At 52.9% G+C, this 57671-nt stretch carries 51 protein-coding genes and 1 pseudogene (2 of these 52 only partly in view); 20 read left to right on the forward strand and 32 right to left on the reverse strand.

The window, feature by feature from the left end; translation table 11 throughout:
• Nucleotides 1-978: the 3' portion of a LacI family DNA-binding transcriptional regulator gene (locus tag ACQG2G_RS11905; protein WP_013096418.1), read on the forward strand. The gene continues 33 nt to the left of window position 1, outside the view; only the last 978 of its 1011 coding nucleotides appear in the window; the start codon falls outside the window, past its left edge; it ends in the stop codon at nt 976-978.
• A gap of 34 nt (nt 979-1012) precedes the next feature.
• On the opposite strand, the gene ACQG2G_RS11910 is transcribed toward ACQG2G_RS11905, so the two are convergent.
• The 15 genes from ACQG2G_RS11910 to pspA all read right to left on the reverse strand — a co-directional run bounded on the left by ACQG2G_RS11910 (nt 1013) and on the right by pspA (nt 15454).
• Nucleotides 1013-1927: an OmpG family monomeric porin gene (locus tag ACQG2G_RS11910; protein ID WP_038419574.1), complete on the reverse strand. Its 915-nt coding sequence runs from the start codon at nt 1925-1927 to the stop codon at nt 1013-1015.
• A gap of 66 nt (nt 1928-1993) precedes the next feature.
• Nucleotides 1994-3076: an ABC transporter ATP-binding protein gene (locus ACQG2G_RS11915; RefSeq protein ID WP_094084341.1), complete on the reverse strand. Its 1083-nt coding sequence runs from the start codon at nt 3074-3076 to the stop codon at nt 1994-1996.
• Nucleotides 3077-3078: 2 nt separating this feature from the next.
• Nucleotides 3079-3756 carry a beta-phosphoglucomutase gene (gene pgmB / locus ACQG2G_RS11920; RefSeq protein WP_094084342.1) on the reverse strand — a complete coding sequence of 226 codons (678 nt, stop codon included), beginning with the start codon at nt 3754-3756 and terminating at the stop codon, nt 3079-3081.
• Complete coding sequence (locus tag ACQG2G_RS11925) at nt 3746-6025, reverse strand: glycoside hydrolase family 65 protein (RefSeq protein ID WP_348595851.1); 2280 nt, start codon at nt 6023-6025, stop codon at nt 3746-3748. The genes pgmB and ACQG2G_RS11925 overlap by 11 nt, the downstream gene beginning before the upstream one ends.
• Nucleotides 6019-7077 carry a Gfo/Idh/MocA family protein gene (locus tag ACQG2G_RS11930; RefSeq protein ID WP_094084486.1) on the reverse strand — a complete coding sequence of 353 codons (1059 nt, stop codon included), beginning with the start codon at nt 7075-7077 and terminating at the stop codon, nt 6019-6021. Before ACQG2G_RS11930 ends, ACQG2G_RS11925 begins: the two co-directional genes overlap by 7 nt.
• Before the next feature lie 11 nt (nt 7078-7088).
• On the reverse strand, nt 7089-7877 hold the full coding sequence (locus ACQG2G_RS11935) for a sugar phosphate isomerase/epimerase family protein (RefSeq protein ID WP_094084487.1): 789 nt from the start codon (nt 7875-7877) through the stop codon (nt 7089-7091).
• A gap of 18 nt (nt 7878-7895) precedes the next feature.
• The gene (locus ACQG2G_RS11940; RefSeq protein ID WP_094084344.1) at nt 7896-8948 is read right to left on the reverse strand and encodes a zinc-dependent alcohol dehydrogenase; all 1053 of its coding nucleotides are present in this window, start codon (nt 8946-8948) and stop codon (nt 7896-7898) included.
• 28 nt (nt 8949-8976) lie between these two features.
• Complete coding sequence (locus tag ACQG2G_RS11945; protein WP_061771585.1) at nt 8977-9819, reverse strand: carbohydrate ABC transporter permease; 843 nt, start codon at nt 9817-9819, stop codon at nt 8977-8979.
• On the reverse strand, nt 9806-10687 hold the full coding sequence (locus ACQG2G_RS11950) for a carbohydrate ABC transporter permease (RefSeq protein WP_013096409.1): 882 nt from the start codon (nt 10685-10687) through the stop codon (nt 9806-9808). Before ACQG2G_RS11950 ends, ACQG2G_RS11945 begins: the two co-directional genes overlap by 14 nt.
• A gap of 23 nt (nt 10688-10710) precedes the next feature.
• Entirely contained in the window at nt 10711-12003 is a 1293-nt protein-coding gene (locus ACQG2G_RS11955) for an ABC transporter substrate-binding protein (protein ID WP_061771586.1), read from the reverse strand.
• Nucleotides 12004-12018: 15 nt separating this feature from the next.
• On the reverse strand, nt 12019-13704 hold the full coding sequence (locus ACQG2G_RS11960) for a sugar phosphorylase (RefSeq protein ID WP_061771587.1): 1686 nt from the start codon (nt 13702-13704) through the stop codon (nt 12019-12021).
• 209 nt (nt 13705-13913) lie between these two features.
• Nucleotides 13914-14135 (reverse strand): phage shock protein PspD, encoded by a 222-nt coding sequence (pspD, locus tag ACQG2G_RS11965; RefSeq protein WP_013096406.1) that lies wholly within the window; start codon nt 14133-14135, stop codon nt 13914-13916.
• A gap of 12 nt (nt 14136-14147) precedes the next feature.
• On the reverse strand, nt 14148-14507 hold the full coding sequence (pspC, locus tag ACQG2G_RS11970) for an envelope stress response membrane protein PspC (protein ID WP_061771588.1): 360 nt from the start codon (nt 14505-14507) through the stop codon (nt 14148-14150).
• A complete protein-coding gene (gene pspB, locus ACQG2G_RS11975) occupies nt 14507-14731 on the reverse strand; it encodes an envelope stress response membrane protein PspB (RefSeq protein ID WP_013096404.1) in 225 nt (74 codons plus the stop codon). Before pspB ends, pspC begins: the two co-directional genes overlap by 1 nt.
• Nucleotides 14732-14785: 54 nt before the next feature.
• Nucleotides 14786-15454, reverse strand: coding sequence for a phage shock protein PspA (pspA, locus tag ACQG2G_RS11980; protein WP_013096403.1), 669 nt, complete (start codon nt 15452-15454; stop codon nt 14786-14788).
• A gap of 166 nt (nt 15455-15620) precedes the next feature.
• On the opposite strand from pspA, the gene pspF reads away from it, so the two are divergent.
• Nucleotides 15621-16598 (forward strand): phage shock protein operon transcriptional activator, encoded by a 978-nt coding sequence (gene pspF, locus ACQG2G_RS11985; protein ID WP_058682873.1) that lies wholly within the window; start codon nt 15621-15623, stop codon nt 16596-16598.
• Nucleotides 16599-16654: 56 nt separating this feature from the next.
• Here pspF and ACQG2G_RS11990 read toward each other — a convergent pair whose 3' ends face one another.
• From ACQG2G_RS11990 to ACQG2G_RS12005, 4 genes are read right to left on the reverse strand one after another with little or no spacing between them, the layout of a single operon-like run.
• Entirely contained in the window at nt 16655-18388 is a 1734-nt protein-coding gene (locus ACQG2G_RS11990) for a polyurethane esterase (RefSeq protein ID WP_061771589.1), read from the reverse strand.
• 27 nt (nt 18389-18415) lie between these two features.
• Entirely contained in the window at nt 18416-19774 is a 1359-nt protein-coding gene (locus tag ACQG2G_RS11995) for a TolC family outer membrane protein (protein ID WP_061771590.1), read from the reverse strand.
• Nucleotides 19775-19776: 2 nt separating this feature from the next.
• The gene (locus ACQG2G_RS12000) at nt 19777-21090 is read right to left on the reverse strand and encodes an HlyD family type I secretion periplasmic adaptor subunit (RefSeq protein WP_061771591.1); all 1314 of its coding nucleotides are present in this window, start codon (nt 21088-21090) and stop codon (nt 19777-19779) included.
• Nucleotides 21083-22807, reverse strand: coding sequence for a type I secretion system permease/ATPase (locus ACQG2G_RS12005; protein ID WP_080453033.1), 1725 nt, complete (start codon nt 22805-22807; stop codon nt 21083-21085). The genes ACQG2G_RS12000 and ACQG2G_RS12005 overlap by 8 nt, the downstream gene beginning before the upstream one ends.
• A gap of 469 nt (nt 22808-23276) precedes the next feature.
• On the opposite strand from ACQG2G_RS12005, the pseudogene ACQG2G_RS12010 reads away from it, so the two are divergent.
• The 7 genes and pseudogenes from ACQG2G_RS12010 to ACQG2G_RS12040 all read left to right on the forward strand — a co-directional run.
• Nucleotides 23277-23444, forward strand: a pseudogene (locus tag ACQG2G_RS12010) (site-specific integrase); the annotation flags it as partial.
• Between the two features lie 66 nt (nt 23445-23510).
• Entirely contained in the window at nt 23511-25151 is a 1641-nt protein-coding gene (sapA, locus tag ACQG2G_RS12015) for an ABC transporter substrate-binding protein SapA (RefSeq protein WP_061771592.1), read from the forward strand.
• Nucleotides 25148-26113: a putrescine export ABC transporter permease SapB gene (gene sapB / locus ACQG2G_RS12020; protein ID WP_013096396.1), complete on the forward strand. Its 966-nt coding sequence runs from the start codon at nt 25148-25150 to the stop codon at nt 26111-26113. The genes sapA and sapB overlap by 4 nt, the downstream gene beginning before the upstream one ends.
• The gene (gene sapC / locus ACQG2G_RS12025; protein WP_020690956.1) at nt 26100-26990 is read left to right on the forward strand and encodes a putrescine export ABC transporter permease SapC; all 891 of its coding nucleotides are present in this window, start codon (nt 26100-26102) and stop codon (nt 26988-26990) included. Before sapB ends, sapC begins: the two co-directional genes overlap by 14 nt.
• A complete protein-coding gene (sapD, locus tag ACQG2G_RS12030; protein WP_061771593.1) occupies nt 26990-27982 on the forward strand; it encodes a putrescine export ABC transporter ATP-binding protein SapD in 993 nt (330 codons plus the stop codon). Before sapC ends, sapD begins: the two co-directional genes overlap by 1 nt.
• A gap of 1 nt (nt 27983) precedes the next feature.
• Nucleotides 27984-28790: a putrescine export ABC transporter ATP-binding protein SapF gene (gene sapF, locus ACQG2G_RS12035; RefSeq protein WP_013096393.1), complete on the forward strand. Its 807-nt coding sequence runs from the start codon at nt 27984-27986 to the stop codon at nt 28788-28790.
• Between the two features lie 197 nt (nt 28791-28987).
• Nucleotides 28988-29902: an ATP-grasp fold amidoligase family protein gene (locus ACQG2G_RS12040; protein WP_061771594.1), complete on the forward strand. Its 915-nt coding sequence runs from the start codon at nt 28988-28990 to the stop codon at nt 29900-29902.
• A gap of 12 nt (nt 29903-29914) precedes the next feature.
• Here the strand turns inward: ACQG2G_RS12040 and ACQG2G_RS12045 are convergent, their stop codons facing one another.
• Together ACQG2G_RS12045 and ACQG2G_RS12050 are read right to left on the reverse strand one after the other, a co-directional pair.
• Nucleotides 29915-30982: an ATP-binding protein gene (locus ACQG2G_RS12045; protein WP_029883563.1), complete on the reverse strand. Its 1068-nt coding sequence runs from the start codon at nt 30980-30982 to the stop codon at nt 29915-29917.
• Complete coding sequence (locus tag ACQG2G_RS12050) at nt 30979-31683, reverse strand: response regulator (RefSeq protein ID WP_061771595.1); 705 nt, start codon at nt 31681-31683, stop codon at nt 30979-30981. The genes ACQG2G_RS12045 and ACQG2G_RS12050 overlap by 4 nt, the downstream gene beginning before the upstream one ends.
• 315 nt (nt 31684-31998) lie before the next feature.
• Between ACQG2G_RS12050 and ACQG2G_RS12055 the strand changes: the two genes are divergently transcribed.
• The 7 genes from ACQG2G_RS12055 (at nt 31999) to pdeR (ending at nt 43088) form a co-directional block, all read left to right on the forward strand.
• On the forward strand, nt 31999-32385 hold the full coding sequence (locus ACQG2G_RS12055) for a hypothetical protein (RefSeq protein WP_045294284.1): 387 nt from the start codon (nt 31999-32001) through the stop codon (nt 32383-32385).
• 128 nt (nt 32386-32513) lie between these two features.
• A complete protein-coding gene (locus tag ACQG2G_RS12060) occupies nt 32514-33416 on the forward strand; it encodes an ABC transporter six-transmembrane domain-containing protein (RefSeq protein ID WP_040022219.1) in 903 nt (300 codons plus the stop codon).
• 35 nt (nt 33417-33451) lie between these two features.
• Nucleotides 33452-36547 (forward strand): multidrug efflux RND transporter permease subunit, encoded by a 3096-nt coding sequence (locus ACQG2G_RS12065; protein ID WP_248766535.1) that lies wholly within the window; start codon nt 33452-33454, stop codon nt 36545-36547.
• A 271-nt stretch (nt 36548-36818) separates the two neighbouring features.
• Nucleotides 36819-37607 carry an enoyl-ACP reductase FabI gene (fabI, locus tag ACQG2G_RS12070; RefSeq protein WP_426769238.1) on the forward strand — a complete coding sequence of 263 codons (789 nt, stop codon included), beginning with the start codon at nt 36819-36821 and terminating at the stop codon, nt 37605-37607.
• A 154-nt stretch (nt 37608-37761) separates the two neighbouring features.
• On the forward strand, nt 37762-38748 hold the full coding sequence (locus tag ACQG2G_RS12075; RefSeq protein ID WP_250181674.1) for a CMD domain-containing protein: 987 nt from the start codon (nt 37762-37764) through the stop codon (nt 38746-38748).
• Between the two features lie 88 nt (nt 38749-38836).
• Nucleotides 38837-40771: an exoribonuclease II gene (locus tag ACQG2G_RS12080; protein ID WP_369118588.1), complete on the forward strand. Its 1935-nt coding sequence runs from the start codon at nt 38837-38839 to the stop codon at nt 40769-40771.
• A 325-nt stretch (nt 40772-41096) separates the two neighbouring features.
• A complete protein-coding gene (gene pdeR, locus ACQG2G_RS12085; RefSeq protein ID WP_013096381.1) occupies nt 41097-43088 on the forward strand; it encodes a cyclic di-GMP phosphodiesterase in 1992 nt (663 codons plus the stop codon).
• On the opposite strand, the gene ACQG2G_RS12090 is transcribed toward pdeR, so the two are convergent.
• Nucleotides 43085-43954, reverse strand: a complete 870-nt coding sequence (locus tag ACQG2G_RS12090) for a crotonase/enoyl-CoA hydratase family protein (protein ID WP_013096380.1) — start codon at nt 43952-43954, stop codon at nt 43085-43087. The two genes, pdeR and ACQG2G_RS12090, sit on opposite strands and share 4 nt — an antisense overlap.
• 193 nt (nt 43955-44147) lie before the next feature.
• Between ACQG2G_RS12090 and ACQG2G_RS12095 the strand changes: the two genes are divergently transcribed.
• The 3 genes from ACQG2G_RS12095 to osmB all read left to right on the forward strand — a co-directional run bounded on the left by ACQG2G_RS12095 (nt 44148) and on the right by osmB (nt 45606).
• Entirely contained in the window at nt 44148-44330 is a 183-nt protein-coding gene (locus tag ACQG2G_RS12095) for a hypothetical protein (RefSeq protein WP_020690946.1), read from the forward strand.
• A gap of 43 nt (nt 44331-44373) precedes the next feature.
• A complete protein-coding gene (locus ACQG2G_RS12100) occupies nt 44374-45126 on the forward strand; it encodes a DNA-binding transcriptional regulator YciT (protein ID WP_029883569.1) in 753 nt (250 codons plus the stop codon).
• A gap of 261 nt (nt 45127-45387) precedes the next feature.
• Entirely contained in the window at nt 45388-45606 is a 219-nt protein-coding gene (gene osmB / locus ACQG2G_RS12105) for an osmotically-inducible lipoprotein OsmB (protein WP_008501216.1), read from the forward strand.
• A 102-nt stretch (nt 45607-45708) separates the two neighbouring features.
• Here osmB and yciH read toward each other — a convergent pair whose 3' ends face one another.
• From yciH to pgpB, 5 genes are all read right to left on the reverse strand, one after another.
• On the reverse strand, nt 45709-46035 hold the full coding sequence (gene yciH, locus ACQG2G_RS12110; protein WP_013096377.1) for a stress response translation initiation inhibitor YciH: 327 nt from the start codon (nt 46033-46035) through the stop codon (nt 45709-45711).
• Nucleotides 46035-46772: an orotidine-5'-phosphate decarboxylase gene (pyrF, locus tag ACQG2G_RS12115; protein WP_028027957.1), complete on the reverse strand. Its 738-nt coding sequence runs from the start codon at nt 46770-46772 to the stop codon at nt 46035-46037. Before pyrF ends, yciH begins: the two co-directional genes overlap by 1 nt.
• 185 nt (nt 46773-46957) lie before the next feature.
• On the reverse strand, nt 46958-48127 hold the full coding sequence (gene lapB, locus ACQG2G_RS12120; RefSeq protein WP_013096375.1) for a lipopolysaccharide assembly protein LapB: 1170 nt from the start codon (nt 48125-48127) through the stop codon (nt 46958-46960).
• 6 nt (nt 48128-48133) lie between these two features.
• A complete protein-coding gene (locus ACQG2G_RS12125; protein WP_013096374.1) occupies nt 48134-48442 on the reverse strand; it encodes a LapA family protein in 309 nt (102 codons plus the stop codon).
• 148 nt (nt 48443-48590) lie between these two features.
• Nucleotides 48591-49358, reverse strand: coding sequence for a phosphatidylglycerophosphatase B (gene pgpB / locus ACQG2G_RS12130; RefSeq protein WP_095452679.1), 768 nt, complete (start codon nt 49356-49358; stop codon nt 48591-48593).
• A gap of 198 nt (nt 49359-49556) precedes the next feature.
• Here pgpB and ribA point away from each other — a divergent pair, with 198 nt between their 5' ends.
• Nucleotides 49557-50147, forward strand: coding sequence for a GTP cyclohydrolase II (ribA, locus tag ACQG2G_RS12135; RefSeq protein WP_013096372.1), 591 nt, complete (start codon nt 49557-49559; stop codon nt 50145-50147).
• A 44-nt stretch (nt 50148-50191) separates the two neighbouring features.
• Here ribA and acnA read toward each other — a convergent pair whose 3' ends face one another.
• The 5 genes from acnA to topA all read right to left on the reverse strand — a co-directional run.
• Entirely contained in the window at nt 50192-52867 is a 2676-nt protein-coding gene (gene acnA, locus ACQG2G_RS12140; RefSeq protein WP_020690941.1) for an aconitate hydratase AcnA, read from the reverse strand.
• A 165-nt stretch (nt 52868-53032) separates the two neighbouring features.
• A complete protein-coding gene (ymiC, locus tag ACQG2G_RS12145) occupies nt 53033-53131 on the reverse strand; it encodes a small membrane protein YmiC (protein WP_044159376.1) in 99 nt (32 codons plus the stop codon).
• A 311-nt stretch (nt 53132-53442) separates the two neighbouring features.
• Nucleotides 53443-53583 carry a YmiA family putative membrane protein gene (locus ACQG2G_RS12150; RefSeq protein WP_213382645.1) on the reverse strand — a complete coding sequence of 47 codons (141 nt, stop codon included), beginning with the start codon at nt 53581-53583 and terminating at the stop codon, nt 53443-53445.
• A 337-nt stretch (nt 53584-53920) separates the two neighbouring features.
• The gene (gene cysB / locus ACQG2G_RS12155) at nt 53921-54895 is read right to left on the reverse strand and encodes an HTH-type transcriptional regulator CysB (RefSeq protein WP_006175683.1); all 975 of its coding nucleotides are present in this window, start codon (nt 54893-54895) and stop codon (nt 53921-53923) included.
• Nucleotides 54896-55082: 187 nt separating this feature from the next.
• Nucleotides 55083-57671: the 3' portion of a type I DNA topoisomerase gene (topA, locus tag ACQG2G_RS12160; protein ID WP_348595853.1), read on the reverse strand. Its footprint extends 9 nt past the window's final position; the window shows 2589 of its 2598 coding nt (coding positions 10-2598); the start codon falls outside the window, past its right edge; the stop codon is at nt 55083-55085.

Consider the following 57671-nt stretch of genomic DNA (forward strand, 5'->3'; position numbering starts at 1 on the left):
GCTGGTGTTTCTAAATCAACCGTGTCCAGAGTGTTGAATAAACAAACCAATATTTCTCCTGAAGCGCGGGAGAAAGTGCTGAAGGCGATTGAAGAGCTAAATTATCAACCAAATAAACTTGCCCGTGCTCTGACCTCATCTGGCTTTGACGCCATTATGGTGATTTCCACCCGCTCAACAAAAACCACTGCCGGTAATCCTTTTTTCTCCGACGTATTGCACGCCATAACCGCCAAGGCGGAACAGGAAGGATTTGATGTTATTTTGCAAACGTCAAAGAGCAGTGAAGATGACCTGCTAAAATGCGAAAGCAAAATAAAGCAGAAAATGATTAAAGGGGTCATTATGCTGAGCTCGCCTGCCAATGAATCCTTTTTCTCACGGCTCGATATGTACGGTGTGCCGGTGGTTGTAATCGGCAAAGTTGAAGGCGACTTTCAGAATATTTACTCCGTCGATACCGACAATTTTCGTGACAGCGAGATGCTGACCGACACGTTTATTAAAAACGGGCGGAAAAAAATTGCCTGTCTGCATGCGCCACTCGATTATCACGTGTCTATTGATCGTCTGGCGGGTTATAAAGCCAGCCTGGAAAAGGCGAATATTGCTGTTAACCCGGACTGGATCATTGATGGCGGTTATACCCATGAGAGCGCACTTTCAGCGGCCATTACGTTGTTGTCTTCTTCCACCCCACCGGATGCGGTATTCGCCACCGACAGCATGAAATTGCTGAGTCTTTATCGCGCTGCGGATGAGTTAAATTTGATGCTACCTGAGCAGGTTGCCGTGGCGGGTTACAGCGACCCGATGCTCTCCCTGATTCTGACGCCTGCGCCAGCTGGATTTGATATTCCCACCCGCAAGCTGGGCGAAGAGAGCTGCGACCTGCTTTTCAGGCGTATCTCCGGTAAACCCGCCCCGCATAAGGTGCTGATTGAAACTCACTTTTCGTTCGCTGATTCTCTTCGCTAAAACCAGGGGCTGATAGCCCCTGGTGAACAGCCGATCAGAAGGCGTAATTCACGCCCACGCCCGCATAGTGGAATCGATCGCTTTCGCCTTCATCGTGGTTTTCCCATTCATAGGCATACTCCAGCGTCATTGAAAGACCGTTATTGAAATCGTAGGCATAAAGCAGGCCCAGACGGTTGAAATCATGCCCTTCACGCTCAGGATCGTCTTGCCAGTCCCAGTTTGACCAGCGATCGAGCCCCAGGCGGGTATACGGCGTCAGCGTGGTATTGCCTAATGAAATGGGTAGATAGGCGCGGATCTCCTGCGTTGAAAACTCACCGTTATTACGTGAACTGTCCATATTGAAACCGCGCTCTAAATAGTAATTCACTTTTGCAGCGAAGGTTTCATTGATGGTCCAGGTAAAGCCCGTTTCTGTTTCAACGCGACTGTCGGCATAACCCGTTTTTTCCAGGTCGTTGGCAAATTGATACATGGCAAACCAGCCGCCGAAACGCCAGTCATCGCTTAACTTAATATCCCAGTCTGGTTGTATTTTGTAGCGCTGCATATTCGCGCTACCGTCTTTCGCGCCGTGTTCATCTTTGAAATGATAACCGTAATTACGGAAGCCGCCGGTCAGGCCGAGGGTAAAATCATCGGTTCCAATAAAACGATAGCGCAGCTCGAATTCGGGACGATCAAAATAGGTCCCGCGGGTCATACTGCTGTAATCAACGGGGCCTTCCTGATACATGGCAAGGGAAATCGTCCACGCATCCCATGTGGCGTTAAACCACACGGAGGGTTCATATAATCCGTCTTTATCATCCCCCTGACCTTCGACGTTTTCAATTTCATACATGGCACCTATATTAAAATTCCAGTGTGGTGCCGGTTCTGAGGCGTGTGCGTAGCTAACCCCTGCGCATAGAATAAGCGCAGCACTTCTTAGTAGAGTACTCATTAAAATATTCCTTTATAATGGACAAACAAAAAAACCGGAAATGAATATTTCCGGCGAACATTTTTATTATCTGATTGCCGCTTCTGTTTCCGCGTCAAAAAAATGACACTTATTCATATCGAACTGAATGCCGATATTATCCCCTGCAGCATAATCAGTGGCAGCCCCTGCCCGGACGACCAGTTCGTGGCCCCCGACGGTGGCATACAGCATAAATTCAGCGCCGGTCAGTTCGGCAACGCTGATTTTGGCGGCAATCGCCTCATCGCTGGCTTGCGAGGTGAAAATATCCTCCGGTCTGATGCCAAAGACCACGGCTTTACGTTGATACCCCTGAGCGTTAAGTACCGAGAGCATATCTTCGGGGATCTCCAGGCGCAGCGTTTCCGTCACGAAGTAGCGTTCATTGATCGCCCCCCGAATAAAGTTCATTGCTGGCGAACCAATGAAACCTGCCACAAACATATTTGCCGGTTCGTTATAGACCTGCTTCGGCGCGCCCACCTGCTGAATGTATCCATCTTTCAGGATCACAATGCGGGTTGCCATCGTCATGGCTTCGGTCTGATCGTGCGTCACATAAATCATGGTGGTATTCAGCTTTTGATGCAGCTTGCTGATTTCGGCACGCATTTGAACACGCAGTTTAGCGTCAAGGTTTGAGAGCGGTTCATCCATCAGGAAGACGCCCGCTTCACGCACAATCGCCCTGCCTAATGCCACGCGCTGGCGTTGGCCACCCGACAACGCACCGGGCTTACGCTTGAGGTAATCGCGCAGCCCAAGAATCTGAGCGGCCCAGTTAACGCGCTCTTCAATGACGGCAGGCGCGATCTTCTGCATCTTCAGCCCAAACGCCATGTTGTCGTACACCGTCATATGGGGATACAGCGCATAGTTCTGAAAGACCATCGCAATATCCCGGGACTTGGCCGGGACATCATTCATACGAACGCCGTCAATCACCAGTTCACCGGCGCTGATCTCCTCCAGCCCGGCAATCATGCGCAGCGTCGTCGATTTACCGCAGCCCGATGGCCCGACGAAAACGATGAATTCTTTATCCTCAATGTCGAGGTTGAAATCTTTGACCACATGGACCTGGTTGTCATAGATTTTCTGGATATGTTTTAGCGATAGTTGCGCCATTCTTAATTCCTTATCAGTACCGTCCGGGAAGCCCAGAAATCTGTCAGGCATTTCCAGGTCAGCTCCCGCGTTGAATGAAGTTGAAGTCCCGCATGGTTGAGGCCTGCCCCTATTCCCACCGACAACATCCCTGCGGCGTTGATCGCCTCAACGCCAGAGGCGGCATCCTCAATCCCGATGGCCTCCTCCGGGAGGACGTTAAGACCCGCGCAGGCAGCAAGGAAGATTTCCGGGTCCGGTTTGGAGCGGGCAATACGGGACGCATCGGCACAGAAATCAAACGCCCTGTGGATCCCCAGCGCCTGCAAAATGCCGGGAGCGTTAAGTGAAACAGACGCCAGCCCAATTTTGACGTTTGCCGCGCGTATGTCGGCCAGCACCTCACAAATGCCCGGGAGCAGTGACGCTTGCGTAAGCGAAGCCAGCGACTGGACATAGAGCGTATTTTTTTTACGCGCAAGCGCCAGGCGCTGCTGTTCATCGAACGCGTCTTCTTTGCCACCGTGACGCAGGATCCGCTGCAGGGAGTCCATGCGACTAATCCCTTTCAGCGTTTCATTGAAGGCCTCATCAATGGTGATCCCGACCTCCTTCGCGACAGCGCGCCAGGCCAGGAAGTGCAGATGAGCGGTGTCGGTGATCACCCCATCCAGATCGAATACAACGGCATTAAGGTTCATCTCTCCCCTCCGTGGTAGCGGTCCCAGTAACAGACGTAAGAAAATCCTTGCAGGACAAGACCTGCCGTCCCGAAAGCTGGAGGGTTTTACCCCAGAGCGTTAGCGTGACGGGAGCAGAACTGGTCACCGTAAGTGCCTCTTTCGTCACGATGAAGTGCAACTGCGCATTCTGCCAACGCAGCGGAAACGCCAGCCTTTGCCAGTGCGCAGGCATCCTGGGTGCCAGATGTAACTCCCCGTCCACGATCTGCAGCCCGGCAAATCCCTGAATAACGCCTGACCAGATCGCACCCGTTGCGGCAGCATGAATACCGTCATCACTGCTGTGCGGATCGTCGCCCAAATCGATGGCAATGCCATCACGCCAGAAGGCGTAAGCCCCTTCTGTATCACCACAGCGCGCGTTCACAATCCCGTGGATCGCTTTGCTCAGAGACGAGTCATGAATAGTGCGCGGCTCATAGAATGCCAGGTTGGCCGCGCACTGCTGCGGCGTAAAGCGTTCCGGCAACAGGTAGTTAAGCATTACCACGTCGGCCTGTTTGAGGATCTGCATCTCGTTAACTTCAGCGCGCGAGTAATCCAGCAGAATGGTCTGCTTGCCCGCTTTGGCTTTATAGCGGCTCAGATCGATCGCTGGTTTCGACATAAAGGTGTCATCCTGCGGTATGACCCCGTCGGCGTTAGCCTCAGGCAGCCATAGGCGCGCCAGGAACCGTTGCGCATTTTCCGTAAAACGCGCATCTTCACGCTCAAACATCGACATAAACCGGCAGGCACTGGCGACGTTGTGCCACGCCAGATAGTTGGTGTAGGCGTTGTTATTCACGTGCTCCGTGTATTCATCCGGCCCAATCACGTCATGGATCTCCAGACGGTCGCCAACTTCCGTCGCGCGTCCCATCCAGAACAGCGCGGTTTCCATGAGCAGCGTCAGGCCTTCATTGCGCATAAAGGCGTCATCGTGCGTTGCCTGCCAGTAGGCGACAACGGCCCACGCGATATCCGCCACGATATGATGTTCAGCCAGCGCGGAGGCCACTTTCTGACGTACGCCCGTGCGGATGTTGATCGCTGCGAATTCTGGCGTCTCTTCCTGACCGCTCGCGGCACTCTCCCAGGGGAACAAGGCGCCAGGCCAGCCGTTCCGGCGTGCTTTTTCCCGGGCCCCCGGCAGGTTAAGCCAGCGGTAGCGCAGCAGACGACGGGCAACATCTGGTCGGGTAAAGAGATGGAAAGGCAGCAGGAAAATTTCGGTGTCCCAGAACACGTGGCCTTTATAGCCCTCCCCGGTCAGGCCCTTGGCCGCAATACTGATCCGTTCATCATGGGCAGGCGTCATGGCCGTTAGGTGCCAGACCGCGTAATCCAGTGCCAGCTGATCCTGATGTTCGGTCGACGTGACGTCCACCCGGCAGTCATGCCAGACCTTTTTCCAGGCGCACGCCGCGCTTTCGAGTAACGCGGCATACCCTCTTGTCGCGCAGGTTTTGAGCTCAGCAAGAGCATTGCGGGCAAACGTGTCCTGTGAAAGCGCTTTATCGCTGCGATGCGTCACCCAGACCAGCTTCTCAAGCGTGACAGTGTCACCCTGAGCGACCTTCACGGCGTGATGAACCGTGATACGCCGGTTTTTCGCGGTAAAGCAGCTGTCGCTGGTGGTTGAGAGACGACAGCATGCCGATATCACCACATCCGCAGCACGATCCTGCGTTTCATACACGCCCTGCATGTAGTGCTGGTCAAAGACTCTGACCGAGATTTCATCCAGATGCTGACGGCCGCTGTTGGTTTGCGTCGCATCAATCCCCGTGCTCAGCATAACGTCTGATGCGGCATCCAGCGGAGTGACGGAGAGCTGCATTGCCACCAACGGCAGTTGATCCAGTGAGACAAAACGGCGGCTTTCCACACGGTAGCGCTTTCCGTCTGGCGAGCGCCACACTACGCGACGACGCAGTTCGCCATTGGCAAAATCCAGTTCCCGCTGCCAGTCAATAATCTCCCCTGACAGCAAGGTGAAATTGATGCCGTCCAGTTCGATATCCATGCCGATGATGTCAGGCACGTTGATCAGTTCGTTGGTCTCATTACGACCAGCACGATGATAAAGCCCGGCAAGATACATTCCCCGGGTCTGCTGCGTGTAGTTTTCCTCATGCGCCGCACGTACGCCCATATAGCCGTTGCCGCAGGCCATGATTGACGCGTATTTATTGAGGCTGTGAGGGCAAAAACCCGGATCGTTTAATACAGACAGGTTCAGCATAACGTTACGCTTTCCCCTTTTTCTGCCGCCTCGTACAGTGCGGCGACCAGTTGCTGGATCACCAGCCCTTGTTCGGCATCGGCAATCATAACCGGCTCTCCCATGACGTGACGGACAAACGCATCCATGCTGCGTAAATGCCGCTGATCGTCTGCCTCTTCGCGCAAGGTTAGGGTCTGCAAAACTCCGCCTTCATCGGTGTAAATGTGGGCCGGGAACAGCGTTGCCCCCGCTTTTTCACCGCAAAAGGCGACATTCATGATGGACTGCTCGCGGATATTGAGGGCAAAGGAGGTATCCAGACGCAGAATGCCGCCATTGCAAAATTCAATCGTCCCGAACAGGGCATCTTCAACGGTAAACTGTGCAGGATCCCATTCACCAAACTGGCCATTGTTTTTGCAGTTTCCCAGTTTTTGAAAGCTGTGGGCCGTCACGCGTTTTACCGCTGGGAAACCCAGTACATACATCGCGGCGTCGAGCATATGGATGCCAATATCAATCAGCGGCCCGCCCCCCTGCAGTGCTTTATTGGTGAAAACGCCCCAGCCGGGAACGCCGCAGCGGCGCAATGCCTGCGCCGTGGTGAAGTAGATTTCACCCAATGTCCCGTTCAGTACCGCCTCACGCAGCAGTTGCGTATCACGTGCAAAGCGGTGGTGAAAATCATAGGCCAGCACTTTTCCCGCCGTTCGGGCCGCCACACGCATCCGGTCGGCTTCATGTGGCGTCATGGCCGGGGGTTTTTCGCACATTACATGGCACCCGGCTTCCAGGGCTGCCATCGCATGTTCAAAATGAAAACGGTTGGGCGAACAGACGCTCACCACGTCCGGTTTGACCGCCTGCAGCATTTCATTCACGTCCTGCCATGCCGACGGAATGGCATGGCGTTCAGCAAACGCCTGAGCCTGTTCAGGATGGCTGTCCATGACAGCCACCATCTGAACATCACTGCGCGTGGAGTAATACGAGGCATGCACTTTGTCCGCGACCTGCCCGGCACCAATAATGGCGACACGCAGAGGCGAAGGTGTTAAGGCACTCATCACGCTGGTCATCCTTAGCATTCACGCAGATAAGTGAGAGAATCCTGATAGGCCTTCGCAGGATCGTCAGCGCGAACGCGGCACTCGTAAACAACGTAACCCTGATAACAATCGGCACGCAGCTGGTCGAACAGAGCGGTAAAATCAAGAGAGCCGCTTCCCGGCTGATAGCGATGGTTATCGGCAATATGCACATGGCCCAGCAGGTCGCGGTTCTGGTGCAGCGCTTCCGTCAGCGAGTCTTCTTCAATATTCATATGATAGAAATCGCCGATAATCTGCACATGTTTCAGCCCATTCTCTTCGATGTAGCGACGAGCATCCGCGAGGGTGTTGATCATGTGATCCTGATAGCGGTTCAGCGGCTCCAGGTAAACGGTGGTGCCGGTGCGCGCCGCCACCTCGTCCAGCCAGCGCAGCGAGGCGCTCACCGCCTTGCGGTCTCCTTCAAGGCTACGCGGCGACGTCATTGGCGGCAGACGGAAGGTAAACATCCCCCAGGCGGCAGGAACAACAATCCCCTTCCCGCCCACCTCTGCTAACGCTTCAAGGATGCGTTCGATCTGCGTTAATCCGTTCAGGCGACGCTCTTCGATGAAGTCACCAATCCAGCCATCGTACCCGCCGCAGGCCGTGGTAACCGGCAGCCCTGTAGCCTTAATGGCCGCTTTAACCTCTTCAAGGTTCTCCACCAGCAGCTTGCCGTCTATCTCATACCCATCAAAGCCCATGGCCTTGATGTATTGAAATTTTTCCAGGATATTGGTCGGGAAAAAGGCTTGGTTTTGCGTTGCGATTTTCATTTTCATGCTCTCCTTAGCTCAGAACGTGACGCCCATTTTGATACTCAGTTCAGGATGCTGATCGACATACGTCATGTAGCTCTCAGCGCTGGTGGTAAACGTTACGACCGGGTCGATTAAATCTTCGCAATTGAGATAGCCGTTCATCAGCAATTCCCAGCAGGTCTCTTCAATACGCATACGGTTCCAGCGTGGGTAATCAGGATTTGGCTCACTGCAGGCGCGGGAGAAGACAATTTTCGCATTATTGAAATGCGCTTCGCGCCCCAGGTTAAAGCCTTCCGCGAACGGTTTAGCAAAGGCCACGTATGAGATGGTGCCGCCGTAAGCGAGTCCGCGCAGCGCAGACTGCAGCGCATCAGCAAAGCCGCTGGTTTCGATAATCACATCCGCGCCCTGTTTGCCGGTCAGTTTTTTGATTTCCAGACCAACATCCGTGCCAATCGGATCCAGACAGTGGTCTGCCCCATGGCGACGGGCGATATCGCAGCGGTGCGCGATAGGGTCGACACCGATAACGATTGACGCACCGGCTTTCTTTGCCAGCTGGATGGCAATCTGACCAATCGCGCCAAGCCCAACGACGACGACAAAATCCCCTACCCGCACATTGGCGTCACGTACGCCGCTCATTGCAAATTGTGCCGGGTCGTAGCAGACCGCATTTTTCCAGGAGGCGCCCTGAGGCATTTTGCGCAGTTTGTAGTTGTTGACGGCATTCACAATGACCGTTTCCTGTAGCGGTCCATAACAGCAAACGCGGTCTCCGACACAGTATTCCGTTACGTCAGCGCCACACTCAATGATGTCCCCGACAATCATGTTCCCGAGCTGGAATTTACCAAACTCGATCCCGCGAGCCGCCCCCTCTTCACGCGGCGTAAACAGCTGCCAGTCAGGGTTAAACTCTTCATCGATAAACGGACTCGCCGCCCTGAAATCCACCACTTCGGTGCCGTGTTTCGGTGCGCCAAAACGGGCGCGAATTTTCACTTCATTAACGGCAACAGGACGGTCTTCATATTCAACCAGCGCTGCCACACGCGGCGCTGTCGCAACTAACTTCTTCATTACTCACTCCTTGTTAAAATTGGCCGCCTCAGCCCTTAACGCCACCGACGGTCAAACCACTTTTAATAAAACGTTCAGACAGCGCATACATGATGACCACCGGCAATGCCGTCACCAGCGACGCCGCCATCATGCGGCCCCAGATGTAATCTGGCGTACTGAAAAGGGTGTTCAGCCCTACCGGCAAGGTGAAGTTGCTGGCGCTGGACAGGAAAATGGAGGCAAACAGATAGTCGTTCCACGCCACCATGAAGCAGTAGACAAAGACCGACACCAGACCCGAAATCGCTAACGGAACGGTAATGCGAAAGATGATTTGCAGGCGGTTAAGGCCATCCATCATCGCGGCTTCTTCTATTTCGTCCGGGATAGTGTCGAAATAGCTGCGCAGCATAAATACCGCCGTGGGTAACGTCTGAGTCACCATGGTGATAATCAGCGCCAGTTCGGTGTCATAGATGCCGAGCGCGGTGATGATTTTGAACAGCGGCACCACCAGCAGAATCCCTGAAAACATGTAGACGGTGTAGAAGCTGGCGTTGATCGTCGTGCGCCCTTTAAAACGCAGTTTGGATAAGGCGTAAGCCCCCAGCGTGCCGAGAAACACGGCAACGATCGACGAGGTCAGTGACACCACCATGCTGTTACGGAAGTAATCCACAAACGGGAAAATCAGCGGGTTAAAGATGTCGATGTAATGCTGTAACGTCCACTCCTGCGGCAGAATAGTCGGATGCAGCGATATCGCCTCTCTGGCGCTTTTAAAGGAGGTCATCAGCATCACGAAAAATGGGAACAGCGTGATAATCAGGAACGCCGCGAGCCCAAGGTAAAAGCCAATACGACCCAATACGCGTTTATTTGTTGCCATTGAGATTTACCCTTTTTCTGGTCAGCAGAATGACGGCGAAAATGATCACAAACAGCACCACTGAGATAGCCGCAGCTTTACCCAAATCGTTAAAGGCAAACGCCGTTTTGTAGAGATAGACGCCCAAAATATCGACTTTGGTAGTCAGCAGGTACACGTCCGCAAACATGTAAAACATCCAGATGGTTCGCAGCGTGATGACCGTAGCCAGCACCGGCATAATCGCGGGCAGCGTGACGATACGAAAACGTTGCCAGCCATTCGCGCCATCCATTTCTGCGGCTTCGTATAACGATTTATCAATCGTTTGTAAGATCGCGAGAAACGAGATAAACGCATACGGGAAGTAGCGCCAGATGGCGAATAGCACCACCAGCACAAAACTGCTGCCGGGGTTGTCGAACCACAGCGGTGCCTGGTCATACAGATGCAGCAGGTCTACCCCCAGGTAGTTCACGATGCCGTAGCCGTTGTTGAACATGTACTTCCAGGCAAACACCAGTGAAATAGACGGCGTGACGTAAGACAAAATCACCAGCGAACGCGCCGTTTTGCGCAGCCGAAACTCCCGGTTAAAGAAGATGGCGACAGCCAGCCCGAGCCCCGTGCTACCTATCACCACCAGGGCCGTATACCAGAAGGTCATCCACAGGGAGTGCCAAAACGCTGCATCACTCAAAATACGAATGTAGTTATCCAGCCCAACAAACACCGCGCTAATGCGCGGGTTGAGCGGCAAGCGTAAGAAACTGATTTCAATGTTGGAAATCATTGGCCAGGCCACAAGGCCCCCCAGCAAAATCAGGCTGGGGGCCAACAGCAGCATGGCGAAAGGCATATCTGAACGACCAGAAAACAACGTCTTCATAATTTCCTTCCGCAGAAGCGCTCCTATCGTTGTGAAACCAGGTCAGCCAGGCGTTTCTGGCTGTTGCTTAACGTGGTGTTGAGGTCTTGCTGCCCTACCGTCACGTTATGCACCATCGAACTGATGATGCCGGAACCTGTCACGTCGCCCATGCGGGTAAAGTTTTTGTCGCCCACGGCCCCAAATACCTGCACATTCGGGAACTGTGCGATCAGCTCATACGGCAGTTGACCAAAGGCTTTGATGACCTCGTTGTTTTTCCAGCTCTCGGTATCCACCACCAGTTTGTTCACCGGTAACGCCGCCCCCGGAGACATCATGACCCAGTCCGAGGCGTTTTGAGCCTGCTCCATCCACGTCACAAATTTCTCAGCGGCTTTGGTTTCTTCTTCAGTCTGACCGGTCGTGATCGTCAGCGACGTCACCATGCCGTAAACCGCAGACGATTTTTCCGTTGGAACCACGAAGCCCAGGTTGGCAGGATCCCCTTCTTTAAACACGGCAGGCAGAATGTAGGTGGAGTAAACCGCCATTGGCGCGGAACCGTTCATGAACGCGTCTTTGATCTCCATGACGTCGTTCGAGCCTGGCATCGTGTTCTTCGCCAGTTCTTTATAAAACGCCAGCGCGTTTAACATTTCAGGCGTATCGATCTGGATGTTGCCCTGCGCGTCGAAGACGTTTGCCCCACCTGAAAGGGCAAACTGGGAGAAGGCCTGCTCGGTCATGACGCTTTCAGCGGTAGGAAGCGCGATACCGTAGTGTTTCTTAGCCGGGTCGTTGAGCATCTGACTGGCTTTCAGCAGCTGTTGCCAGTTATGCGGCTCTTTAATACCCGCCGCGGCGAGAACATCTTTGTGGTACCAGACGCCTGACAGCCAGGCGCTAATTGGCACCCCCGTCCACGCGGTGCCGTCTTCCGTGCGAACAACACGGAGAATGCCGTCATAAAATGTCTTTTCACCGACGGCTTTAATGGCTTCGCCAATTGCGTCACGGTCCAGCAACTGCTCTTTATCCATCACTTTTGCATAGTCATGGCTGACCTCAATCACCTCCGGCAGTGCGCCGGTCCGCGCGAGGGTAATGACCTTGGTGTTGTATGCATCCTCTTCTACCGGCACCTGTTTCACTGTAATGGAGGGATTCTCTTTCTCGAATTTCTCAATCAGTTTCGTGATGACGGCCTGACGCTCCTGCTCCACCGACGAATGCATAAACTCGATGGTCACAGAAGATTGTGTGTCGTCCTTGCAGCCTGATAACAGGGCGCACGAAACCAGTGCTGAAATCAGCACAATTCTCGGCATTTTCATTGTTAAGGTCCTTTTTTAGTTTTCTTTAATCCACATAACCTGCCATGGATTTAGGGTCAACGTCGTATCGTTAATATTGTTCCCGGTTATTAAATCTTTTCCTGCCTGACTATTTGAAGGGAGGTGTTGAATATCATTACTGAAATTAAAGAGCGCTGTTATTCGCTCGCCGTTATCGGCAATGCGAACTATTTTCAAAACATGCTCCCCGAATGTTTCAAAGCGCGCCTGACTGTCCGGGTGGAACGCTTTTTCCTGACGGCGTAACGAAATTAACGCACTCAATCCAGAATAAACTTTATGACGAAGGCTATTAATATCGTCGAGTTTATGATCAATTTCATCGGCCTGATATTTCTTTCGGTTTATTGCTCTATTATACCCTAACCGCTCCACACCCTCATAATCATTACGGGAGCCAATAATACTCTGAATATAGATTGCAGGCACACCCGGGAAACTCAACAGAACGGCATGAGCCAGAATAAAACGGGCTATCCGCAGAGTATCTTCATCCTTCTTAGCACTTAATGCATCCAGATAGGTTACATTGATTTCATACGGGCTGCGCGTACCGTCAGGGTTATTTTTCCAGTTAACCAGCGCGCCTTCCTGCTGGAGTGTTTCCACCAGCGACAGAATTTCCGATTCCGGTAAAATTCCGCGTAACGGATTAAGTCCGATCCCGTCGTGCGAGGCCAAAAAGTTAAACCAGGTGGTTTGCTTTGACGGCAGCTCCAGCGATGAGGCCCACTGACAAAGTGCCCGTACATCCTGACGATGAACGGCATGCAGAACCAGTGGTGGCAAGGAGAACTGATACACCATCTGGGCTTCATTCTTGCCGTCACCAAAGTAAGAAACGTTGTCTTTATGCGGGACATTGGTCTCAGTGATGATCACCGTACCCGGTGCCACAGCGTCCGTAATGGCGCGGAAGACCTGAATCAAACGGTGCGTTTGTTCAAGATGGATGCAGCTTGTTCCGGGGATCTTCCACATAAAACCGACCGCATCAAGGCGGATATAGCGCGCCCCTTCCATCAGGTAATGGAGAAGCACATCCACCATTGCAATCAACACCTCAGGAGAGGCGAAATTGAGGTCAATCTGATCATCGCTGAAGGTCGTCCACAGATGCCGAACGCTTCCGTCATCAAGTGTAAAAGGTGTCAGGAGAGGCAATGCGCGAGGCCGTGTCACAGCAGATAAATCAGTTTGCGGATCCACGGAAATAAAGAAATCTTCATAGCCCGGTTTTTGCGCAAGATAATGAGCGAACCACTGGCTTTTCGCAGACATATGGTTACAAACAAAATCGAACATTAAACTGGCATATTGCTTTAATTCAGCAACGTCTTGCCATGTTCCCGTTTCAGGCGCAACGTCATGGTAATCGATAACAGAAAAACCATCATCAGAGGACCACGGGTAAAAAGGTAAAAGATGCACATGAGAAAATGAACGAGAAAGCCATCTGTTATAAAAACGGGTAAAAACAGGCAGCGCTTTCTCCCCTTTATTGTAGAACTGATCGGCATAGGTTATCAGGACGATATCTTTTTCATCCCAACCGGCTTTACGCTTTTCGGTAATAACAGCTGCAGCTCTGGAGATTTTCCCTGACAGTGTTTCACGGTGCGCCTCAGAAAACGATTCACCGTAAACAAGATTGATTAAATTTTTAATTTTATCGTTCACTTTATTTTTCCATGGTAGCGGTCCCACGAAACGCAATCTACTCCCATGAAAAATATCTGTCAACGGACCTGAGGGGGTAAAAACGTCTTCTCAAGGCAACTCAGCGCAGTAATGTGAGCTGCCGCAAAGAAAGACAGAAAAGGAAGAAAACGAAGAGAAATGCCGGCAGCCCTCCTCTCATAAGAGAAAGACTGCGGTATACGTGGGGATCAGGATAAGTATCGACGGGAAAAACGTTTGGCCAGTTTTTGCAGCAGCGGCTCCAGCGCCACGGCCAGCAACAGTCTTACCGGCTTACGGGCAACAGATTTTATTGCCCAGCCAGCCACGCCTGCCGGACCATAACGTAACGCCGTCAGCAGGACCAGTTTACCTGCGATTTTCAGGCCGGGTTTTACCTTCTGACCGGCCTGTTGCCAGTTTTTGTTCATCTATGTTCTCTCTTAAAGCTGACGAAAACGACTTCTCAGCGTAAAGGTATCAGACGTGACGTAACGTTCCATTTCGCGCAACCGCTTTTCACCTGCGGCCAGTTCAGCATCCACCTGGTTCAGAATGTCACTACTGCTCGGTGCGCCTTCTGAAGCCAGTTCACCTTCCGGCATGGGGTCGAGCACAAACGACAATACGATGTACGCCACCAGAGTGATAAACGCCAGACCGAAGAAAATCGATAACACCGTTACCACGCGCACCAGCTTAACCGGTACATCCAGATAGTGGGCAAGCCCCGCACAGACGCCGCGAACCATGCCCTGCTGTGGGATCCGCCACAGCTTTTTATTCAGATTCAGTCCTGACATTAACGCTCCCTCCAGTTCGGGTGTTCCGCATCCAGGATAGCTTCCAGCGCCTGAATACGTTCACGCATCTTATTCGCCTGATCGGACAGCTGTACCAGACGTTGTTGCTCGCTCTGGGAAAGGGCGTCCCGTGAAGAACGGTTGCTGTAGTGCAGCCATAACCAAATCGGCAGCACGAACAGCACGAAAATGGTCAGGGGAATAGCGAGAAAAAGCGCGCTCATGTGTACTCCTTGTCGTACGATGCGTGGCGGCACGCTCAGGTGCCGCATGAATTATTATTGATTGTCTTGCTTCATTTTGGCTTTCAGGGCCGCCAGCTGCTCGCTGATTTCATCGTCGGCTTTCAGATCGGCGAACTGCTGATCGAGCGATTTTTGCTTACCGATGCTGTGGCTTTCCGCTTCCGCTTCCATCTGATCGATACGACGTTCGAAGGACTCAAAACGCGCCATTGCTTCATCAAGCTTACCGCTGTCCAGCTGACGGCGTACATCGCGGGAAGAGTTTGCCGCCTGGTGACGCAGCGTAAGTGCCTGCTGACGCGCACGGGTTTCGCTCAGCTTGTTCTCAAGCTCGCCAATCTCTTTCTTCATACGGGTGAGCGTGTCGTCCACCAGCGTAACTTCATGTTCCAGCGCGGTAACCATATCCGCCAGTTTCTGTTTTTCAATCAGTGCGGCACGGGCCAGATCTTCTTTATCTTTACGCAGCGCCAGTTCGGCTTTTTCCTGCCATTCATTAAGCTGGGCGGTAGCCTGCTCAATACGGCGGGTTAACTGCTTTTTCTCAGCCAGCGCACGGGCGGAGGTAGAACGCACTTCAACCAGTGTATCTTCCATTTCCTGAATCATCAGACGCACCAGCTTTTGCGGATCTTCCGCTTTCTCAAGCAGCGAGTTGATGTTGGCGTTCACGATGTCGGCAAAACGAGAAAAAATACCCATAATTCAATCCTCACATTTCTGTTATCGGGCGATGCCCTGCTGTACAGATAATACAATTCCCGTGCCAACTTTTTATCTTATTGATTTCACTGAATGTGATTGATTTTCGCTCACTGTGGAACTAAGCTCACCTGGTGAATCTCGCTAAGGAGTGGTTAATTTCATCATGGCTGAATATAAAGACAATTTACTCGGTGAGGCTAACAGCTTTCTCGAAGTGCTGGAGCAGGTTTCACGCCTCGCCCCTCTCAACAAACCGGTGCTGATTATCGGTGAGCGCGGCACGGGCAAGGAGCTGATCGCCAACCGACTCCACTATCTGTCCGGGCGCTGGGATGGTCCTTTTATTTCGCTTAACTGCGCCGCGCTGAATGAGAACCTGCTGGATACCGAGCTGTTCGGCCATGAAGCGGGAGCCTTTACCGGGGCGCAAAAGCGCCATCCTGGCCGTTTCGAGCGTGCCGACGGCGGCACCCTGTTCCTTGACGAGCTGGCCACCGCGCCAATGCTGGTACAGGAAAAATTGTTGCGCGTCATTGAATATGGCGAGCTGGAACGCGTCGGCGGCAGCCAGCCGCTACAGGTTAACGTGCGTCTGGTCTGTGCGACAAATGCCAACCTGCCGGAAATGGTGGCTGAGGATAAATTTCGCGCCGACCTGCTCGACCGCCTCGCTTTTGACGTCGTCCAGCTTCCACCGCTGCGTGAACGGCGCAGCGATATTATGCTGCTGGCGGAACAGTTTGCCATTCAGATGTGCCGTGAGCTGGGTCTGCCGCTCTTTCCGGGCTTTAGCGATAATGCCCGGGAGACGCTGCTTAACTACCCCTGGCCGGGGAATATTCGCGAGCTGAAGAACGTCGTCGAACGCTCTGTCTACCGTCACGGCAGCAGCGACACAGAACTGGACAACATTATTCTCGATCCTTTTCAGCGTAACGCGCCATCTGTTACCGCGCCGGCGCGTTCGAACGATGGGCCCTCACTCCCGCTCGATCTGCGCCAGTTTCAGCATAAGCAGGAACAACAGCTACTGGAGCAGAGCCTGAGGATGGCGAAATATAACCAGAAAGGGGCAGCTGAACTGTTGGGGCTGACCTACCACCAGTTAAGAGCATTGCTCAAAAAGCACCAGATGCGCTGACGGGCAGGACCATTCTGCCGGGATTTATCCCCGCGAGGTTCCCGCGGGGATAAGAGTCATGCTACCGCAATATGCATCTGCGAAAGCATATCGGTATTCACACCGACCAGCGTGACGCTGCTGTCGCCGTAGGTGAGTAAGGCATTATCACCTTCAAACGACAGGTGGTTGAGATAGCTGTCATTATCGGCAATGTTCTGGTTAGCCATAAAGATCAGGCTGTCGCTGGCGGAGAGGTTATAGACCGTGTCATGACCAAAATCACCGTAGAAGAGAAGCGTGTTTTCGCTGCCGTTAAGGTGGATGGCGTCGTCGGCATACCCGGAAACCACATTGTTATTGTTCCCGTTTACGCTGATCTCACTGTCATTGGCTCCTGAATAGAACCAGCTGTCATTACTGGCGGTCGAGATAGTGAAGCTGTTCTCTGTATCGGCATAATAGCTTTTCGCATACGCGATTGAGCCACTGTCACCTTCTAAGCCATAATCCGTGACCTGCCATGTCGCGTTCTGGTTGATGTTAATACCAAACAGGCTGAACAAGGTGTGGTCTGCGTTAACGTAATGGATATCTTCCGCCCGTGTAATATCGCCGGTGGAATATTTAAAGTACAGCGTCCCTTCTGCATCGTGGCTAAACGTAAAATCGGCAATATGACATTCCGTTACGTAGGTGTTGGTCCCTGCGCCGCCATAAATAACGTTGTAGCCGCTGTGATCTTTAAAACTGTCATCTCCGCCACCACCGCAGAGATAATCGTTACCCTTCCCGCCTTGTAATAAATCATTTGTTTCGGTACCAATAATAAATGTCGACCCCACATGCGTTACGGATTTATTGAGATCCGAAACCCAGGTCGTGGAACGGTATGCTTCAGAAAGATTAGAAACAATGATATTGGAATTTTGATGGGTGAAATCATAGATTTCAGAATCCATAATTCGTAATGCACCGTCCGTATAGCCCTGACCGGAGTGCCCGGCCCAGGACGCCATATTCGCGATTGAAAAGATCTTACAATCGTTGGTCAGGCCGGCATAGTAATCATTAAAGGAGACGATGTTGTTGGTGCAGGTTTCAAGCGGCGTGTCGTGGTTAAATAAACTGTCCAGCGTCAAGCTATGACCCGTTAACACACGAAATACCGGATCGTTCTCAAAACCAATATTAAGCACTTTGTCATCGGCCAGGTTTTGAGTCGGAGAGGCGAATGCGACGTAGCTTGCGTCTTCAAAGAAACCACCCCACTGGCCCTGTGCGGACAGGGTTGCCATGCTGTTAACAGCCAGTCCGCCAAGACTATGTCCGGTAATGATGATGTCATTACCGGTCAGGCCATTTGCCGTGGCAAACGCGGCCACCGAACTCATGAGGTTTTTATACGCGTTGAGAACATAGTTATCCGCATAGCCGTCGACCAATGCAGATAATACGTCGCTGACGGTATCCATCACGGTATTGATGGTATGCTGAAGTGAAGGCGCGCTGGCGTAAGTGCCCGTCCCCCAGAAGCTAATGCCTATATTGACCAGCTTGCCATTGGCGTCATATTTTCCCATAACATTGCATTCGGCGCTGGTTTCAAGAAGACTTTCGCCATAAAAAGCACCATAGGGATTAGTACAGCCGCTGTAGTTAAGCGTGGTCCCGTCTAATACTTTCCAGCCATTTTCTTCTGTATAGGTATAATCAGCATACGTAGCTGCACCAAAATTGATACTTTCAATGGTCAGTGCATCCTTAATAAGCTGCGTGTTTTTCTCGCCCTGATAATCGAATACAGGCATAGTCGTCCCTCTGTTTATTATCAACAATCATTGAGCAAAATACGAATCAAGTAACATAACGTTATCATTGTTTATTTCGCCCGTCTGCGCGAGCAAACTGACCCATGCCTTAATGACAGCATGTTTTTCTGCAGTAAGCTCAACTTTGGTTTTATAGAAAGATTGTTCTGCATTTAATAAATCGATATTCATGCGCTGACCAGCCTGAATGCTTTTTTTCGTCGCTTCAATCTGACGCCTGGCGGCGTCCACCGCGGAAGCATAGGCAGCAAGGCGCTCTGACGCATGGAGGCATTTATTTAAGGATTTTTTAATTTCGCTGTAGGTCGCCAGCCGCTGTGCATCATGAAGATATTTTGCCTGCTCATAGCGGGCCGCTGCCTGACGCAGGGACGCTGAAACGCCGCCCCCGGAAAAGAGATCCATGCTGACGCGCAGGCCTATGCTGTCGGTACGATATTTCTGATGAATGGTATTGTCGTTGCTTGAATCGTTCTCTGAATGCATCGCGTAAAGCTGTACCCGGGGAAGCGCGCCAGCGCGACTGCGTTCAATTTCATAGCGTTTTTCTTCCACGCTATGTCCGGCAGAAAGAATATCGGGATTATGCGCGGCTGCCTTTTGTTCCCAGTATCGATAGTCTCCTGATGCCAGCGGCAGCGTAAGCGGCTTTTCACCGAGTATCGGCAGCGCTGCCGTCTGCGAGAGATTCATGCCCACGATAGCTGATAACGCAACGTTAGCCGTATCCAGCGTATCGCGCGCCTCCACCTCATCCGCAATCGCCAGGCTGAGCGCAGAGGCGGTCTCTGTGACATCCGTTACTGCGCCCTCACCGGCCTCAAACTGTCGCTGAGCCTGCTTTTTCTGCTCTTCCAGCCCCTGACGATGCAGAGTCGCAAGCTGGAGCCGTTGATGCGCCTCGGTAAGATCCAGCCAGGCGGTAATGAAGCGGTTTTGCAGATCAAGCAGACTGCTTCGGTAGCGTTCATCAGACTGCATTTTTTTGATAATGCCGATGCGATACCCCGCATAGGCATCGTAGTCAAACAGCGGCTGAACAACGGTAACCGATCCCGAATAACTGTCATATTGTTGATGCTGCACCACCCCAGAACGCTCCCCCAACAAATTTGTCTGCTGGTACTGCTGCCGCTGCCAGTTACGCGGTGCGCGTTGATAGCTAACGCTGACTTTTGGCAGTAACCCGGCGCGACCGATGGGGATGTACTCTTCTCCGGCAAGCTGATCCTTCACGGCAGCGCGGTATTGCGGATCGTTGTCCAGCGCCATGAACCAGCCCTGAGTCAGTGTCAGCGCACCTGCTGAAAAGGACGTCATCAGCGCGAGCAGATACACAACAGGTATGAATTTTGCGGTAAGCATCTTTACTCCTCGATGAACGACCGCGATGCACGATCCACAATGGGTTTCAGCAGATAGCTCAACAGCGAGCGCTCTCCGGCTTTAATAAAGACCTCTACTGGCATACCCGGTTTAACCTCCTCGCTCTTCAGCTTTTTCATCCCCTCCGGCGTAACAGCGATCTGAATCTTGTAGTACGGCTGCTGGGTGGTGGGATCGGTCTGGCGATCCGCTGATACCAGCGATACCCGGGCCGGGATTTTCGGCGTGCTTTGCTGGTTGAAGGCGGTAAACATCAGGGTAACGGGCATGCCCTTATGGACTTTATCGATCAGGGCGACGTCAATTTGTGAGTCGATAATCAGGGGGGAGGCCTGCGGGACAATTTCCAGTAGCTGCTCGCCCGCACTCACCACCGCGCTGTCGCTGGCAAGCGCGAGGTTCATTACCACACCATCCTGCGGTGCGACAACGCGGGTCAGGGAGAGATCGACACCGGAGAGCGTCAGCTGTTTTTTGCTCTCGCTGACCTGCAGGCGAAGCTGGTCAATTTGCGTTTCAATATCTTTCCGGTTATCAATCAACCGCTGCTGCATGCCGCGTTTGAGCTGGGCGATCTGATTCCCTAACTCTACGATTTTGCTGCGGGTTTCACCCACCTCGCCCGCCAGAGACGCCGATTGCACCTGGATATCGAGATAGCGGTTACGGGGGAAATAGCCCTCTTCCATTAGTGGTTTCAGGTCTTTGAGTTGACGATTTAACAGTGCAAGCCCTTGCGCTTTCGTCTCGCAGGTTCTGGCAAGCGAATCGCGCTGGCGAGCCAGCCCTGCAATGGCCTGAGCGTCGTTTTCCTGAGCATTTTTCAGCGCCTCCTGCCGGGCATGCATAAGCTGGCGTTGCTGAGCCACTATGGGCTTGATCGCATCCCGCAGGGCTTCGTCTTCTGTCTCAGGAGGCAACGTCAGCGTTTGCATGCCCGCCAGCTCAGACTGCAGGCGGCTTTCAGCAATGAGCGACGTCAGATAATGCTGGCGCGCAGCGGAGAGTTGGGCGAGCGTCGATTGCTGGCTGAGCAGCACCAGCAGGTCGCCTTTATGTACCGTCTGCCCCTCTTTGACGGCGATGCTTGTCACCACACCGCCTGTGGGTGCCTGAACGGCCTTACGGTAGCCGTCCACCACCACGGTTCCGGTGGAAACAACACCTTTATCCAGCGGCGCCACTGCCGCCCAGAGCAAGAAAGATCCCAGACCTGCCAGCAACACTACCCAGCCAAGACGGACAAACGGAACGACGTCAACAAGGGGCGTCTTCTGCGCATCGCTATTATGCATGGACTCTTCCTTGTTCAGCAGGGACGCTGTGTGTCTTATTTACCGGGCGAGCTGACTGCTGTAAGAGTTGTGCCGTTGGGCCATAAAGCTTGGTTTTTCCGCCTTCGAGGACGAGCAGATGGCTGGTCAGCGGCAATATTCCCGGACGATGAGAAATGATGACGACGCTTTTTTTCTGCTGCCGGAGCTGCCGGATAACCTGCTGCAAAGCCTGCTCACCCGATTCATCGAGGTGAGCGTTGGGCTCATCAAGGATCACCAGTGCCGGATTGCCGTACAGCGCCCGGGCCAGGCCAATGCGCTGTTTTTGCCCACCCGACAGGGCCATACCCTGCTCGCCAGTCAGGGTGTTATACCCGTCAGGCATACGCAAAATCATGTCGTGGATCCCGGCCTGCTTTGCCGTGGCGATCAGTTGCGTTGAATCAATCTCCCCAAACTGGGCAATATTCTCAGCGAGGGTTCCCGTGAAAAGCGTAACGTCCTGCGGCAAGTAGCCGATTCCGGGACCCGGCGTCTGCTTCTGCCACTGGTAAATATCTGCCCCATCCAGCCTGACATCCCCCTCTCCGGCAGGCCAGACACCGCACAACACTCTGGCGAGACAGGATTTCCCCGATGCACTGGCTCCCACAATTCCCAGCACCTCACCCGGGTTTACCCGCAGAGTGATGTTTTGCAGTATGGGTTGCCGGGGGTTTCCCGGAGGGAAAACGGTGACATTCTCCACCGTAAGCACTCCCTGCGCAGCCGGCAGGCGTATGCTCTCCTGCGCCGGGGGAAAGTCTCCCGTCAGACGAACCACGCGTTCCCATGCCAGACGAGCTGACCGGTAGCCTTTCGACACGCTGATGAGTTGTTCCACCGGTGACAGCGCTCTTCCGAGCAAAATTGAGCCCGCGATCATCATACCCGGCGAGATGTCTCCCAGAATCGCCAGCCAGCAGCCCAGCCCCAACATCAGGGACTGAAGCGCCATGCGTACGGTTTTGGTGACGGCAGACATCAATACAGCGCCTTCACTGGCCGCACTCTGGCAATAAAGGAACTGTTGATGTCCGCGCCACCAGCGCGCCTTAACGTTGTCAGTCATCCCCAGGGCATGCAGCGTCTCAGCAGATTGTAAGGAGCTGTTAGCCTGGTGATTTGAGATCAAGGCATACCCCCCCGCTTCATTCAAAAGCTGACGCGTCGTTTTTTCGTTAATAAACGCCAGGGCCAGCAGCAGACATGCGCCTGAAAGCGAGAACACCCCGAGCCAGGTGTTAAAAAGAAAAATAACGCCGAGGTAAACGGGAAACCAAATGGAATCAAAAACCGCAAATAACGCCGGGCCGGTAACAAACTGGCGTATAACGGTGAGGTCGCTGATAGCCTGCCCGGCATTCGGGCTGTGCTTAACGAGATTACTTTCACATGCAGCGGTATAGAGTGCAGGTGAAAGCGCATTATCAAATTGATTACCCAATCGGATGATGACGATGCCACGCGCGTAATCAAGGAGTGCCATGACGGCAAACATAAATAACACCAGCAGCGTCAACATAAAAAGCGTTGTGGTATTCCCGGATGACAGCGCGCGATCGTAAACCTGCAACATATAAATAGATGGTGCCAGCATCAGTATATTTATGACCGATGAGAAAAACGCAATCGTCACGAATATGCGCGTGCGAACGCGTGCAAAATTCTTAATGAGCCCCAAAGGTTCAATCATTCCCTAACTCTCTGATGTTTTGGTCACTTCTCATGCCATGAGAAAGACGCGAGACGTCCATGATGAAAAAGATTTAACATTAAATATAAAAAAGCAGACAATCAGACGCAGTGCCGTTCGGTATGCCCCAACAGAAAACTGTAATTTTCTTAGATGTTATGATGATTCATTTTATTCTTTTTTCTTTCGCCCTGCCAAATTGCAGGAACAGAGGGTCAGTATATAAATCAACATTACTCGTAACGCAACCATTAATTAAGCAAGTATACGTTTAGTGAATATTTCTTATTGTAATACATCGACTCAATAATAATTCACGCCATCGCATCATGCTTGCACAGGATAAACAGCGCGCACTTTATTATAGGGGATTTATTGCCCACCCAATATCGCATCGCGAGGTAACGGGAAGATGTCCGTCGTGAGTTCCATCAGCCAATCACGCACACAGTTGCTAACCGCATACGGTCTGTCGGGGGCGAATCCTTCGTTTATAGCGAGTCAGACAGGGCATGAAAATGCTAAGATGGTTTATGAGGTATATTCAAAGTGGAGAGTCGGTATGAATGCCGATCAGGTTGGTATGCTGAATGAGCGACTGCAAACGCTACTGCCCCCAGGATGCCCTCAGGGATAAACGACACTGGATAATTTCGTTTAATATTAGTAAGATAGCCACTTAACATATCATACCTTAAAAATTATGCGTCTGGTTTTATCGTCCTTTTTTGCACTCAGTCTGTTCAGTAGCCAGGCCTTTGCTGCCCCCGAGCCAGCTGAGCAGCCTGATATTCGTGACAGTGGCTTCGTCTACTGCGTCAGCGGACAGGTTGATACCTTCAACCCACAAAAAGCGGGCAGCGGCCTGATTGTGGATACTCTCGCCGCTCAGCTTTACGACCGTCTGCTTGATGTTGATCCGTACACCTACCGTCTGGTGCCGGAGCTGGCGGAAAGCTGGGAGGTGCTGGACAACGGCGCAACTTACCGTTTCCGTCTGCGTGATGACGTTGCGTTTCAGCATACGCCGTGGTTTACCCCCACGCGCAAGCTGAATGCAGACGATGTGGTCTTTACGTTCCAGCGTATCTTCAACCGCCATCACCCCTGGCATAACGTCAACGGGGGGAACTTCCCCTATTTCGACAGCCTGCAGTTTGCCGACACCGTTAAAAGCGTGCGCAAACTGGATAACCGGACGGTTGAATTTTCCCTGACGCGCCCGGATGCCTCTTTCCTCTGGCATCTGGCGACCCACTATGCGTCCGTCATGTCCGCTGAGTACGCGGCAAAGCTGAACAAGCAGGATCGTCAGGAGCTGCTTGACCGCCAGCCGGTCGGCACCGGTCCGTTCCAGCTGGCCGAATACCGCGCCGGGCAATATATTCGCCTGCAGCGCCACGAACACTTCTGGCGCGGCACGCCGCTGATGCCGCAGGTTGTGGTCGACCTCGGGTCTGGCGGTACAGGACGGCTCTCAAAGCTGCTGACCGGCGAATGTGACGTGCTGGCCTGGCCTGCCGCCAGCCAGCTCACTATTTTACGCGACGATCCGCGCCTGCGCCTGACGCTTCGCCCGGGTATGAACATTGCTTATCTTGCTTTTAACACCGATAAGCCACCGCTGAATAACCCGGCAGTTCGTCATGCGCTGGCGCTGGCCATTAACAACCAGCGTTTGATGCAGTCCATTTATTACGGCACCGCGGAAACCGCCGCCTCTATTTTACCGCGCGCCTCGTGGGCGTATGACGGTGAAGCCAAAATCACGGAATACAATCCGGCAAAAGCACGCGAACAGCTTAAAGCGTTGGGTGCTGAAAACCTGACGCTGCAGCTCTGGGTACCGACCAGCTCTCAGGCATGGAACCCTAGCCCACTGAAAACCGCCGAGCTGCTGCAGGCTGATATGGCGCAGGTCGGTGTAAAAGTGATCATCGTTCCGGTTGAAGGGCGTTTCCAGGAAGCGCGCCTGATGGATATGAACCATGACCTCACGCTGACGGGCTGGGCGACTGACAGTAACGACCCGGACAGTTTCTTCCGTCCGTTGTTAAGCTGCGCGGCAATAAACTCACAGACCAACTACGCTCACTGGTGCAACCGCGAGTTTGACGCCGTTCTGCAAAAAGCGCTGGCGTCACAACAGCTCTCGTCACGCATTGATGCCTATGATGAAGCGCAAAAGATCCTCGCTAAGGAACTTCCCGTGCTGCCGCTGGCCTCTTCCCTGCGTCTGCAGGCCTATCGTTACGATATTAAAGGCCTGGTACTGAGCCCGTTTGGCAACGCCTCCTTCGCCGGGGTCGACCGTGAAAAAGAACAAGAGGTGAAAAAACCATGATCATTTTTACCTTGCGTCGACTCCTGTTACTGCTGGTGACGCTCTTTTTACTGACCTTCGTGGGCTTCAGCCTGAGCTACTTTACGCCGCACGCCCCGCTTCAGGGATCGTCGCTGTGGGATGCCTGGCTGTTCTGGTTCAACGGCCTGTTGCACTGGGATTTTGGCGTCTCCAGTATCAACGGACAGCTTATCTCTGAGCAGTTGAAAGACGTGTTCCCGGCCACGATGGAGCTCTGCATTCTGGCCTTCGGCTTTGCCCTGATGGTGGGAATTCCGGTGGGCATGCTGGCGGGGATTTATCGCAATAAATGGCAGGATAAATTTATCAGCGCCCTCGCCCTGCTCGGCTTTTCTATCCCGGTCTTCTGGCTGGCGCTGTTGCTGACGTTGTTCTTCTCTCTGACAATGGGCTGGCTGCCGGTTTCAGGCCGCTTTGACCTCCTCTACACGGTTAAATCGGTGACCGGTTTCGCCATTATTGATGCATGGCTCTCTGACTCCGTCTGGCGTCACGAAATGATCGTCAGCGCCCTGCGCCATATGGTGTTGCCGGTGCTAACGCTTGCGGTGGCACCCACAACCGAAGTGATCCGCCTGATGCGCCTGAGCACCATGGAAGTGTTTGATCAGAACTACGTTAAAGCTGCGGCCACGCGCGGTCTCTCACGCCTGACTATCTTGCGTCGTCACGTACTGCATAACGCGCTCCCGCCTGTCATTCCGCGCCTTGGGCTGCAGTTTTCGACCATGCTGACCCTGGCGATGATCACCGAGATGGTCTTTAGCTGGCCAGGTCTGGGCCGGTGGCTCATTAACGCCATTCGTCAGCAGGATTACGCCGCCATTTCAGCAGGCGTCATGGTGATTGGTTCGCTGGTGATTATTGTTAACGTGATTTCCGATATTTTGGGTGCAATGGCCAACCCGTTGAAGCATAAGGAATGGTATGCCTTACGATAGCGTATACAGTGAAAAGCGCACGCCCGGTGCGCTACGTACCGTGTGGCGTAAATTCTATGGTGACACCACGGCAATGATCGGCCTGTACGGCTGTGCCGGTCTGGTCTTGCTGTGCGTATTTGGATCGTGGTTTGCGCCGTACGGTATCGACCAGCAGTTCCTCGGCTATCAATTGTTGCCCCCGTCGTGGTCACGCTATGGGGAGGTTTCCTTCTTCCTGGGCACCGACGATCTGGGCCGTGATGTGCTGAGCCGCCTGCTGAGCGGTGCCGCCCCAACGGTGGGTGGCGCGTTTGTGGTGACGCTTGCCGCCACAGTTTGCGGTCTGGCGCTGGGCATTTTTGCTGGCTCCACCCACGGTCTGCGCTCGGCGGTGCTGAATCACATTCTGGACACCCTGCTCTCTATCCCATCGCTGCTGCTGGCGATCATTGTAGTGGCCTTTGCCGGGCCGCACCTGACGCATGCCATGTTTGCCGTGTGGCTGGCTATCCTGCCCCGTATCGTTCGCTCTGTGTACAGCATGGTGCATGACGAACTGGAGAAAGAGTATGTTGTTGCTGCCCGTCTGGACGGTGCCACCACGCTGAATATTCTCTGGTTTGCCGTCCTGCCGAATATCGCAGCCGGGCTGGTCACCGAGATCACCCGCGCCCTGTCGATGGCGATACTGGATATCGCTGCGCTGGGTTTCCTCGATTTGGGTGCCCAACTGCCGTCACCGGAATGGGGTGCGATGCTGGGAGATGCGCTGGAGCTTATCTACGTCGCCCCGTGGACAGTTATGTTACCGGGTGCGGCCATTATGGTCAGCGTGTTGCTGATTAACCTGCTGGGCGACGGTATTCGCCGCGCAATTAATGCGGGGGTGCAATAATGCCGCTTCTTGATATCCGTAACCTCACCATCGAGTTTAAAACCGGTGAGGGCTGGGTTAAGGCTGTCGATCGAATCAGCATTACCCTTGCTGAAGGTGAAATTCGCGGGCTGGTGGGCGAATCCGGCTCCGGGAAAAGCCTCATCGCCAAAGCCATTTGTGGTGTAGCGAAGGACAACTGGCGCGTCACCGCCGACCGCATGCGGTTTGATGATATCGACCTGCTGCGCCTTTCTCCGCGCGAGCGTCGCAAGCTGGTCGGCCATAACGTCTCGATGATTTTCCAGGAGCCACAATCCTGCCTTGACCCGTCCGAGCGCGTAGGTAAGCAGCTGATGCAAAATATCCCCGGCTGGACCTATAAAGGCCGCTGGTGGCAGCGTTTCGGCTGGCGCAAACGCCGCGCCATTGAGCTGCTGCACCGCGTCGGGATCAAAGATCATAAAGACGCAATGCGCAGTTTCCCCTACGAACTCACCGACGGTGAATGCCAGAAAGTGATGATCGCCATCGCGCTGGCCAATCAGCCGCGCCTGTTGATTGCGGATGAACCAACAAACGCGATGGAGCCGACCACGCAGGCGCAGATATTCCGTCTGCTGACGCGGCTGAATCAGAATAACAACACCACCATTTTGCTGATCAGTCACGACCTGCAAATGCTCAGCAAATGGGCGGATAAAATTGATGTGATGTACTGTGGGCAAACGGTGGAAACCGCCCCCAGTGAAGATCTGATCACCACGCCGCACCACCCCTACACCCAGGCGCTGATTCGTGCGATCCCGGATTTTGGCAGCGCCATGCCGCACAAGAGCCGTCTGAACACGCTGCCGGGTGCGATCCCGCTTCTGGAATCATTGCCGATGGGCTGTCGTCTTGGGCCACGTTGCCCGTATGCTCAGCGTAAGTGTATTGAAACGCCGCGTCTGACGGGGGCGAAAAACCATCTTTACGCCTGTCATTTCCCGCTGAACATGGAGAGAGAGTGAAATGGTCGAAACCTTACTGGAAGTACGCAACCTGAGTAAGACCTTTCGCTACCGCACCGGGCTGTTCCATCGCCAGACCGTGGAAGCGGTGAAACCGCTGAGCTTTACGCTGCGCGAAAAACAGACGCTGGCGATTATTGGCGAGAATGGTTCCGGCAAATCCACGCTGGCTAAGATGCTGGCGGGCATGGTTGAGCCAAGCGGCGGTGAAGTGCTGATTGACGATCATCCGCTGGCATTCGGCGATTACTCCTTCCGCAGCCAGCGCATCCGCATGATCTTCCAGGATCCCTCCACCTCGCTCAATCCGCGCCAGCGTATTTCGCAGATCCTGGATTTCCCGCTGCGGCTGAATACCGATCTGGAGCCTGACGCTCGTCGTAAACGTATCTTTGAAACCCTGCGTATGGTCGGACTGCTGCCCGATCACGAAAGTTACTATCCGCATATGCTGGCTCCTGGACAGAAGCAGCGTCTGGGGCTGGCGCGCGCCCTGATTTTGCGCCCGAAGGTGATTATTGCTGACGAAGCCCTCGCCTCACTGGATATGTCGATGCGTTCGCAGTTAATTAACCTGATGCTGGAACTGCAGGAAAAACAGGGGATCTCTTATATCTACGTGACCCAACATCTTGGCATGATGAAACACATCAGCGACCAGGTGATGGTCATGCATCAGGGTGAAGTTGTCGAGCGCGGCAGCACGGCGGATGTGCTGGCCTCCCCACTCCACGATTTAACAAAACGCCTGATTGCCGGACATTTTGGTGAAGCGCTAACTGCTGATGCATGGAGAAAGGATCGGTAACCGCCCGTCAGGCGTCTCCCGCGACAGCGAATATTTCGACTCAGGACTTCAAAGGATTAAACAGGTCGTTTAATCCTTTTATTTTGCGTTGCACATCGCCATCCGCTTTATAAGCGGCTCTCCATTTTTCCTCCATACTCCAGGCAATAAGAATCAATCCTTCTCCTTCAGAATATGCAGATATTCCGGAGGAAAGAATGAACAAAACCACATATTATTTAAAACACCTTGAGTATCTGCTCAGGAAGTATCGGTCTTATTTAATATCAGACATTAACTTTCATCTGTCCCGTCTCAAAGCAACCCACGGCGACACATTTGATATAAAATCACCTGCCACCCTGAACGAAAAAATTTGTCATCGTCTGGTCTATGACCATAATGCGCACTATACAATGCTGGCGGATAAACTGGCTGTGCGGGAATATGTCCTGTCGAGAACGCAACGTCTAAAAATCGTTCCATTGATTGGCGTATACCGTCGCGTTGAGCACATCGACATGACGAAACTGCCGCATAAATTTGTGTTAAAGTGCAACCATGACAGTGGAAGCGCGATCATATGCACAAACAAAGCTGAATTTGACCTTAAAAAATCGCAAAACAAACTCCGACTGGCATTAAAGAGAAATTTATATTACACCACACGGGAATGGCAATATAAAAACATCCCTCCTGTTATTCTGTGCGAGAAGTATATCGATCTCTTTAATGACACGGACAAAAACACAACACCCGAGATGTTGAGGATTCATTGTTTCCACGGTGTCGCGCAGTTTATGGAAGCTGATTTCACCGACGAAAGCGGCAATGGTTTTATCAACGTTTACGATCGCCACTGGCAGTTGCAGCCTTTCCAGATGGAATATCCCAACACTCCGCAGGACATACCCAAGCCTGCCTCTTATCAGGAAGCGCTGCTGGCGGCGCAAGAGCTGGCCCTGGGGATTGACTATTGCCGTGTCGATCTCATGCTCACCCGGGACGAGATCTACTTCAGTGAGATAACGTTAAGCCCGAAACGGGGCAAACTCACTATCACGCCGCCGGAATGGGATGCCAGGTTAGGTGAAATGTGGCAAATGACGCCCGTCGCAAACAGGCTCATTTGAGCCTGTACGCAGTTACGACGCGTTCGGCCATGTTAATTTGAAGAGGGAGTGGTTTTGCTTCGTCAATACATAGGTGACATCGCCACCGTGCGCAGACATGATGGCTTTGACCACCGACAGCCCTAAACCACACCCTTCAGGATTCAATTGTCTGGCTCCTTTATCCCGCTGAAAGGGCTGGAAGAGAAAATCATGAAATTCGCGCGGAATGCCCGGCCCTTCGTCCTGAATCAGAATGTAATTTTCTCTGCCAAACACGCCATTTTTTACGATGAGTTTACGTGATGTCGAATAATGCAGCGCATTGTCGAACAGCACGGTTAAGCACTGATTAATACGTAGCGGATCGCAGAGACACCGCTGGGCTTTAAGTTCGGTACGAAGAGTAAATTGCTTACGCTCAAACTCGGGTCTGAAGGTTTCCAGCGCCGTTTCGAGGGTTTCCTTCAGATCGATTTCACTCTTGTATAACGTATAGCCGGCACCGCCGTCTGAGCTGACAACCCGGAGATCTTCTATCAGCCGCGCCAACCCTTCGGTTTGTTTAAGCAGGTTATTAAACAGAACGGGTTCCGGCGTAAAAACACCGTCGACGAGCCCCTGAAGCCGCCCGCGTAAAATTGTGACGGGCGTTCTCAACTCATGCGCAATCGCCGCATTCCAGGATTTACGTTGACTGTCCAGCGTCTGTAATTTTTCAGCCATTTCGTTGAAGTCGTTGACGAGATGATTTATCTCGCCAAGCCGGGAACTGGCGCACCAGGCCCTGGCATCCAGCTCGCCCTGCGAGATGCGTTTCAGGCTTGTGGCTACCGCGTTTAATGGCGTGAGGATACGCGATGACAGCTTTACGGTTAAAAAGAGGGAAATCATCACACTGATTGCAGAGACCGTCACGATCCACACCCAGTCCCACATCGTCATATTTTCATCGTTACCGGCCGCTACGCCGCCCGGAAGGTAATCGAGTACGAAGCTGTAAAACAGCCAGGACCCCAGGATAGCGATGGCAATAATCATCAATGCCAGCGTTAACATGTAGGTCAGAATCTGGCGGCTCAGAACAGATTCTCTGCTCATTTTTTTTCTCCCAGCCGGTAGCCCATTCCTCTAATGCTTTCTGGCACACCATGAAGACCTGCAAGCTCCAGTTTTTTACGCAGTTTGCTCATGTGGCTGTCGACCGTTCTGTCTAAGGTATCGCCTTCCGGCAGGCAGGCGTTAAGTAATTCCTCACGGGAGCAGACCTTTCTTGGGTTCCTGACCAGGTAAGTCAGCAATTTAAATTCTGTGGTGGTCAATACCGGGCAAACCACCTCTTCCCCCACCGCAACTTCTATATAGAAATCATCCGGGTAGACCGTGATGAAGGGCGTCCTGAGCGGCATTGCAGCCACCTGTTGAACGTGAGCCTTCGTCCTGCGCAGTACGGCTTCGACTCGTGCGACAACTTCAGAGGGATTGAAAGGCTTGATCACGTAGTCGTCAGCGCCCAGGCGCAATCCCATCAGTTTATCAACATCCTGATCGAGGGCGGTGACCATAATAACAGGCACCGTACTCTCCCGGCGCAGCGTGGTAAGAACGCTCCAGCCATCAAATACCGGCAACTGGATATCCAGCAAAATGAGATCCGGTTTATGCAGACGCGTCAGGTTTATCGCCTGCTCACCGTCAGTTGCCCTTAACGTTTTCATCCCAGCCCGCTGCAGGTAGCTCATCAGTATATCGGCGATTTCATCTTCATCTTCGGCGACAAGGATTAAATTATTTTTGTACATTTTATCTCCACAGGAACTGAAAGCGTCTCTATTATGTTGAGAAAATACGCTATACGTCATTTTATAAAAGTCTAAGACCCACGCACGACAAAAAAGTGCCGTTGGGCGACGACTTTTTATAAACATTTCTGCCACAACCGAACCCCCTTAGGTTATTGTCTCCACACTTCCTCCACATTTCGGAAATAAATACTCCATATACAGACGTAATCTTTTTTATTCAGAAAAAAAACGACCAAAGAGAATAAACCGTTGAACTTCTCGCACGCACCCCGGTCTATCAATTGCTTTCATTAATACTCGAAGACACTCACCATGAATATTAATAGATATGTCTCACCTGCTAACATTGGCACGTCATGTTTGTTTCTTATTGTATCGTGGGGATTATTGCATCTTTGGATGATCCTGATACATGAAGTCGATGAAAAAGTGGCGGCAACCATTATCTCCTCACCTGTTATTTATGGTTGTATCGCAGCGACATCGTTTTTTCTTGCGATTCAACATAAAGGAGGCGGATTGACGGAACTCCTTGTCATGGCCCTGTGCCTGGCATTGATTATTATCTACCTGATCATCATTTTCAGTATTTTGTTAAACATCGCACCTGATATCGCCGATCTGGTGTTTTACTGCGAATGTTTTCTCATTATATTTTTTGTTGGCTCACCCATTTATCTCATGTTAAGGATGATTTAAGTTTACTGTCTCCATATAACCTCCACAAATCGCACATCAGTACTAAACATGCGCTGTATAAAGTAACGGTTAATGGATAAATTCCTGACGGAATTCCCCTGCTCTCTGGCATTAATAACTCGAAAAATATGATCCTTAAAAATACTCATCGTCCTCCGGTCGTTTCCGGGGTAGTTGGCTCGCTCAAGGCACTTGCCGTGCGGCACCGCAAGAAGCTGTTTATTACCTTCTTTCTGGTTATTGCCGAAAATGTGACCTTTTTACTCTATCCCGTACTTGCGGGGATCGCGATAAATGCCATTCTCGCCGGGGATACCGTGAGCGCTGCACTGTATGGGCTAATGGTCCTGTTTATCTGGTGCATTGGTGCCGCCAGGCGCAGCGTGGACACGCGCACCTTCGCACGGATTTACGCCGGGCTAGCGGTCTCTGTGGTGCTGGCTCAGCGAAAATACCAGCTTAATCATTCGACAATCGCGGCGAGAGTTACCTTATCGCGTGAGTTCGTGGATTTCTTTGAAATGCATCTGCCCATGCTCATTACCTCAATGAGTTCGCTTTTTGGTGCAGCCATTATGCTGCTGATCATTGAATTCTGGGCTGGCATCGTCTGCGCCATCATCGTCTTAATCCTGATGGGATTTGTTTCCGGTTTCACCCATAAGAATGAATTGCTGTTCAGACGCCTCAATAACCGCCTCGAGAAAGAGGTGGATTATGTACATAAAGCGGGCTCTGCGACCCTCAAACGTCATTATTCTACGCTTGCACACTTGCGTATTGCACTCTCTGACCGCGAAGCGTGGGGATATTTACTGATTGGTTCGCTGATCGCCCTGCTTTTTACGCTGACCATTATCCTGATGACCCACTCGACGGGTATTACGGCGGGTCATATCTACTCCGTGATGACCTATATGTGGATGTTTGCGACAAGCCTGGATGACGCCCCGCAACTCCTTGAGAAATTTTCACAGCTCAGAGACATCGGTAAACGGGTATCGACCGATGACGAGGCACTGCACCCGTAATGCGTTTCACTGTTAGTTGACTGGAAGTAATCCTCATGCCGCAATTTTTTATTGATCGTCCTGTTTTCGCCTGGGTCGTCGCACTTTTTATTGTTTTGATGGGCGTGTTGTCTATTCCCCGGCTGCCGGTTGCGCAATATCCGGCCGTTGCACCGCCGGGTATTATCATTACTGTCTCGTATCCCGGTGCCAGCCCTGATGTAATGAATACATCGGTCGTCTCTCTTATCGAACGTGAAATATCCGGCGTGGATAATTTGCTCTATTTTGAATCCTCGAGTGACACCACCGGTTCAGCCTCAATTACGGTGACGTTTAAGCCAGGCACAGATATTAAACTGGCGCAGATGGATCTCCAGAATCAGATAAAAATTGTCGAGCCGCGTCTACCTCAGTCGGTCCGGCAAAACGGCATTAACGTCGAGGCGGCGAACGCCAGTTTTCTGATGATGGTGGGGTTAAAATCCACCTCCGGGAAATTTCAGGAAGCGGATTTGAGCGATTATTTTGCAAGAAATATTAGCGATGAGCTTCGCCGCGTGCCGGGGGTTGGCAAAGTCCAGCTTTTTGGTGGTGAGAAAGCGCTACGCATCTGGCTCGATCCGATGAAGCTTCACAGCTATGGGCTGTCGGTGAGCGATGTACTTACGGCAGTCAGCCAGCAGAACACCATTGTTTCCCCCGGCAGAACGGGCGATGAACCGGCAACAGAAGGCCAGGGAGTGACTTATCCGATTACGGTCAAAGGACAACTTTCTTCGGTCGAGGCATTTAGCCATATTACCCTTAAATCCGATACCACAGGGGCCCGCCTGCAGTTGTCGGACGTTGCCCGCATTGAATCCGGCCTGCAAAGCTATGCGTACGGTATTCGCGAAAACGGCGTCCCGGCGACGGCAGCCGCAATCCAGCTGTCGCCGGGAGCGAATGCCATCAGTACCGCCTCAGGCGTGCGGGCGCGCATTGATGAGCTCTCTCACGTGCTTCCGGAGGGAATGACCTTCACCGTCCCTTTTGATACGGCACCCTTCGTAAAGCTTTCAATTATGAAGGTGGTACAGACGTTTGTTGAAGCGATGGTGCTGGTGTTTCTGGTCATGCTGCTTTTTCTGCACAAGATACGCTGCACGCTTATTCCGGCGATTGTCGCCCCGGTGGCGCTCCTGGGCACCTTTACGATCATGCTGCTCAGCGGTTATTCCATCAACATTCTGACCATGTTCGGCATGGTGCTGGCAATCGGTATTATCGTTGATGATGCCATCGTCGTGGTTGAAAACGTCGAAAGACTGATGGAAGAAAAAGCGCTTTCACCGCGCGAAGCCACGCGGCAGGCCATGCAGGAAATCACCCCTGCCATCGCGGGTATCACGCTTGTGCTCACGGCGGTGTTTATCCCGATGGGCTTTGCTGAGGGATCGGTGGGGATCATCTATCGACAATTCTGTATTTCAATGGCCATTTCCATTTTGTTATCGGCCTTTCTGGCGCTGACGCTGACACCCGCGCTTTGTGCCACGTTACTCAAGCCCCATGAGGCGAACAAGGGAGGCGCCGGGAAATTTGCGACCTGGTTTAACGCGCATTTTCACGCCCTCACGGCGGTATATGCCTCCAGCCTGGGCGCAGTATTAAAACGAACGGGCCGCATGCTGCTGCTGTATGTTGCCCTTTGCGCTGCCCTGTTTGCTGGCCTGTCGTCTTTGCCCTCCTCGTTTTTGCCGGATGAAGATCAGGGCTACTTTATGTCATCCCTGCAACTGCCGTCTGATGCAACCATGCAGCGTACCCTTAAAGTGGTTGAAAAATTTGAAGAGGAAATTGCATCGCGACCGGCGATTGAGAGCAACATTATGATCCTGGGCTTTGGCTTTTCAGGTTCTGGCCCCAACTCGGCCATGGCCTTTACCACGCTTAAGGACTGGAAAAACCGTCAGGGGATCACCGCACAGGATGAAGCAAACGCTATCCAGTCGCGCATGGAGAGCGTTTCTGATGCCGTGACGATGAGCCTGCTCCCTCCGGCGATTTCGGATATGGGGACCTCATCCGGATTTACTTACTATCTGCAGGACCGTGCAGGACTGGGATATCAGGCTCTAAAAAAGGCTGCGGATGACCTTGTTCAGCAGGCAAATCAACGGCCTGAACTGAATGATGTCTACATAGATGGCCTGCCGGATGGCACCAGCCTGGCAATTCAGATCGACCGGGAAAAAGCCGAGTCCATGGGCGTCTCGTTTGACGAAATTAATCAAACCTTGTCTGTGACCACGAGCTCCAGTTACGTTAATGACTATACCAATAACGGCCGCGTTCAACAGGTGATTGTTCAGGCCGATGCGCCCTACCGCATGCAGCCCGAACAATTGTTAGCCTTATCGGTAAAAAATCGGACGGGACAGATGGTGCCGGTCTCTACGTTTGCCACCCTTTCATGGAACGTTGCGCCCCAGCAGTTGAACCGCTATCAGGGTTATCCTGCGATACGTATTACGGGAAGTGCTGCCTCGGGTGAATCCAGCGGTACGGCAATGAAAACCATGGAAGCGCTGGCAAGAGAGATGCCTGCGGGTATCGCAGGGGAATGGGCCGGGAGTTCATTGCAGGAGAAAGCGTCTGAGTCACAGCTTCCCGGCCTTATTGTGCTGTCGATCCTCGTTGTGTTTATGGTTCTTGCGGCGCTCTATGAGAGCTGGTCTATACCCTTCGCGGTCATGCTGGTCGTGCCATTGGGTCTTATTGGTGCGGTAGCGGCCGTACACATTGCCGGCATGACAAATGATGTTTTCTTCAAGGTGGGGATGATCACCCTGATCGGGCTGTCTGCAAAAAACGCCATTCTGATTGTCGAGTTTGCCAGGCAGCTGCAGCGGGAGGGGGAAACAATCGTGGCAGCAACGCTACAGGCTGCCCGGCAACGCTTGCGCCCTATTCTGATGACCTCACTGGCCTTTACGCTAGGGGTTGTCCCGTTAATGCTGGCCCGTGGCGCAAGTGACAGCACGCAGCATGCCATTGGTACCGGGGTTTTCGGCGGTATGATTAGCGGTACATTTCTCGCCATTTTCTTCGTCCCGGTTTTCTTTATTGTCGTCGCGCGTTTCATCGAGCACGCCAGAAAAAGGTGAAACGCTTTACGGGATCACGCTTCGACGCTGGTTGGATGAGGTGAACCTGACGCCGGGTGATATACTGGACGAATGCCGAAATTTTCACAGCCGCGTTTCCCATATCAGCCCCTTACGCGCGTTCATTCCCGGGAGATTCGCGAGAAATAGCGTGACACAAGGGGCAGTGAGTGGGCTATAATTTCGAGCTGATTTCGAATAATTTTGAAATACTGCCTGTAACGCTATGAATTACAAGGCAAAATAAGCAATGAATATAAGGATTAAAGCTATGGGTTTTCTTTCCGGTAAGCGCATTCTGGTAACCGGCGTTGCCAGCAAACTGTCCATCGCATACGGCATCGCACAGGCAATGCATCGCGAAGGCGCTGAGCTGGCGTTCACCTACCAGAACGACAAGCTGAAAGGCCGTGTTGAAGAATTTGCCGCGCAGCTGGGTTCCAGCATTGTTCTGGAATGTGACGTTGCACAAGATGAAAGCATCGATGGCATGTGTGCTGAACTGGCAAAATCGTGGGACAAATTCGACGGTTTTGTTCACTCCATCGGCTTCGCACCTGGCGACCAGCTGGACGGTGACTACGTGAACGCGGTAACCCGCGATGGCTTTAAAATCGCTCACGACATCAGCTCTTACAGCTTTGTTGCGATGGCGAAATCTTGCCGTGCCATGCTGAACCCGGGCTCCGCCCTGCTGACCCTGTCCTACCTGGGCGCAGAGCGCGCAATCCCTAACTACAACGTGATGGGTCTGGCTAAAGCGTCTCTGGAAGCAAACGTCCGCTACATGGCGAACGCAATGGGCCCTGAAGGCGTGCGCGTTAACGCCATCTCTGCAGGTCCAATCCGCACCCTGGCGGCTTCCGGTATCAAAGATTTCCGTAAAATGCTGGCACACTGCGAAGCGGTTACCCCGATTCGTCGTACCGTTACCATTGAAGATGTGGGTAACTCTGCAGCATTCCTGTGCTCTGACCTTTCCGCGGGTATCTCCGGCGAAGTGGTTCACGTTGACGGCGGCTTCAACATCGCTGCAATGAACGAGCTGGAAATAAAATAAGTTTGTGACTCTCTTCCCGCCCGGGAAGAGAGTTTTTCCCGGCCCGCCCTCTCTCGTTATTCCGTTCTGCTATTTGTTATCACCTAACAATATTTTTCCCCTCATCCGCCTTACGCCAGGATATTGATCGCCATTTTGAGATCAAGGAACGCCCATGGAACAACGCCGTTTTTCCGGCAAAGGCCACTGGTACCACGAAACCCAGTCAAACCACGCGCAGACGGATGTCCTGCCTCTGGTGCCCGAAGCCGCTAACGTCGACGATCGTTTTTTGCTCGATTTAGCCTTACCGGATGAGATTGTTACTGCCTGTGCTGGCTGGCTTACTCCTGCCCGGGCGTTATGTCACCGGCTGTTTCCACTCGATATCGCCGTCAACCGTCTGCATACGCTGAGTGCCTACGACAGGCTAAGCACCGCGCTGACGGTGGCGCAGGCCTGCGGGGTTCAAAGGCTCTGTAACCACTACGCCGCCCTTCTCGCCCCCCTTCCCGGCCCGGACTCCTCTCGCGAAAGTAACCGCCGTCTGGCCCAGATCACGCAGTATGCCCGCCAGCTTGCCAGCTCACCGGATGTCATTGATGATAAAGCGCAGAACCAGCTTGATGAGGTGGGTCTGACAACGTATGACATCGTGCTCATCAGCCAGATTATTGGCTTCATCGGTTTTCAGGCCCGCGTGGTAGCAGTATTTCAGGCGCTGCTGGGCCACCCCGTACGCTGGTTGCCGGGACACCATATTCAACCGCACACGCTGCCCGCCAGGCCCGGCGCCTGGATCGCTCTACTGCCTGTCGTGGAACTGCGCTATGCCAGTGCGCATCAACTCGAGTCGCTTTCACGCTGGCAAGCCGAGCCCGCCCTTCAGGCGCTGACGCCTGTGCTCTGCCACGAACCCACGTTGCTCGATCTGACGGGAGAAATCCTGAACCATTGCCGAGATGAAGACCGGGCCGCGTCACCAGCGCTCTTAGCGGCCGTGGAGTTGTTGACACGTTCACCTGACCGTTTCAGTGCAGCACAGTTTAACCCGCTCACGGAGGAAGGTCTTCCCGCTGGCCGGGCGATTGCACTGCTTACGCGAAGCGCGTTAGACGGCTGGCTGGATCGTTTGAAAGTGGCGCTTGGCAAAGCGGAATAACCATACTATTTACCCAAAGAGCGCTTGCTGTGGCAGTGAGAATCGCGTAAAACTGTCAGCCGCTCAATGGCTACGAAAATAGAACATTATGTTTCAGGACAACCCGCTGCTAGCGCAGCTTAAACAGCAACTGCATTCCCAGACGCCGCGTGCAGAAGGGGTCGTAAAAGCCACGGAAAAAGGCTTTGGTTTCCTTGAAGTCGACGCGCAGAAAAGCTACTTCATTCCGCCACCGCAGATGAAGAAAGTGATGCACGGCGACCGCGTCATGGCGGTTATTCATACCGAAAAAGAGCGTGAATCTGCCGAGCCGGAAGAACTGATCGAGCCGTTCCTGACCCGTTTTGTGGGCAAGGTGCAGAGAAAAGACGATCGTCTCTCCATCGTGCCGGATCATCCTCTGCTGAAAGACGCCATCCCCTGCCGTGCCGCTCGCGGCGTTGAGCATGATTTTAAAGAAGGTGACTGGGCCGTTGCGGAAATGCGCCGTCATCCACTGAAAGGCGATCGTGGCTTCTATGCGGAACTGACCCAGTTCATCACGTTCGGTGATGACCATTTTGTACCGTGGTGGGTTACGCTTGCGCGCCATAACCTTGAGAAAGAAGCTCCGAACGGCGTCGCCACCGAGATGCAGGACGAAGGTCTGGAGCGTCGCGATCTGACTGCCCTGGAGTTTGTTACTATCGACAGCGCCAGTACGCAAGATATGGATGACGCCTTGTATGCTGAAGAACTTGCTGACGGCAAACTGCTGTTAACCGTTGCCATTGCCGATCCTACCGCCTGGATTGCTGAAGGCAGCAAGCTGGACGATATCGCGAAAATCCGTGCGTTCACCAACTATCTGCCGGGCTTTAACATCCCGATGCTGCCTCGTGAACTCTCCGACGATCTCTGTTCGCTGCGGCCGAACGAAGTGCGTCCGGTGCTCGCCTGCCGCATGACCATTGCTGCGGACGGCACAATTGAAGATGATATCGAATTCTTCGCGGCCACCATTGAATCTAAAGCCAAGCTGGCTTACGACGACGTCTCTGACTGGCTGGAGAACACGGGCAGCTGGGAACCGGCCTCTGAGGCCGTAGCCGCACAGATTCGTCTGCTGCACCGCATCTGTCTGAGCCGCAGCGAGTGGCGTCAAACCCATGCGCTGGTGTTCAAGGATCGTCCGGACTATCGCTTCGTTCTGGGCGAAAAAGGTGAAGTGCTGGATATCGTGGCCGAACCACGACGCATTGCGAACCGCATCGTCGAAGAAGCGATGATTTCCGCCAATATTTGTGCCGCACGTGTGCTGCGCGACAAGCTCGGCTTCGGCATTTATAACGTTCATACCGGGTTTGATCCGGCGAACACCGAAGCGCTGGCCGCCTTACTGAAGAACCATGATGTGCATGTTGACCCGGAAGAAGTGCTGACCTTGCAGGGCTTCTGCAAGCTGCGCCGCGAGCTGGACGCACAGCCTTCTGGTTTCCTCGACAGCCGTATTCGTCGCTTCCAGTCCTTTGCCGAGATCAGCACTGAGCCTGGCCCACACTTCGGCCTCGGTCTTGAAGCCTACGCCACCTGGACATCTCCAATTCGTAAGTATGGCGATATGGTTAACCATCGCCTGCTGAAAGCGATCATTAAGGGCGAATCAATTGCGCGTCCTCAGGATGACACGACCCTGCAGATGGCAGATCGTCGGCGCCTGAACCGCATGGCGGAACGTGACGTAGGTGACTGGCTGTACGCCCGCTTCCTGCAGGACAAAGCCGGCACAGACACTCGCTTCGCTGCAGAAATCATTGATATCAGCCGTGGGGGGATGCGCGTACGTCTGGTGGATAACGGGGCGGTGGCCTTTATCCCTCCGCCGTTCCTGCATACCGTTCGCGATGAACTGGTCTGTAGCCAGGAAAACGGGACTGTGCAAATCAAAGGTGAAACGGTTTACAAGGTCACCGACGTGATTGACGTAACTATCGCCGAAGTCCGCATGGAAACCCGCAGCATCATCGCGCGCCCTGCCGCCTGATAAGCTATTCAATTGTCGGCCCTTTCCTTGCCGGACGGGCCGACAATTTTTTCTTTTACGCCACGCTGCAAATTCTTCATTTTTTCTTACTATTTTCAGACTTCCCCCGCCCAAATTCGCCAGAATTATCTACAGTAAAAGAGTGCCGTTATATTCGGTTACGTGAATTTTTATTTGCTAAGTATCCTTTTTTACCTGACTCGTTTTATTATAAGAAATCCGGGAAAAAACAATAAGTTCACATCGGTCTGGCCGTGGTCTTACCTCGAAAAAGCCGATTACAACTGAATAAATTGTGCGCTAACAGGTAGCTGCAGGAGAAAACATGATGGACGATCTGGAGCAGAATTTGCTGTTTCGTTACATGGGAACTCACAGCCCCTGGTGGCGACTGACAGCAGACAGCAATGCTCTGCACCTTTCTACCAGCGAAAATGCCGATGTCACTCAGGTGGTGGCGCTGGATGATGAACAGGCCGAACTTATTCGCCAGTTAACCGTTATTACGTCCAGTATCTCTATGACACTCTCGTTGTACGGCGAAGATGTTCCTGTTCACCTTGTCGGACGCAAAATAACCCGTAATGAGTGGGCCGGAACAGCCTCTGCGTGGAACGATACGCCTTCCGTAGCCCGGGATCTTGCTCAGGGGCTGTCCTTTGCGGAACAAGTGGTTTCGGAAGCCAACTCCGTTATCGTAATCCTCGATCAGAACGGCAATATTCAGCGGTTTAACCGTCTGAGCGAGGAGTACACCGGCCTGAAAGAACAAGAAGTTATCGGCCAGAACGTGTTTAAGCTGTTTATGAGCCGCAGTGAAGCGGCAGCCTCTAAGCGCAACATCACCGGCTTCTTTCGCAACGGCAGCTCTTACGAAGTCGAGCGCTGGATCAAAACGCGAAAAGGACAACGGTTGTTTCTGTTCAGAAACAAATTTGTCCACAGCGGCAGCGGTAAAAATGAAATTTTTCTTATCTGTTCCGGCACCGATATTACGGAGGAGCGCCGCGCCCAGGAGCGCCTGCGGGTGCTGGCCAATACCGATACCATCACCGGGTTGCCGAACCGCAACGCGATCCACGAACTGATTTCAGATGCCATCGACAGCCGCGGTGAGACGCAGGTTGGCGTGGTGTATCTCGATCTCGATAACTTCAAAAAGGTGAACGACGCCTACGGGCACATGTTTGGCGATCAGTTATTACAGGCGGTCGCGCTGGCCATTCTGAGCTGTCTGGAAGAAGGCCAGGTGCTGGCGCGACTCGGCGGCGATGAATTTATTGTCATGGCCACCAATACCTCTCAGGGTTCTCTGGAAGCGATGGCATCACGCATTCTGACCCGCCTGCGCCAGCCGTTCAGAATTGGTTTGATTGAAATTTATACCGGTTGCTCGTTAGGTATCGCCCTCGCCCCGCAGCACGGTAACGATCGGGAAAGCGTTATCCGCAATGCCGATACCGCCATGTACACGGCGAAAGAGAACGGCCGGGGTAAGTTCTGCGTCTTCTCGCCGGAAATGAACCAGCGCGTGTTTGAGTATCTCTGGCTGGATACCAACCTGCGCAAAGCGCTGGATAACGATCAGCTGCTGATCCACTACCAGCCCAAAGTCACCTGGCGCGGTGAAGTCAGAAGCCTTGAAGCGCTGGTGCGCTGGCAATCACCAGAACGCGGGTTGATTCCTCCGCTGGAGTTTATCTCGTATGCTGAGGAGTCAGGGCTGATTGTGCCGCTTGGCCGCTGGGTCATGCTTGATGTGGTTCGCCAGGTGGCGAAATGGCGCGACAAAGGCATTAACCTGCGCGTGGCGGTGAACGTTTCGGCCCGTCAGCTGGCAGATCAAACCATTTTCAGCGACTTAAAACAGGCCCTGAAGGATCTGGATTTTGAATACTGCCCTATCGACGTTGAGTTAACGGAAAGCTGCCTCATTGAAAACGAAGAGCTGGCGCTGTCGGTGATCCAGCAGTTCAGCCAGCTTGGTGCGCAAATCCATCTGGACGATTTTGGTACCGGCTACTCGTCTTTGTCGCAGCTGGCACGCTTCCCCATCGATGCGATAAAACTCGATCAGTCATTTGTCCGGGATATTCATAAACAGTCTATTTCCCAGTCGCTGGTGCGGGCCATCGTCGCGGTGGCACAGGCGCTTAATTTGCAGGTCATTGCCGAAGGTGTGGAGAACGCAAAAGAAGACGCCTTTCTGACTAAGAACGGCGTCAACGAACGGCAGGGTTTTCTCTTTGCTAAGCCCATGCCCGCTGCCGCATTCGAGCGATGGCTAAAGCGATATCAGGCGCGTAAACAGCACTAACTGGCTTTGCGTAAACCCGCCGCCTGGTGGCGGTTTTGCAGCATGACCAGACGCTCCATATAGGCGATATCTTTTGGTTCAAGGCAGAACGCAGCGTCAACCCAATCTTCCGTGATATCCATCAGCTCACTGCGAGGCAGCTGCAGCACGCGGGTACGGGCGCGTAACATCGCCTTTACGCCGTTCATCTTCGGCCGCAGCGTGTCAATGAACGTTCTGACGGAGACATAACTTTGCCCGGGTTCGAACAGGACATCCACTAACCCATGCTGTTCATACCATTCTGCCGTATGAGACTCCCCTTTGTAGATGAGCTCCTCCGCCAGCTTCATGCCTGAGCGGCGAGCAACCAGCGAGTACCCCCCCATGCCGGGGAAAAGGTTGAAGGCGATCTCAGGGAAGCCTAAGCGGGCATCGCGCTGGGACAGCACAAAGTGGTGCGCCAGCGCGGCTTCGAATCCGCCCCCTAACGCACTGCCTTCGACCATCGCCAGGGTAATAGCCCCCGTATCAAACCCCCGTGACGCCGCATGAACGCAGTCCACGCAGGCACGGGCATAGGCTCTTAACGCTTCGCGGCGTCCGTTTTGGATACATTCGACAAAGAACTGTAAATCACCTCCCGCATTGTACATCTCGGGCACCAGCGAACCGGTAACCCAAAAATCGACCGCAAACCCGGACTGGCGAACAAGCCAGGAGAGGTTCATGATCTCTTCGATTAACGCATGGTTGAAGCAAGGTCGTGGCTGCGCCCGCAACATCATCCAGACTGTGCGGCGCTCCTCCTCATAATACCCGGACAACTGAGTGAAACGTTCAGTATCGGTAAACAGTGTGCAGGTAGCCTGATTGATAACTGTCATAGTCTAATTCCTCATATAAAAAAGCGCCTTGCGCGCAGTTTTAGACTAATCCACTCATTCATCACGCTGCATGCGGGGGAATAAATTTATTACTTTCATTTATGTAATTTAGTTATTGCATTTTTTCCCTTCTCTTTTGAATCCATTTTCTGCATCATTGAAAATATTAACTTTTCGTACCCGGGATGAGATTATGTCTAACATTGATGCGCAGGCCGTAGCCCAACGAATTGATACCGTGCTGGATATACTGGTGGCGGGCGATTATCACTCTGCGATCCGTAACCTTGAGATCCTGAAGTCTGAACTTCTGGCTCAGAATGGCGCCGAAACCGCGTCAGAAAACAGACAGCCAAAAGCCCCGTGGGAAGTTTAACCACGCCCTATCCGCCCTCGTTTCGCTTTATTAAATGGATGCTATGAATTCCCGACAACAAATCATTTTGCAGATGGTCATCGATCAGGGGCGCGTGAGCGTCGTCGATCTCGCTAAAACGACAGGCGTTTCCGAAGTCACCATCCGTCAGGATCTGAATCTACTCGAAAAACAGAGCTACCTGCGTCGTGCGCATGGGTATGCGGTCCCGCTGGACAGCGAGGACGTAGAAACCCGCATGATGAATAACTATGCCCTCAAACGTGAGCTGGCTGAGTTTGCCGCGTCCTTAGTGAACAATGGCGAAACGGTCTTTATTGAGAACGGCAGTAGCAACGCCCTGCTGGCCCGCACCCTGGCCGAGCAAAAAGACATCACCATCATTACCGTCAGTAGCTATATCGCTCACTTGTTGAAGGAGACACGCTGCGAGGTCATCCTGCTGGGCGGTATCTATCAGAAAAAAAGTGAGAGCATGGTCGGCCCGCTGACGCGTCAGTACGTGCAGCAGGTGCATTTCAGCAAGGCCTTCATCGGTATTGACGGCTGGCAGCCAGAAACCGGCTTTACCGGCCGGGATATGATGCGTTCAGACGTTGTGAACGCGGTACTGGAAAAAGAGTGTGAGGCAATCGTGCTGACCGATAGCTCAAAATTTGGCGCGGTCCATCCCTATATGATGGGGCCAATATCCCGGTTCAGCCGCGTAATTACCGATGACAGTCTGAGCGAAGCGCATCGGAATAAACTCCAGGAAGACGGACTTATCGTCGACATTATTAAAAAACCCGCCTGATACCGCGAGCGCCTGAATTTCAGGCGCCTCTTAACCTCTCTCTGAGAGGAATCCTAACCCCCCTTTAAGAGTTTTTACCTGTTTAACTGACCCTGAAGACGTAAAATTAATGTTAGCGATATAACAGGAAGTGACTATCACCTGCGTGATGACGTAACACCTGCGCGACCAGCTTTCACGGAGAACAGAATTTAAGTATTCGTTTAGTCTATACTTAAAGCGTGCATCTTTCCGTGAATCGATAATTCAGGAGAAAGTATTATGACCTTAACCAGCAAAAAATTAGCCGCCGCTGTTCTGGCAATCACTGTAGCAATGTCCCTGAGCGCATGCTCTAACTGGTCTAAACGTGACCGTAACACCGCCATTGGTGCCGGTGCTGGTGCACTGGGTGGTGCAGTATTAACAGACGGTAGTACGCTGGGTACATTAGGTGGTGCTGCTGTTGGTGGTATTATCGGTCACCAGGTCGGCAAATAATTATTATACGCCCTGATGGGCATCGCGATATTTATCGCATTTCAGGTCTGACTTACGCACGTATAAAACAAGAGCCACGGTAAATACCGTGGCTCATTTATTTTAGCCGCCCGCCAGTTTTACTTTCATCCCTTTGGCTTCGAGATGCGATTTAATGACATCGCGTTTATCACCCTGGATTTCGATTATCCCGTCTTTGACGGCACCGCCACAGCCACATTTCTTTTTCAGTTCAGCCGCCAGTTTCGCCAGTTCTGCATCATCCAGATCGATACCCGTGATAAGGCAAACACCCTTACCTTTACGCCCGCTGGTCTGGCGCTGGATACGGACAATACCGTCGCCCTTCGGGCGCTCTGCTTTCGCTTTCGGTTCATCAATGCGCCCGGTTTCGGTTGAATAGACCAGACGGCTGTTTGAATCGGTCATTACGCCCCCTTTTTCAGTGATGCGTTGATAGCCTTAAGCGTCTCTGCCGGATTAGCAGATTGTGTCACCGGACGGCCGATCACCATGTAATCCACGCCTGCCGCCAGCGCCTGCTCAGGGGTCATAATACGGCGCTGATCGCCAGCCTCGCTACCCGCTGGGCGAATACCCGGCGTGACCAGTTTGAAATTCTGGCCCAGCTCCGTTTTGAAACGCACCGCTTCCTGCGCGGAACAGACAACACCGTCCAGGCCGCAATTCTGCGTCAGTCGCGCAAGACGCTCTGCATGTTCAGCCGGTGACAACGTCACACCGAGGTCACGCAGGTCATTTTCGTCCATGCTGGTCAGCACCGTTACCGCAATCAACAAGGGGGCGTCGCTGCCAAACGGCAGAAGCGCTTCACGCGCGGCTGTCATCATTCTCGCCCCACCCGATGCATGCACGTTAACCATCCATACACCCAACTCGGCAGCCGCGGCAACGGCATGCGCCGTGGTGTTTGGAATATCATGAAATTTGAGGTCGAGGAAAACGTCAAAACCGCGCTGTTGCAGATCGCGTACGATTTGCGGTCCAAATAACGTAAACATCTCTTTGCCCACTTTAAGGCGACAGTCGCGAGGGTCAATACCGTCGACAAAAGCCAGAGCAGCGTCACGTTTATTGTAATCAAGAGCAACAACAACAGGAGAATCAGTAACTACGCGGGAAGTGGAGGAAGTAACAGACGTCATGACCAGCCCTTTTCGTCTATGGGCGCGCAGCGGCGCGGAACAGATAAACGGCGTGCATTCTACCTGCCAGCGCCACAAATTGACAGGATCGTTTTATTCCCTGCCAGGCTGGCAAGCCGCACGATGCTGAACGGGATTATAAAAGTGATAAGTATGTTGTAACTAAAGTGAGGTGTTTTAAAAAATTACTGCCCATCGAGACCGCGAATAGGCTTGATGGTTGACCAGGCCCGGCATGAAGGACAGTGCCAGTACAGCGTATACGCGGTAAAACCACACTTCTGACAGCGGTAGCGCGGCTTGCTACGCACCTGTTCGCCCACCATGTCTCGCAGCACCATCAGGCTCTCTTTAGCACGCCCTTCTTCTGCGTCGTTCAGGTGGTAATCCATCAGCTTATGGAAAACCCGCATGGTAGGATGACGCTGCAGCTGACGCGTAATATAAACCTGCGCCGTGTCGCTGCCCTCATGCTGCTCCACTACGTCGGAAAGCATCAGCTCCGCAGTGGCTCCGGTGTTCTCTTCCACGCAGCGGCGCAGGAACGCTACCCACTCATCCTGTTTACCCAGCTGTTGATAACAGGTCTGCAGCATTTCAAGGGTTTCACTGACCAGCTCTTTGTCCTGATCAATGACGCGCAGCAGGCTTTCAACGGCTTTGGCATAGTCGCCACTTGCCATAAACACGCGCCCCATCATGATGGAAATACGCGCGCTGTTGCGGTCTGCGGCGGCCCCTTTCTTCAGCAACGCCATGGCTTTATCCATGTCGTCGTTCCCCATCTGTTGCAGGGCCAGTTCGCAGTAGAAATGGGCTATCTCGACGCGCTGTTTGTCTTTACCCAACTTAACCAGACGTTCAGCGGTATCAATGGCTTTCTGCCAGTCGCTGGTGGCCTGATAAATCTGCAGCAGCTGCTGCAGCGCACCTATGCGGAAATCTGTTTCATCCACCAGTTGCGAGAACATGTCTTCCGCACGGTCATACAACCCCGCCGCCATGTAATCGCGGCCCAGCTGTTGTACTGCCAGCAGACGCTGATCGTAAGTTAACGAGGCGCTTTCCATGAGGGTCTGGTGAATACGAATGGCACGGTCAACCTCGCCACGCGAGCGGAACAGGTTGCCCAGGGTCAGGTGTGCTTCAACGGTCCCTGTGTCCTCTTTTAACATGTCGAGGAACAGGTCAACCGCTTTGTCCTGTTGATTGCTCAGGAGGAAGTTCACCCCTGCAACGTAGTCGCGGGAGAGTCGGTTCGCCTCATCCTGTTTTGTTTGTTGCGCACTTCTGCGGCCCATATACCAGCCATAGGCAGCGGCTACAGGCAAAAGCAGAAACAACAACTCCAGCATATTCGATTATTCCTTGACGACCGGCACACCAGAGCTTTCCGGGATGTCGGACGCAGGCGCAATTTGATGTTCGAGGCGTTTAATTTTACGTTCAGCGCGCGCAAGCGAAACACGTACTTTTAACCAGAACAGACCGCAAACCAGCCAGCCGATGGCGAAACCCGCTGCGAACAAGACCGCCAGCAGGCTCGAAACCCGATATTCGCCCTGCGCCAGCAGATAGTTAAACGTCACCTGTTGATCGTTTTGTGCACCCAATGTGACTGAAATGACAAAAATCGCCAATACCAGTAAGAAAATGAGTAAATATTTCACATTACTTCCCGTTATGTGGTTCAAGCGAATAAAGTGTGTTCAACTTACCGCAATCAGCCTTATAAACTACCATTTTAGCGACGGGCGCGAAACGGAAAAAGTGACGCGCCCGTCATGGATTTATGGGCTAAATGCGCAAAATCAACCTTCAGTCGCCACTGTGCTCCCTTTCGGCGATCTCTTCTTTCTCTTCCGGTGGCGGCGTTAACGGACCGCAGAGTCGTTCAGCCAGCCAGGTGGCAAGGGTAACAAGCAGCCATGAAATGAGCGTCGCCACCACTAAATCGCGTGGCCAGTGCATGCCCAGCAGTAGACGGCTCCCCATCACCCCCGTCGCCCAGACCAGTAAAATGGCGATAGTGACAGTCCGACGCCGCGGCCATAAAAGGCCGACGGCAAGAAGTGCCCAACTGGCGGCGAACATGGTGTGCCCGGATGGAAACGCAAAGCCGGTCTCTTTTTGCCAGTGTTTACGTAAAAACGTCGGGATATCCTGCTGTTCCGCAAGCTGTTCTTTTACCAGCGCACCGCGATCTTTACGTTTTAAATTGTAGAACTCATTCACCGGAACATGATGCGTTTTTTCCAGCCAGACCACAAAAGGCCGCGGCTCCTGCACATGGCCTTTCACCCAGGATTTTACCCCCTGGCCAACAAGAATCGCCCCACCGAGGATAGCAAAGAGCACCAGCGCTGCGCGGAGACGAAAGCGCAGGCACCACAAAAACCAGGCGCAAAGCACTACATGAGTAATGATGCCCCATGGCTGGGTGACCGTCTCTGTTATCCAGTATAACGTTTTCAGCCACAGGGTATTGTGCCCGGGCTGCCACATCCAGCCTGATACCCAAACGGCTAATGGCATTATCAACAATATGGCCGCACCTGCTGCCGTTCGTCTGGCGATTGAAAGCATGTCTTCTCCTTTTTCGCTAAGCGTCACAATCATAACTGAAATTCATCCGACGGGTGGATATGTCGGATCGTGCGTTTAACGTTCGTATAGCATGGCAGCCATTAGGCGAACCTGCTGAGCTTGTGGCAAAATGAACGGATACAGAAAGCAAAAACAGGCGGAAGACACGAAACGTGTCAGCCTACTCTGGAGAATCACATGCAGCTTAAACGTGTGGCAGAAGCCAAACTGCCAACCCCATGGGGCGATTTCCTGATGGTGGGATTTGAAGAACTGGCGACCGGACAGGATCACGTCGCGCTGGTGTACGGCGACATTTCAGGACAAACCCCGGTACTTTCTCGCGTTCATTCGGAGTGTCTGACTGGCGATGCGTTGTTCAGCCTGCGCTGTGATTGCGGTTTCCAGCTGGAGGCAGCGCTCTCTCATATTGCCGAAGAGGGTCGCGGTGTGCTGCTTTATCACCGCCAGGAAGGGCGCAATATTGGCCTGCTGAATAAAATCCGCGCCTACGCGCTGCAGGACCAGGGGTACGACACGGTAGAAGCAAACCACCAGCTCGGCTTCGCTGCCGATGAGCGCGATTTCACGCTGTGTGCGGATATGTTTAAGTTGCTGGGCGTGGATGAAGTACGCCTGCTGACTAACAACCCGAAAAAAGTCGAAATTCTGACCGAAGCGGGGATCAATATCGTTGAGCGCGTACCGCTCATCGTGGGACGTAATCCAAAAAACGCGCACTACCTCGATACCAAAGCCGCCAAAATGGGGCATCTGCTGAGCGAGTGATCGCAAAGTGCCCGGCAACGCCCTCGCGTGCCGGGCTGGCTCCATCAGTCCAGCATCTTACGAATCACGTAATGTAGAATGCCGTCGTTCTGGTAATAGGTGAGTTCTGTTGCCGTATCGATACGACACCGGCAATCGAGCACCTCTGTTTTACCGTCTGCGCGCGTTAATTTCACCGGCACCGTTTTACCCGGCTGCAGATTTTGCAGGCCGCTGATGTCAATCAGCTCTTCCCCGGTGAGTCCCAGCGTTTTACGGGTGACGCCCTGCGGGAATTCGAGTGGCAGGATCCCCATCCCTATCAGGTTTGAACGGTGGATACGTTCAAACGATTCGGCAATCACCACCCGAACCCCAAGCAGACGCGGGCCTTTGGCCGCCCAGTCACGGCTGGAGCCAGAGCCGTACTCTTTCCCGGCGATAACCGCCAGCGGCGTGCCTTCCTGCTGGTATTTGACGGCGGCGTCATAAATTGAGATCACGTCGCTCCCCGGCAAATGTCGCGTCATGCCCCCTTCCACGCCCGGCACCATTTCATTGCGGATACGGATATTGGCAAACGTGCCGCGCATCATCACTTCATGGTTACCACGACGCGAGCCGTAGGAGTTGAAATCCCGGCGCTCCACACCCCGACTCTGCAGGTAACGGCCTGCTGGACTGTCGGCTTTGATGCTTCCCGCCGGCGAAATGTGGTCCGTGGTGACAGAGTCTCCCAGCATCGCCAGAATGCGCGCGCCGTGGATATCCTGCAGCGGTGCAGGTTCAGCCAGCATCTCATCGAAGAACGGCGACAGGCGGATATAGGTCGAATCGTCCTGCCAGTCATAGGTATCTGAACCCACGACGTCGATGGCCTTCCATTCCGGCGTACCTTCGAACACCTCCGCATACTCTTTGCGGAACATTTCGGTAGAAACTTTCTCTACGGCTAATGCAATTTCCCGGGCAGATGGCCAGATATCCTTCAGATAGACCGGATCATTCTTGCGATCGTGGCCAATCGGATCGGTGACCAGGTTTATATTCATATTCCCGGCCAGAGCGTATGCCACAACCAGCGGTGGAGACGCCAGCCAGTTGGTCTTGACCAGCGGATGAATACGGCCTTCAAAGTTTCGGTTACCGGAGAGAACGGCCCCGACGGTGAGATCGCCCTGCTTGATCGCCATCTCAATCGGTTCAGGTAACGGACCCGAGTTCCCGATACAGGTGGTGCAACCATACCCCACCAGGTTAAAGCCCAGCTCATCCAGATACGGCGTTAATCTGGCCTGTGCAAGGTAATCTGAAACCACTTTGGAGCCCGGTGCCAGAGAGGCTTTTACCCACGGCTGTGGCTTAAGCCCCAGCTCTACCGCTTTCTTCGCCAGCAGACCGGCGGCCATCAGCACGCTGGGGTTCGACGTGTTTGTACAGGAGGTTATGGCTGCAATGACAACCGCACCATCCGGAAGCTGATACTGATGTCCGTTCAGGACATAGTCGATTGGGCGGTGGTCTTTTTTCGCCGTATTAACCTCCAGTTCATTACTGGCGGCAAAGGCTTTCGGTACGTCACTCAACGCCACCCGATCCTGCGGACGTTTTGGCCCCGCCAGGCTCGCCTCGACGGTCCCCATATCCAGTTCAAGTGTGCTGGTAAATACCGGTTCATCGCCCGGGTTACGCCACATCCCCTGCGCTTTGGTATACGCTTCAACCAGCGCCACCTGCTCTTCGCTACGGCCACTCAGGCGCATATATTCCAGCGTGACAGTATCGATGGGGAAAAAGCCACAGGTTGCGCCATACTCCGGCGCCATGTTGGCGATGGTGGCACGGTCGGCAAGCGGCAATGAATCCAGCCCGTCACCGTAGAATTCGACAAATTTACCCACCACACCATGCTTACGCAGCATCTGCGTGACGGTAAGTACCAGGTCTGTGGCGGTAATGCCTTCCGACAGTTTGCCGGTAAGCTTAAAGCCCACCACATCAGGGATCAGCATCGATACCGGCTGGCCAAGCATGGCCGCTTCGGCTTCAATTCCGCCAACGCCCCAGCCCAGAACGCCCAGGCCGTTAATCATGGTGGTATGCGAATCGGTGCCCACCAGAGTATCCGGATAGGCCACCCACTCTTTATCCTGCAATTCACTCCAGACCGCTTTGCCCAGGTATTCAAGATTCACCTGGTGGCAGATACCCGTACCGGGCGGAACGACGCTAAAGCGGCTAAAGGCCTGCTGCCCCCACTTCAGAAAGACGTAACGTTCGTGGTTACGCTCCATTTCCAGACGTACGTTTTCGCCAAAGGCATCGTCGTCACCAAAGTGGTCCACGGTGACAGAGTGGTCGATAACGAGATCAACGGGAGAGAGCGGATTTACTTTAGCGGTATCGCCGCCAAGGCGCTTCACCGCTTCGCGCATTGCCGCAAGGTCAACCACAGCAGGGACCCCGGTAAAGTCCTGCATCAGAACCCTTGCCGGTCGATAGGCAATTTCTCTGTCAGCATGGGCATGCTTAAGCCACCCTGCCAGCGCCTGGATATCTTCAAGGGTGACGGAATCACCATCCTGCCAGCGTAAGAGGTTTTCCAGTAAAACTTTCAAGGACTTGGGTAAACGCGAAATGTCCCCAAGCGTCCTGGCTGCCAGCGGCAGGCTGTAGTAGTGCCAGGTTTTATTTTCTGCCTGTAATGTGTCCTTACTGGCTTCGCGTAGGGTTACCGACATAAGCTCCTCCTTAATTACAGAGATGTCCTGACAATCATCAGGGCTGTAATTAAAGATAACACAAAGATGTCGTAACGTTTTGATAACAACCCGAAATGATAAATCCAGGAATGTTCCAGTGCGGGGGAGAAAACAAAAAACCCCGCCGTAGCGAGGTTTTACGATTTAGTGGAGGGCCAGCCAGATAAGCTGTGACCAGAACAGAATCGACGCGGAAAAAACGCCGAGCCATGACCAGTATTTCATAGACATCATGTTATTCATCATAGGGACACCAGGCATTATTTATTAAAGGTTCCGAGGTCTGCCCTCAGTTCAATATTGCTGATGTGTATTTATTAAAGAGTACAAATGCATTGAGCCTTTATTCAGACTATTTGCATCATTACGCAATTAAGTAAATTATTGTTTTTTGGGTTCGTCTTCTGCGAACACATCAATAAACGCTTGCTGTTGCGGCGTCAGTTTCCAGGACGCGGGTACGGCAGTGGCAGGTGCTTTGCGCACTTTGTGGCCCCTGTCACGAAGCTGACACATCTGTTTAACTGTTTCTGTACGTACCGTCACTGCCATATTCAACCCCAATAGTTCCAGGCCAGGAAAGCAACCACCACCCAAAACAAGGCGGAGACGAGAAAGACCGCCAGCCAGGCTTTACGCTTGAGCGCAGGATCCCTTTGCGGTTCTTCACTTCCTGAAGGCATTGCTAACCTCATACAATCGATATCGCTTATCATTTAGAGACCAAACAATTGGTACAATTAATCATCTGTTGAGATAAATCCTAAAGAAACTTTAGCCGAAAAGCCAGTGAATTTACGTATCTATTGATGGGAAATATTCATTCTTTTGACCAGAAATAAATATTTGAAAGGAAATATTTGCGAAGCCAAAAATTAGTTCTACTTTTGTCGCCAATTCACGACATTATAACCACACTGAATAAATGGTTAATGACATTATACGGCAGTTAAGTGCAGATGATGATAATTCTAATTTAGCTTTGAGAGGTTATTTCGGTATCTTTCCTGGGCGGAAAGATACCGGGAGTGGTTATTTTGCCGGAAGTTTGATGTCTTTAAACATCTCTTCGATATCTTCATTTGAACGTAATGCCACGGCCGTATCGACCACGTCGCGCGTTAAATGTGGGGCAAAGCGCTGAATAAAATCATACATATAGCTACGCAGGAAGGTACTGCGACGGAAACCAATCTTAGTGGTGCTATGGCTGAAAATATCATGCGCATCAAGACGCACGAGGTCAGGGTCGGATACGGGATCAACCGCCATGCTGGCAATCACCCCTACCCCCAGTCCAAGCCGCACGTAGGTCTTAATTACGTCAGCATCGGTTGCGGTGAAAACGATACGCGGCGTTAATCCTGCACGATTGAATGCAGTATCAAGCTCGGAGCGCCCGGTAAAGCCGAAGGTATATGTCACTAAGGGATATTGCGCCAGCTCTTCAATAGTGACCGACCCTTTACCGGCTAACGGGTGATCGGGCGTGACGACAATAGAACGGTTCCAGTGATAGCACGGCAGCATAACCAGATCGTCATACAGATGCAGCGCTTCGGTTGCGATAGCAAAGTCCGCATTACCCTTCGAAACCGCCTCAGCGATTTGCGTCGGCGAGCCCTGATGCATATGGAGAGAGACGCGTGGATAGCGCTCAATAAAGCCCTTAATAACGCCCGGCAGCGCATAGCGTGCCTGGGTATGGGTGGTGGCAATATACAGCGACCCTTTATCCGGCCAGGTATGCTCTCCCGCCACCGATTTAATGGCGTCGACTTTAGAGAGGACCTCCCGCGCGATGCGGATAATCTCCTGCCCTGCTGGCGTCACCTGGGTGAGGTGTTTACCGCTACGAGCAAAAATCTGAATACCTAACTCATCTTCCAGCATGCGGACCTGCTTGCTGATACCCGGCTGGGAAGTATATAGCCCCTCAGCGGTAGAAGAGACGTTAAGGTTGTGGTTTACCACCTCAACAATATAACGAAGCTGCTGTAATTTCATGCCAGACCATCCGATTTAGCGCATGCGGTCAATCGCTTAAGACGATTTGATAATAAGAAAAGGGTTAACTATAACCACTATATCATTTATAGCCTGACTGTATAGTACGGAACAAAAAATAATAACAAGGTAATAAAAAAGGGCCGGAAGTCCGGCCCTTTCACAGGTAAGTTACGGTAAGGAAAGATTATTTCTTGCCTTCAACCCATTTGCCATCCACAAAGAATGCTGACCAGCCGGTCGCCTTGCCGTCTTTCTCTGCCGCAACATACTGCTGCTTCGTTTTACGGCTAAAACGCACAACGGTTTTATTGCCTTCCGGATCCTGCTGTGGCGCATCGGCCAGGTAGCGCAGTTTCTCAGGCAGGCGGTCGCGGAAACGGTACAACTCTTCCACCAGTGGCGCGCGGGTTTCGCGCGATTTAGGGAAGGTGTTTGCCGCAAGGAACACGCCGGCAGCACCATCACGCAGCACGAAGTAAGCGTCGGACTTCTCGCACGGCAACTCTGGCAGCGGAACCGGATCTTCCTTCGGCGGCGCGACTTCACCGTTACGCAGGATTTTACGCGTGTTCTTACACTCGTCGTTGGTGCACGCCATGTACTTGCCGAAGCGCCCCATTTTCAGGTGCATCTCAGAACCACACTTCTCACACTCAACGATAGGACCGTCGTAACCTTTAATGCGGAACTCACCCTCTTCGATCTCATATCCATCGCAGGTCGGGTTATTACCGCAGACGTGCAATTTACGTTTTGGATCGATAAGGTAGCTGTCCATCGCGGTGCCACATTTCTTGCAGCGACGTTTTGCACGCAGAGCGTTGGTTTCCGCATCATCACCTTCCAGCACGTTGAGCACTTCGTTCTCAGGTACCAGGTTAATGGTGGTTTTGCAGCGTTCTTTCGGCGGCAGCGCGTAGCCAGAACAGCCGAGGAAAACGCCAGTGGTGGCAGTACGGATCCCCATTTTACGACCACAGGTTGGGCAGTCGATGCTGGTCAGGACCATCTGATTCGGCAGCATGCCGCCCTCTTCAGGATCTTTTTCCGCTTTTTCAAGCTGGTTGGTAAAGTCGCTGAAGAAGCTATCGAGAACCTTTTTCCACTCGGCCTGATGGCTGGCAACCTGATCGAGGCTGTCTTCCATTTGCGCGGTGAAGTCGTAGTTCATCAGTTCGCGGAAGTTGGCTTCCAGGCGGTCAGTGACGATCTCACCCATTTTTTCCGCATAGAAACGACGGTTTTCAACACGCACGTAACCGCGGTCCTGAATGGTCGAAATAATCGACGCATAGGTGGATGGACGGCCAATACCGCGTTTTTCCAGCTCTTTAACCAGAGACGCTTCGCTGAAACGCGCTGGCGGCTTTGTGAAGTGCTGGGCAGGCACGAGATCAACCAGAGAGAGCTCATCCCCTTTGTTTACCGCAGGCAGGGTTCTGTCTTCATCACCCTTACGTAGCGCAGGCATCACTTTTGTCCAGCCATCGAAGCGCAGGATACGGCCACGCGCTTTCAGGCGGAAATCACCTGCACCAACGGTCAGCGTGGTGGAGTCATACTGTGCTGGTGTCATCTGACACGCCACGAACTGACGCCAGATGAGCTGATACAGCTTCTGGGCATCGGCTTCCATATCTTTCAGCGATTCGGCTAACACGGAGACGTCAGAAGGACGAATGGCTTCGTGCGCTTCCTGTGAGTTCTCCTTGCTGGCGTACTGGTTTTCACTCGCTGGCAGGTATTTCTTACCGAAGTTGTCACTGATGTAGCCGCGCACCATGTTGACGGCATCCTGGCTCAGGTTTGTCGAGTCAGTACGCATATAAGTGATATAACCCGCTTCATACAGACGCTGGGCCATCATCATGGTTTTCTTCACGCCATAACCCAGGCGCGTGCTCGCAGCCTGTTGCAGCGTAGACGTAATAAACGGTGCGCCAGGTTTGCTGCTGGTCGGTTTGTCTTCACGCTCCAGAACCTGGTAGCGCGCTTTTTCCAGCAGCGCCACGGCCGCCATGGTCTGTTCACGATTTTCAGGACGGAACGGTTTGTCATTCTGATGACTCACCTGCAGCGGCAGCGCATCTCCACCCGGCGTGGTGACATTGGCATCCACTTCCCAGAACTCAACCGGGACGAAGGCTTTGATCTCACGCTCACGTTCAACAACCAGACGCACAGCAACGGACTGCACACGCCCTGCGGACAGACCGCGGGCAATCTTTTTCCACAGCAGTGGAGAGACCATGTAACCCACGACACGGTCCATAAAACGGCGTGCCTGCTGCGCGTTTACGCGGTCGATGTTCAGTTCACCCGGCTTCTCAAACGCCTGGCGAATCGCATTCTTCGTAATTTCGTTAAACACTACACGGCTGTAGCGTTTGTCGTCACCCCCGATCACTTCCCGCAGGTGCCAGGCAATGGCTTCCCCTTCGCGGTCAAGGTCGGTTGCGAGATAAATGTGGTCTGCTTTTTCAGCAAGCTGCTTCAGCTCGTTAACGACTTTTTCTTTGCCGGGCAGCACTTCATAGTGTGCATCCCAGTTATGCCATGGGTTAACACCCATACGGTTGACAAGCGCGCTACGTTCATCCTTTTTAGGCTTTTTAGCCCCTTTGGTGGAGGTAGAGTCTGCGCTCTTTTTGCTGGCTGAGCCACTGGTCGGCAAATCGCGGATGTGACCGACGCTGGACTTAACCACGTAGTCATTACCCAGATACTTATTGATCGTTTTGGCTTTTGCCGGGGACTCAACGATGACGAGAGC

Origin of the sequence: Enterobacter cloacae complex sp. 382A5, from assembly GCF_050031095.1 — a bacterium.
GTDB lineage: Bacteria > Pseudomonadota > Gammaproteobacteria > Enterobacterales > Enterobacteriaceae > Enterobacter > Enterobacter cloacae.

Coding starts and splice junctions, on each gene's coding strand:
- ACQG2G_RS11910 (WP_038419574.1), bottom strand. CDS start 1,927: ATGAGTACTCTACTAAGAAGTGCTGCGCTTATTCTATGCGCAGGGGTT.
- ACQG2G_RS11915 (WP_094084341.1), bottom strand. CDS start 3,076: ATGGCGCAACTATCGCTAAAACATATCCAGAAAATCTATGACAACCAG.
- pgmB (WP_094084342.1), bottom strand. CDS start 3,756: ATGAACCTTAATGCCGTTGTATTCGATCTGGATGGGGTGATCACCGAC.
- ACQG2G_RS11925 (WP_348595851.1), bottom strand. CDS start 6,025: ATGCTGAACCTGTCTGTATTAAACGATCCGGGTTTTTGCCCTCACAGC.
- ACQG2G_RS11935 (WP_094084487.1), bottom strand. CDS start 7,877: ATGAAAATCGCAACGCAAAACCAAGCCTTTTTCCCGACCAATATCCTG.
- ACQG2G_RS11940 (WP_094084344.1), bottom strand. CDS start 8,948: ATGAAGAAGTTAGTTGCGACAGCGCCGCGTGTGGCAGCGCTGGTTGAA.
- ACQG2G_RS11945 (WP_061771585.1), bottom strand. CDS start 9,819: ATGGCAACAAATAAACGCGTATTGGGTCGTATTGGCTTTTACCTTGGG.
- ACQG2G_RS11950 (WP_013096409.1), bottom strand. CDS start 10,687: ATGAAGACGTTGTTTTCTGGTCGTTCAGATATGCCTTTCGCCATGCTG.
- ACQG2G_RS11955 (WP_061771586.1), bottom strand. CDS start 12,003: ATGAAAATGCCGAGAATTGTGCTGATTTCAGCACTGGTTTCGTGCGCC.
- pspD (WP_013096406.1), bottom strand. CDS start 14,135: ATGAACAAAAACTGGCAACAGGCCGGTCAGAAGGTAAAACCCGGCCTG.
- pspC (WP_061771588.1), bottom strand. CDS start 14,507: ATGTCAGGACTGAATCTGAATAAAAAGCTGTGGCGGATCCCACAGCAG.
- pspB (WP_013096404.1), bottom strand. CDS start 14,731: ATGAGCGCGCTTTTTCTCGCTATTCCCCTGACCATTTTCGTGCTGTTC.
- pspA (WP_013096403.1), bottom strand. CDS start 15,454: ATGGGTATTTTTTCTCGTTTTGCCGACATCGTGAACGCCAACATCAAC.
- pspF (WP_058682873.1), top strand. CDS start 15,621: ATGGCTGAATATAAAGACAATTTACTCGGTGAGGCTAACAGCTTTCTC.
- ACQG2G_RS11990 (WP_061771589.1), bottom strand. CDS start 18,388: ATGCCTGTATTCGATTATCAGGGCGAGAAAAACACGCAGCTTATTAAG.
- ACQG2G_RS11995 (WP_061771590.1), bottom strand. CDS start 19,774: ATGCTTACCGCAAAATTCATACCTGTTGTGTATCTGCTCGCGCTGATG.
- ACQG2G_RS12000 (WP_061771591.1), bottom strand. CDS start 21,090: ATGCATAATAGCGATGCGCAGAAGACGCCCCTTGTTGACGTCGTTCCG.
- ACQG2G_RS12005 (WP_080453033.1), bottom strand. CDS start 22,807: ATGATTGAACCTTTGGGGCTCATTAAGAATTTTGCACGCGTTCGCACG.
- sapA (WP_061771592.1), top strand. CDS start 23,511: ATGCGTCTGGTTTTATCGTCCTTTTTTGCACTCAGTCTGTTCAGTAGC.
- sapB (WP_013096396.1), top strand. CDS start 25,148: ATGATCATTTTTACCTTGCGTCGACTCCTGTTACTGCTGGTGACGCTC.
- sapC (WP_020690956.1), top strand. CDS start 26,100: ATGCCTTACGATAGCGTATACAGTGAAAAGCGCACGCCCGGTGCGCTA.
- sapD (WP_061771593.1), top strand. CDS start 26,990: ATGCCGCTTCTTGATATCCGTAACCTCACCATCGAGTTTAAAACCGGT.
- sapF (WP_013096393.1), top strand. CDS start 27,984: ATGGTCGAAACCTTACTGGAAGTACGCAACCTGAGTAAGACCTTTCGC.
- ACQG2G_RS12040 (WP_061771594.1), top strand. CDS start 28,988: ATGAACAAAACCACATATTATTTAAAACACCTTGAGTATCTGCTCAGG.
- ACQG2G_RS12045 (WP_029883563.1), bottom strand. CDS start 30,982: ATGAGCAGAGAATCTGTTCTGAGCCGCCAGATTCTGACCTACATGTTA.
- ACQG2G_RS12050 (WP_061771595.1), bottom strand. CDS start 31,683: ATGTACAAAAATAATTTAATCCTTGTCGCCGAAGATGAAGATGAAATC.
- ACQG2G_RS12055 (WP_045294284.1), top strand. CDS start 31,999: ATGAATATTAATAGATATGTCTCACCTGCTAACATTGGCACGTCATGT.
- ACQG2G_RS12060 (WP_040022219.1), top strand. CDS start 32,514: ATGATCCTTAAAAATACTCATCGTCCTCCGGTCGTTTCCGGGGTAGTT.
- ACQG2G_RS12065 (WP_248766535.1), top strand. CDS start 33,452: ATGCCGCAATTTTTTATTGATCGTCCTGTTTTCGCCTGGGTCGTCGCA.
- fabI (WP_426769238.1), top strand. CDS start 36,819: ATGGGTTTTCTTTCCGGTAAGCGCATTCTGGTAACCGGCGTTGCCAGC.
- ACQG2G_RS12075 (WP_250181674.1), top strand. CDS start 37,762: ATGGAACAACGCCGTTTTTCCGGCAAAGGCCACTGGTACCACGAAACC.
- ACQG2G_RS12080 (WP_369118588.1), top strand. CDS start 38,837: ATGTTTCAGGACAACCCGCTGCTAGCGCAGCTTAAACAGCAACTGCAT.
- pdeR (WP_013096381.1), top strand. CDS start 41,097: ATGATGGACGATCTGGAGCAGAATTTGCTGTTTCGTTACATGGGAACT.
- ACQG2G_RS12090 (WP_013096380.1), bottom strand. CDS start 43,954: ATGACAGTTATCAATCAGGCTACCTGCACACTGTTTACCGATACTGAA.
- ACQG2G_RS12095 (WP_020690946.1), top strand. CDS start 44,148: ATGTCTAACATTGATGCGCAGGCCGTAGCCCAACGAATTGATACCGTG.
- ACQG2G_RS12100 (WP_029883569.1), top strand. CDS start 44,374: ATGAATTCCCGACAACAAATCATTTTGCAGATGGTCATCGATCAGGGG.
- osmB (WP_008501216.1), top strand. CDS start 45,388: ATGACCTTAACCAGCAAAAAATTAGCCGCCGCTGTTCTGGCAATCACT.
- yciH (WP_013096377.1), bottom strand. CDS start 46,035: ATGACCGATTCAAACAGCCGTCTGGTCTATTCAACCGAAACCGGGCGC.
- pyrF (WP_028027957.1), bottom strand. CDS start 46,772: ATGACGTCTGTTACTTCCTCCACTTCCCGCGTAGTTACTGATTCTCCT.
- lapB (WP_013096375.1), bottom strand. CDS start 48,127: ATGCTGGAGTTGTTGTTTCTGCTTTTGCCTGTAGCCGCTGCCTATGGC.
- pgpB (WP_095452679.1), bottom strand. CDS start 49,358: ATGCTTTCAATCGCCAGACGAACGGCAGCAGGTGCGGCCATATTGTTG.
- ribA (WP_013096372.1), top strand. CDS start 49,557: ATGCAGCTTAAACGTGTGGCAGAAGCCAAACTGCCAACCCCATGGGGC.
- acnA (WP_020690941.1), bottom strand. CDS start 52,867: ATGTCGGTAACCCTACGCGAAGCCAGTAAGGACACATTACAGGCAGAA.
- ymiC (WP_044159376.1), bottom strand. CDS start 53,131: ATGAATAACATGATGTCTATGAAATACTGGTCATGGCTCGGCGTTTTT.
- ACQG2G_RS12150 (WP_213382645.1), bottom strand. CDS start 53,583: ATGAGGTTAGCAATGCCTTCAGGAAGTGAAGAACCGCAAAGGGATCCT.
- cysB (WP_006175683.1), bottom strand. CDS start 54,895: ATGAAATTACAGCAGCTTCGTTATATTGTTGAGGTGGTAAACCACAAC.